59 protein-coding genes and 1 riboswitch (1 of these 60 running past the window's edge) are annotated in these 57,671 nt (G+C 44.7%); of the genes, 44 read left to right on the forward strand and 15 right to left on the reverse strand.

What is annotated here, in order from left to right; all coding sequences use genetic code 11:
• Positions 1-187: 187 nt before the first annotated feature.
• The 8 genes from M3661_RS27715 to M3661_RS27750 form a co-directional block, all read right to left on the reverse strand.
• Positions 188-667 (reverse strand): DUF6530 family protein, encoded by a 480-nt coding sequence (locus tag M3661_RS27715; protein WP_005549197.1) that lies wholly within the window; start codon positions 665-667, stop codon positions 188-190.
• A 151-nt stretch (positions 668-818) separates the two neighbouring features.
• Complete coding sequence (locus M3661_RS27720) at positions 819-1,178, reverse strand: GIY-YIG nuclease family protein (protein WP_251490178.1); 360 nt, start codon at positions 1,176-1,178, stop codon at positions 819-821.
• 40 nt (positions 1,179-1,218) lie between these two features.
• Positions 1,219-2,178 (reverse strand): vWA domain-containing protein, encoded by a 960-nt coding sequence (locus M3661_RS27725; protein ID WP_251490180.1) that lies wholly within the window; start codon positions 2,176-2,178, stop codon positions 1,219-1,221.
• 140 nt (positions 2,179-2,318) lie between these two features.
• On the reverse strand, positions 2,319-3,437 hold the full coding sequence (locus tag M3661_RS27730; RefSeq protein ID WP_251490182.1) for an AAA family ATPase: 1,119 nt from the start codon (positions 3,435-3,437) through the stop codon (positions 2,319-2,321).
• 12 nt (positions 3,438-3,449) lie between these two features.
• Positions 3,450-4,664, reverse strand: coding sequence for an MFS transporter (locus M3661_RS27735; protein WP_065290937.1), 1,215 nt, complete (start codon positions 4,662-4,664; stop codon positions 3,450-3,452).
• Between the two features lie 2 nt (positions 4,665-4,666).
• On the reverse strand, positions 4,667-5,146 hold the full coding sequence (locus M3661_RS27740; RefSeq protein ID WP_251490185.1) for a DUF6530 family protein: 480 nt from the start codon (positions 5,144-5,146) through the stop codon (positions 4,667-4,669).
• Positions 5,147-5,497: 351 nt separating this feature from the next.
• Positions 5,498-6,052 (reverse strand): GNAT family N-acetyltransferase, encoded by a 555-nt coding sequence (locus M3661_RS27745; RefSeq protein WP_251490189.1) that lies wholly within the window; start codon positions 6,050-6,052, stop codon positions 5,498-5,500.
• A 48-nt stretch (positions 6,053-6,100) separates the two neighbouring features.
• The gene (locus tag M3661_RS27750) at positions 6,101-7,192 is read right to left on the reverse strand and encodes a hypothetical protein (RefSeq protein ID WP_251490199.1); all 1,092 of its coding nucleotides are present in this window, start codon (positions 7,190-7,192) and stop codon (positions 6,101-6,103) included.
• Positions 7,193-7,463: 271 nt separating this feature from the next.
• Here M3661_RS27750 and M3661_RS27755 point away from each other — a divergent pair, with 271 nt between their 5' ends.
• From M3661_RS27755 to M3661_RS27765, 3 genes are read left to right on the forward strand one after another with little or no spacing between them, the layout of a single operon-like run.
• Positions 7,464-8,624, forward strand: coding sequence for an MFS transporter (locus M3661_RS27755; protein ID WP_251490218.1), 1,161 nt, complete (start codon positions 7,464-7,466; stop codon positions 8,622-8,624).
• Positions 8,625-8,668: 44 nt separating this feature from the next.
• Positions 8,669-9,604: an aldo/keto reductase gene (locus M3661_RS27760; protein ID WP_251490221.1), complete on the forward strand. Its 936-nt coding sequence runs from the start codon at positions 8,669-8,671 to the stop codon at positions 9,602-9,604.
• Between the two features lie 55 nt (positions 9,605-9,659).
• On the forward strand, positions 9,660-10,418 hold the full coding sequence (locus M3661_RS27765) for a DNA-binding response regulator (RefSeq protein WP_251490230.1): 759 nt from the start codon (positions 9,660-9,662) through the stop codon (positions 10,416-10,418).
• Between the two features lie 51 nt (positions 10,419-10,469).
• Here M3661_RS27765 and M3661_RS27770 read toward each other — a convergent pair whose 3' ends face one another.
• Complete coding sequence (locus M3661_RS27770; RefSeq protein ID WP_397376565.1) at positions 10,470-11,819, reverse strand: lytic polysaccharide monooxygenase; 1,350 nt, start codon at positions 11,817-11,819, stop codon at positions 10,470-10,472.
• A gap of 359 nt (positions 11,820-12,178) precedes the next feature.
• Positions 12,179-12,351: riboswitch (M-box (ykoK) riboswitch) on the forward strand.
• A gap of 155 nt (positions 12,352-12,506) precedes the next feature.
• On the opposite strand from M3661_RS27770, the gene M3661_RS27775 reads away from it, so the two are divergent.
• From M3661_RS27775 to M3661_RS27880, 22 genes are all read left to right on the forward strand, one after another.
• Positions 12,507-13,238, forward strand: a complete 732-nt coding sequence (locus M3661_RS27775; protein ID WP_251490233.1) for a response regulator transcription factor — start codon at positions 12,507-12,509, stop codon at positions 13,236-13,238.
• On the forward strand, positions 13,238-14,647 hold the full coding sequence (locus M3661_RS27780; RefSeq protein WP_251490235.1) for a sensor histidine kinase: 1,410 nt from the start codon (positions 13,238-13,240) through the stop codon (positions 14,645-14,647). The genes M3661_RS27775 and M3661_RS27780 overlap by 1 nt, the downstream gene beginning before the upstream one ends.
• Positions 14,648-14,729: 82 nt before the next feature.
• Positions 14,730-15,284 carry an FG-GAP repeat domain-containing protein gene (locus M3661_RS27785; protein WP_065290928.1) on the forward strand — a complete coding sequence of 185 codons (555 nt, stop codon included), beginning with the start codon at positions 14,730-14,732 and terminating at the stop codon, positions 15,282-15,284.
• A gap of 24 nt (positions 15,285-15,308) precedes the next feature.
• A complete protein-coding gene (locus tag M3661_RS27790; RefSeq protein ID WP_251490237.1) occupies positions 15,309-16,274 on the forward strand; it encodes an LCP family protein in 966 nt (321 codons plus the stop codon).
• Positions 16,275-16,312: 38 nt separating this feature from the next.
• Complete coding sequence (gene ftsW / locus M3661_RS27795) at positions 16,313-17,458, forward strand: putative lipid II flippase FtsW (RefSeq protein WP_065290927.1); 1,146 nt, start codon at positions 16,313-16,315, stop codon at positions 17,456-17,458.
• Positions 17,459-17,462: 4 nt separating this feature from the next.
• Positions 17,463-18,599 carry an FtsW/RodA/SpoVE family cell cycle protein gene (locus M3661_RS27800; RefSeq protein WP_065290926.1) on the forward strand — a complete coding sequence of 379 codons (1,137 nt, stop codon included), beginning with the start codon at positions 17,463-17,465 and terminating at the stop codon, positions 18,597-18,599.
• A 149-nt stretch (positions 18,600-18,748) separates the two neighbouring features.
• Positions 18,749-19,528, forward strand: a complete 780-nt coding sequence (gene fabG / locus M3661_RS27805; RefSeq protein ID WP_251490240.1) for a 3-oxoacyl-ACP reductase FabG — start codon at positions 18,749-18,751, stop codon at positions 19,526-19,528.
• A gap of 158 nt (positions 19,529-19,686) precedes the next feature.
• On the forward strand, positions 19,687-20,118 hold the full coding sequence (locus M3661_RS27810; protein ID WP_065290924.1) for a GNAT family N-acetyltransferase: 432 nt from the start codon (positions 19,687-19,689) through the stop codon (positions 20,116-20,118).
• Positions 20,119-20,312: 194 nt separating this feature from the next.
• Positions 20,313-20,861, forward strand: coding sequence for a GNAT family N-acetyltransferase (locus M3661_RS27815; RefSeq protein ID WP_251490243.1), 549 nt, complete (start codon positions 20,313-20,315; stop codon positions 20,859-20,861).
• Between the two features lie 100 nt (positions 20,862-20,961).
• The gene (locus tag M3661_RS27820; RefSeq protein ID WP_251490246.1) at positions 20,962-21,747 is read left to right on the forward strand and encodes a right-handed parallel beta-helix repeat-containing protein; all 786 of its coding nucleotides are present in this window, start codon (positions 20,962-20,964) and stop codon (positions 21,745-21,747) included.
• Positions 21,744-22,019, forward strand: a complete 276-nt coding sequence (locus M3661_RS27825) for a hypothetical protein (protein ID WP_251490250.1) — start codon at positions 21,744-21,746, stop codon at positions 22,017-22,019. Before M3661_RS27820 ends, M3661_RS27825 begins: the two co-directional genes overlap by 4 nt.
• Positions 22,020-22,215: 196 nt before the next feature.
• The gene (fadH, locus tag M3661_RS27830; protein ID WP_021252412.1) at positions 22,216-23,019 is read left to right on the forward strand and encodes a 2,4-dienoyl-CoA reductase; all 804 of its coding nucleotides are present in this window, start codon (positions 22,216-22,218) and stop codon (positions 23,017-23,019) included.
• 236 nt (positions 23,020-23,255) lie between these two features.
• Complete coding sequence (locus tag M3661_RS30580; RefSeq protein ID WP_065290922.1) at positions 23,256-23,873, forward strand: response regulator transcription factor; 618 nt, start codon at positions 23,256-23,258, stop codon at positions 23,871-23,873.
• Between the two features lie 133 nt (positions 23,874-24,006).
• On the forward strand, positions 24,007-24,210 hold the full coding sequence (locus tag M3661_RS27840; protein WP_065290921.1) for a hypothetical protein: 204 nt from the start codon (positions 24,007-24,009) through the stop codon (positions 24,208-24,210).
• A 223-nt stretch (positions 24,211-24,433) separates the two neighbouring features.
• Positions 24,434-25,093 (forward strand): ATP-binding cassette domain-containing protein, encoded by a 660-nt coding sequence (locus tag M3661_RS27845; protein WP_251490254.1) that lies wholly within the window; start codon positions 24,434-24,436, stop codon positions 25,091-25,093.
• Between the two features lie 20 nt (positions 25,094-25,113).
• The gene (locus M3661_RS27850; protein ID WP_251490257.1) at positions 25,114-26,439 is read left to right on the forward strand and encodes a hypothetical protein; all 1,326 of its coding nucleotides are present in this window, start codon (positions 25,114-25,116) and stop codon (positions 26,437-26,439) included.
• Positions 26,427-26,594: a hypothetical protein gene (locus tag M3661_RS27855; protein WP_251490260.1), complete on the forward strand. Its 168-nt coding sequence runs from the start codon at positions 26,427-26,429 to the stop codon at positions 26,592-26,594. The genes M3661_RS27850 and M3661_RS27855 overlap by 13 nt, the downstream gene beginning before the upstream one ends.
• Before the next feature lie 704 nt (positions 26,595-27,298).
• A complete protein-coding gene (locus M3661_RS27860) occupies positions 27,299-28,207 on the forward strand; it encodes an ABC transporter ATP-binding protein (protein ID WP_251490263.1) in 909 nt (302 codons plus the stop codon).
• Between the two features lie 148 nt (positions 28,208-28,355).
• On the forward strand, positions 28,356-29,516 hold the full coding sequence (locus M3661_RS27865) for a DUF6348 family protein (protein WP_251490267.1): 1,161 nt from the start codon (positions 28,356-28,358) through the stop codon (positions 29,514-29,516).
• A 133-nt stretch (positions 29,517-29,649) separates the two neighbouring features.
• Positions 29,650-31,641, forward strand: coding sequence for a S9 family peptidase (locus M3661_RS27870; RefSeq protein ID WP_251490270.1), 1,992 nt, complete (start codon positions 29,650-29,652; stop codon positions 31,639-31,641).
• A 286-nt stretch (positions 31,642-31,927) separates the two neighbouring features.
• On the forward strand, positions 31,928-32,368 hold the full coding sequence (locus M3661_RS27875; protein ID WP_251490274.1) for an Lrp/AsnC family transcriptional regulator: 441 nt from the start codon (positions 31,928-31,930) through the stop codon (positions 32,366-32,368).
• A gap of 11 nt (positions 32,369-32,379) precedes the next feature.
• Positions 32,380-32,862 (forward strand): LysE family transporter, encoded by a 483-nt coding sequence (locus M3661_RS27880; RefSeq protein WP_251490277.1) that lies wholly within the window; start codon positions 32,380-32,382, stop codon positions 32,860-32,862.
• 329 nt (positions 32,863-33,191) lie between these two features.
• On the opposite strand, the gene M3661_RS27885 is transcribed toward M3661_RS27880, so the two are convergent.
• On the reverse strand, positions 33,192-34,073 hold the full coding sequence (locus M3661_RS27885; protein ID WP_251490280.1) for a cation diffusion facilitator family transporter: 882 nt from the start codon (positions 34,071-34,073) through the stop codon (positions 33,192-33,194).
• A 226-nt stretch (positions 34,074-34,299) separates the two neighbouring features.
• Between M3661_RS27885 and M3661_RS27890 the strand changes: the two genes are divergently transcribed.
• The 11 genes from M3661_RS27890 to M3661_RS27940 all read left to right on the forward strand — a co-directional run bounded on the left by M3661_RS27890 (position 34,300) and on the right by M3661_RS27940 (position 44,439).
• Complete coding sequence (locus M3661_RS27890) at positions 34,300-35,049, forward strand: WecB/TagA/CpsF family glycosyltransferase (protein WP_094183132.1); 750 nt, start codon at positions 34,300-34,302, stop codon at positions 35,047-35,049.
• A 283-nt stretch (positions 35,050-35,332) separates the two neighbouring features.
• A complete protein-coding gene (locus M3661_RS27895; RefSeq protein WP_065290912.1) occupies positions 35,333-36,097 on the forward strand; it encodes an SDR family oxidoreductase in 765 nt (254 codons plus the stop codon).
• A 481-nt stretch (positions 36,098-36,578) separates the two neighbouring features.
• On the forward strand, positions 36,579-36,839 hold the full coding sequence (locus M3661_RS27900; protein ID WP_251490283.1) for a hypothetical protein: 261 nt from the start codon (positions 36,579-36,581) through the stop codon (positions 36,837-36,839).
• Positions 36,827-37,207: a reverse transcriptase domain-containing protein gene (locus tag M3661_RS27905; RefSeq protein WP_251490286.1), complete on the forward strand. Its 381-nt coding sequence runs from the start codon at positions 36,827-36,829 to the stop codon at positions 37,205-37,207. Before M3661_RS27900 ends, M3661_RS27905 begins: the two co-directional genes overlap by 13 nt.
• Positions 37,208-37,212: 5 nt before the next feature.
• Positions 37,213-38,010: a reverse transcriptase domain-containing protein gene (locus tag M3661_RS27910; RefSeq protein WP_251490289.1), complete on the forward strand. Its 798-nt coding sequence runs from the start codon at positions 37,213-37,215 to the stop codon at positions 38,008-38,010.
• A gap of 376 nt (positions 38,011-38,386) precedes the next feature.
• On the forward strand, positions 38,387-39,883 hold the full coding sequence (locus tag M3661_RS27915) for a monooxygenase (protein ID WP_251490294.1): 1,497 nt from the start codon (positions 38,387-38,389) through the stop codon (positions 39,881-39,883).
• A gap of 168 nt (positions 39,884-40,051) precedes the next feature.
• Positions 40,052-40,573 (forward strand): MarR family transcriptional regulator, encoded by a 522-nt coding sequence (locus M3661_RS27920; RefSeq protein WP_251490297.1) that lies wholly within the window; start codon positions 40,052-40,054, stop codon positions 40,571-40,573.
• A 450-nt stretch (positions 40,574-41,023) separates the two neighbouring features.
• Positions 41,024-41,497 carry a hypothetical protein gene (locus tag M3661_RS27925; RefSeq protein ID WP_251490300.1) on the forward strand — a complete coding sequence of 158 codons (474 nt, stop codon included), beginning with the start codon at positions 41,024-41,026 and terminating at the stop codon, positions 41,495-41,497.
• Positions 41,498-41,532: 35 nt separating this feature from the next.
• Positions 41,533-42,213 carry a response regulator transcription factor gene (locus M3661_RS27930; protein ID WP_065290909.1) on the forward strand — a complete coding sequence of 227 codons (681 nt, stop codon included), beginning with the start codon at positions 41,533-41,535 and terminating at the stop codon, positions 42,211-42,213.
• Positions 42,210-43,985, forward strand: coding sequence for a sensor histidine kinase (locus M3661_RS27935; protein WP_251490304.1), 1,776 nt, complete (start codon positions 42,210-42,212; stop codon positions 43,983-43,985). The genes M3661_RS27930 and M3661_RS27935 overlap by 4 nt, the downstream gene beginning before the upstream one ends.
• On the forward strand, positions 43,972-44,439 hold the full coding sequence (locus M3661_RS27940) for a hypothetical protein (RefSeq protein WP_251490308.1): 468 nt from the start codon (positions 43,972-43,974) through the stop codon (positions 44,437-44,439). Before M3661_RS27935 ends, M3661_RS27940 begins: the two co-directional genes overlap by 14 nt.
• Before the next feature lie 72 nt (positions 44,440-44,511).
• On the opposite strand, the gene M3661_RS27945 is transcribed toward M3661_RS27940, so the two are convergent.
• Positions 44,512-44,853: a winged helix-turn-helix transcriptional regulator gene (locus M3661_RS27945; RefSeq protein ID WP_021252394.1), complete on the reverse strand. Its 342-nt coding sequence runs from the start codon at positions 44,851-44,853 to the stop codon at positions 44,512-44,514.
• Positions 44,854-45,014: 161 nt separating this feature from the next.
• Between M3661_RS27945 and M3661_RS27950 the strand changes: the two genes are divergently transcribed.
• The 5 genes from M3661_RS27950 to M3661_RS27970 all read left to right on the forward strand — a co-directional run bounded on the left by M3661_RS27950 (position 45,015) and on the right by M3661_RS27970 (position 49,035).
• Entirely contained in the window at positions 45,015-45,584 is a 570-nt protein-coding gene (locus tag M3661_RS27950; RefSeq protein WP_251490311.1) for an NAD(P)H-dependent oxidoreductase, read from the forward strand.
• Positions 45,571-46,284, forward strand: a complete 714-nt coding sequence (locus tag M3661_RS27955) for an SDR family oxidoreductase (RefSeq protein ID WP_251490360.1) — start codon at positions 45,571-45,573, stop codon at positions 46,282-46,284. Before M3661_RS27950 ends, M3661_RS27955 begins: the two co-directional genes overlap by 14 nt.
• Before the next feature lie 276 nt (positions 46,285-46,560).
• Complete coding sequence (rpoD, locus tag M3661_RS27960) at positions 46,561-47,457, forward strand: RNA polymerase sigma factor RpoD (RefSeq protein ID WP_021262698.1); 897 nt, start codon at positions 46,561-46,563, stop codon at positions 47,455-47,457.
• 275 nt (positions 47,458-47,732) lie between these two features.
• Positions 47,733-48,317 carry an RNA polymerase sigma factor gene (locus M3661_RS27965; RefSeq protein ID WP_065290905.1) on the forward strand — a complete coding sequence of 195 codons (585 nt, stop codon included), beginning with the start codon at positions 47,733-47,735 and terminating at the stop codon, positions 48,315-48,317.
• A gap of 157 nt (positions 48,318-48,474) precedes the next feature.
• Positions 48,475-49,035 (forward strand): GNAT family N-acetyltransferase, encoded by a 561-nt coding sequence (locus tag M3661_RS27970; protein ID WP_021252389.1) that lies wholly within the window; start codon positions 48,475-48,477, stop codon positions 49,033-49,035.
• Positions 49,036-49,090: 55 nt separating this feature from the next.
• On the opposite strand, the gene M3661_RS27975 is transcribed toward M3661_RS27970, so the two are convergent.
• Positions 49,091-49,795 carry a MerR family DNA-binding transcriptional regulator gene (locus M3661_RS27975; RefSeq protein ID WP_065290904.1) on the reverse strand — a complete coding sequence of 235 codons (705 nt, stop codon included), beginning with the start codon at positions 49,793-49,795 and terminating at the stop codon, positions 49,091-49,093.
• A gap of 220 nt (positions 49,796-50,015) precedes the next feature.
• On the opposite strand from M3661_RS27975, the gene uvrA reads away from it, so the two are divergent.
• A complete protein-coding gene (uvrA, locus tag M3661_RS27980) occupies positions 50,016-52,457 on the forward strand; it encodes an excinuclease ABC subunit UvrA (RefSeq protein ID WP_251490314.1) in 2,442 nt (813 codons plus the stop codon).
• A gap of 195 nt (positions 52,458-52,652) precedes the next feature.
• On the opposite strand, the gene M3661_RS27985 is transcribed toward uvrA, so the two are convergent.
• A complete protein-coding gene (locus M3661_RS27985) occupies positions 52,653-53,423 on the reverse strand; it encodes a hypothetical protein (RefSeq protein WP_021252386.1) in 771 nt (256 codons plus the stop codon).
• A 739-nt stretch (positions 53,424-54,162) separates the two neighbouring features.
• On the opposite strand from M3661_RS27985, the gene M3661_RS27990 reads away from it, so the two are divergent.
• Entirely contained in the window at positions 54,163-54,774 is a 612-nt protein-coding gene (locus M3661_RS27990) for a YqaA family protein (RefSeq protein ID WP_065290902.1), read from the forward strand.
• A 108-nt stretch (positions 54,775-54,882) separates the two neighbouring features.
• Here the strand turns inward: M3661_RS27990 and M3661_RS27995 are convergent, their stop codons facing one another.
• Positions 54,883-55,470, reverse strand: coding sequence for a DUF421 domain-containing protein (locus M3661_RS27995; protein ID WP_251490325.1), 588 nt, complete (start codon positions 55,468-55,470; stop codon positions 54,883-54,885).
• A 118-nt stretch (positions 55,471-55,588) separates the two neighbouring features.
• Positions 55,589-55,915 carry a cysteine-rich CWC family protein gene (locus M3661_RS28000; RefSeq protein WP_311279648.1) on the reverse strand — a complete coding sequence of 109 codons (327 nt, stop codon included), beginning with the start codon at positions 55,913-55,915 and terminating at the stop codon, positions 55,589-55,591.
• Between the two features lie 127 nt (positions 55,916-56,042).
• Between M3661_RS28000 and M3661_RS28005 the strand changes: the two genes are divergently transcribed.
• Positions 56,043-57,671: the 5' portion of a penicillin-binding transpeptidase domain-containing protein gene (locus M3661_RS28005; RefSeq protein ID WP_251490335.1), read on the forward strand. 567 nt of this gene lie beyond the right edge of the window; 1,629 of the gene's 2,196 nt are visible here — the first part of the coding sequence; its start codon is at positions 56,043-56,045; its stop codon lies off the right edge, out of view.

The raw sequence follows: 57,671 nt of genomic DNA on the forward strand, positions 1-57,671 counted from the left end.
ATGGCGATCCACCTGGATCGCCTAGAAAGACGAGGATAACCACCATGGGTTCTCTTACATCCCTAGACTGCAAAACAAAAGAAACCCTGTGCTTTATAAAAAGACAGGGTTTCTCAACAATCTGAGGGTGCCGTATAGGCACCCCAATAATTAAAGATCTGACGTAGACTCTGCCTGTAATCAGCACTTAATATCCCATATCTTTCAAAATTTTAGATAACGTACGCAGACGCTCGCCTATCATCTCATCATCATTGCTTAATGCTTGGCTGAACAGCTTAATATCCTCATTAATTCGTTCATTGTCCGTACATACCGCCACAGTCATGGCATCTCCTTGCAGGCCAACTCGGTCGATGATAGGCTGCTCGGGATCATAAAGATGCTCATATCGGTAAGCTTCACGAAAATGCTCCAATGAACGGCAAATCAGAATGGACAAATCAAGTACACGATGAAGAGGGAGCTCTTCTGACTGTCTGGACCATTTTTCTCCTGTGTATCTCCACACCTTAGCAGAAATATCAATCTTTCCTCTATCATTCCATTGGGCCAAACCTAACGAGAGGCCTTTGGCATCTGTATTGGGAGCGAGTCGGCCATCAATCTGCTCATAATTTTCTGACACGACAACAGGTTTATGTTTTAACGTAGTAGGTATTTTCATGTTCTGACCCTCTTTTCATTTACTAATTTACTAAATGACTGTTTCATCTTATCTTGGATTTCAACGATAGTCAATCTGCCGGGTAATCTGGGACATATAAGAAAGGGCGGGGAAGCCTCCCCGCCAAATTCTTGCAATGAACACCAACAACTTATTCCTTAGGTGGCTTGTTATATCCTTTGTCTCCATAGGGCTGCAACTTTTCAAGCCAGGGCTTTATGATTTGCTTCACTTCCCAGCGGATGTCGGTCACCTTATCGGTTTCCTTCTGCTCAAGAATCTCATAGGTGAAGGCACTAGAACCGAATTCCTTCCAATCCTTCTGGAGCTGAGCATTTGCAAATCTGCCCATGTCCAGCTGCATTTGCAGCGTGAACCATTTATTTTTCAAATTGGGGTAGCTGTCAATAAAGATTTTACCGTTTGTGTTGTTCTTGATCTGGATAACCCCCATGTAAGTCTTGATCTGCTTGTAAGCTTCAATAAGCTCCTTGCGCTTGTTCATATCCATGTTGTTTGTTCTCCTTTTCAAGGATAAAGAGTGATGTGAATTATATATACCTAGCGATAATTCGAACTAACTTTGCAGGCAGCTCATACAAATTTGTAATATCCAAAAAACGGTCATTCCCGTAGATGGCATGAATGATATCCTTGTCTTGACCGATTGCAGCTGCAAGGAATCGAACACCTTTTCGCTCATATTCCTCTATCGTTTGCTGCATGTCATTCACTGCATAATCTCCTGTGTAATCGTCCATTGCTTTGGGCTGTCCATCACTAATGCTAATGAGCAGCTTGGTTTGTTGTGGTGACACGGCTAACCGTTCCGCCAACATCCGCAGCGCCATTCCATCACGATTATTACTTCTGGCCTGAATGTTCATGAGTCTGAATCGGTCGCTTGGATCTGGCTTCTCAAAGTCGGTGTAAGCAAAGATCGACATTTGCTCCATCCTGGAAACATCAGCCGTGTCGCCGTAGATGAGTATGGGAATCTGGCAAATCTGACAAAATTCATAGACTGCAATAACCGCTTGCTTTGCTGCCTCCAATCTGCCAAATGCAGACATCGATGCGGATTCGTCAATCCTGAGGCCAACCACTAGGGAAGGGGACTCAGATGGAGGGCGTTTTTTGGCAAAATACCGATAATCCCTGTAAGCCACACTATCCGCCTGAAACTTGCTTCCATAGTAACGATTCCTTGTATATTCGGAAGACACCTCATGTTCCAGCAACGGAAGTGTCTTTCTGGCAATTTCCCTCACGATTGACATGAGTCCTTTGCTGAGACGATCGTAATCGTGCTGATCTTCTAGCGTATAGTCTGGTCGGTGAACGATAAGCTTCACCTTTTCATGAATCGTATTCGACACCATTTCCCTTGCGGCACGATTCAGTTTTTTGCGAAAATCGCGCTCTTTTTGTTTTTCATCCTCAGTCATTGGCGCTGGATTGGCCTGATGATATTGGGGGGAGCCGTCTTCACCCGTATCTGTACTTTTCATATCGCCGAGAGAATCCGCAGATGTTAGTGATGAACGATCCTCACTGTCTGCAGATTTTCTAAGTGCTATGCCTTTTTCCTCGGTAAGGCTGTCAGCATCATAATCAAGATCCGAATCGATATCTCCCCATGTCTTAATTTCTATTGTATCACCGATTTTTTGTTTTTTTTTACCTGATTCGCAACGTCCTCTAAGCTAGCAAGCACACCATTCTTCTCAAGTGCCTCTTCCAGAATCTTAATTTCTTCGTCATCGGTTGTTATTTTATAGATGACCTTATGATATAGGGACTCTTTGACGGAGGCTCCTCCAGCAACTGCATCTGTCCAGTAGAAAAAGGAACGCATTCCAGCCACGCCTTTGATGGCATTTGCCCGAGCTGTTCGATCCAAAATGATAATAACATCTGCTAACACGCTCAGCACCTTTTCATCCTGATACCCTGTTTTGGAAATCGCGCGTTCCATCATGACCTCTTTGCCGGGCAGATCCATCTTTTCCGAGTGTTGAACTCTGTCACGCAGAGCTTCGTTTAACGGTCTGGCCCCCGCATAGCTGCGATTTGTTGTAATGACTGCGATAAAGTCTGGGTGCCTGTGTATGATCTCGGTAGGGAGGTTTATGCTTCCGTCCAACTCCAGAGCAGAATTTAACGCCATTAGTACTGCAGCATCACGAATCACGTTTGGTTCTTGAATTTCCAGAAGATATCCTTTTTGATACGCTCTAACGATTTCAGATGGGTAAAATCGGTACTCAACAGCTTCGCCGTCGGTGTATTCCGCTGCACGCTTTAGCATCTGCTTCATTTGTAAGGCGGCCTGTTCCTGTGTAATCTGTAGCGCATCCATTAGCACTTCAGTAATGTGATGCAAACTATCGCTGTCATAGATTGCTTGCCATATGCGTTGCTCCGCAGGCTCCAGCTTCTCTAATTGCTCAGAAGGAATGACGGGCAATATCGCGCCGATAATATCGGATTTATCCATATCCGCAAAGCAGGTTACTTTCGTATACGGCAATCCGAAATTCGCAGACAATGCTTTGGCTAGTTGTGTTTTACCGGAACCGGCATCGCCTTCTAACAGAATATTAGCAATTTTCATTTCCCCGCGATCCCAATTGCGCTTTACTTCTTTACAAATACGCTGTTCTTCTTCGCTGATCTGATGAGAGGAAGGCTTCTTCCAAACCAGCCTGTTCTCTTCATCCGTCAGTTGTCTTGCAGGGGACAAGACATAAGTTTCATGTACATTCATTTCATGATTCTCCTATCTATCATGATGCAGATCTTCGTTTATCGGTTGTTTTTTTTCAATCAGGAGTGGGGAGAGCAAAAGGGTTCCCACAATAATCAAAACACCGCTCAACAGATATACAGTGAGAAGTGAAAACATTTCCTTCAAATAACCGGATAAAAACATGCCCATGACCATCATGCCCATAAAAACTGGAGTGATCACACCGGATACTCGACCCATAAACGAACTTTCCGTATTACGAACAATAAGCGTCTGGATGCCGCCATGAATACATGGGTAAAACAAGCCGCTAATTACTAAGAGAACAACAGTCAGCCAAATCAGACTAGACGCACCAATACCCATCGTACAGACGGCGGCGACAAGCAAGCCGATCGTGAGCAGCAACTGCGGCTTAATCTTTTTGGCGATTCCCATAATGGCAATTCCACCTACGAACATGGCTGCCCCGTTGGCCATTACAAACCACTGTAAATCTTGTTTGTTTAATCCCAATTTCTCGATGACAAGGAAGATTTGAAGCGGTTGAGTCAGACCCGATGCTAATCCGACAGCTGCGAAGGTCATGCAAAGTGTGCGTAACGATTGATTCGCCCCAATATAACGCAGCCCGGCCGTCAGCTCCTTGAAGAAGCTGCCAGCATCAGTCGTTTTCGATTCTTCCACATCGCGTGGGAGTGTGGACAATATGAGCGAAGCTCCCAGGAAGAAAACACCCGTCAAAATTAGAGATACGTTAATTCCAAATTGAATAAATAGAAACGTGCCGATGATAGGTCCCAATACCGTGAAGATGGCAACAAGCGTTTGAAACATCGCCATCACGCCTTGCAGTTGTTCACCTGGCACATGCCGCTTGAATAGTTTCATGGCTGAAGGCTGAGAAAACTGGGACAGACTGGCCGAAATAAATGATCCGATCAGGAGGGCAATCCATCCGTTATTCAAAACGGCAATCAACACAGCTACAACGGACAAGGCAGACAGCAGATCACTCCATACCATCGTTCGCTTCGGCTTCCATCGGTCGGCAAAGGTTCCGCCAATGAGTCCGAATAGGAAAATCGGAGCAAATTCCGCGACTGAAATCAGCGATACATAAATCGGATTATTGTTCGTTAATTCGGTAACATACAACAGAACGGCATAATTCCGGATCCAAATTCCGAGTTGCAGCAGCACTCGGGAGAGGATAACGGTTCGAACATATCGATTGGATAACATCGTCAATACCCCATATCCTTTAGTATTTTGGATAAATTGCGAAGGCGTTCGCTGATCATCTCATCGTTGTCGCTCAGCGTTTGACTGAACAGCTTAATGTCGTCATTGATCCGCTCATTTTCCGTATCAATTGCCACGGTCATGGCATCTCCTTGCAGACCAATCCGATCGATGACGGGTTGCTGCGGGTCAAATAAATGCTCATACCGGTATGCTTCGTGAAAATGAGCCACAGAGCGGCAAATCAAAATGGACAAATCAAGCACACGATGGAGGGGAAGTTCCTCCGAATTCTGCGACCATTTCTCTCCCGTATGTCTCCATACCTTGGCAGAAAGTTCGACCTTGCCTTTGTCATTCCGCTGAGCCAATCCCAGGGAAAGACCTTTCACATCTGTGTTCCTGGCGAATGGGCCATCAACTCGCTCATAATTATTCGACACGACAACAGGCTTGTGTTTTAACGTAGCAGGTGTTTTCATTTTCTCCCTCTTTTCAATTTTGTATTTACTAAATTACTAATTTACTAAATTACTGCTTCAGTTTATATTGGATCTCATCAGGAGTCAATCTTTTTTGAAGCCCGTTTTTTAAATCCCTGGTTAAAACTGTCTGGTTAGAACGAAAAAGAGGGGGGATGATCGTTATGATTATCGTGTTAAGTGAGTATCGATGGAGAATAGGGGAGAAAACGTATGTATGGCATATCAACTGTGAACGGAGAATTTCTAGATGTGTGAAACTGAAAAAACAAAAGAGCTGTTAAGCAAGTAGATCACTACCGCCCGACAGCTCGTTGTTAAGAACGTCTGAGTTATGTATTTGTCAATACCTTATCTCATGTATAATGCCTCAAATTCCTCTTTGGTCATACCGAAATACACCTCGTCGTGGTAATTCCCATTGGTGTAAATCATGCTACGCAGTCTGCCTTCCTGGATGAAACCAAGCTTGCGATGCAGGTTCATAGAAGCTTCGTTGAAGGAATAAATGCAAACGGTTGCTTTTTGATATCTCAGCTCGAAGAAATAATGCTTCAAAACGGTTAGGATCATATCACTGGCGTAGCCCTTGCCCCGATAAGCAGGGAATACAGATATTGCGTAATCGAAGGTCCCGTTTTTGGGGTCAGTGCCATCAATCTCAATGGTACCGACGACGTCTCCCTTATTGGCATCCTCGGCGATCCAGTAGAAATCATGGCTATTTTCCGAAGCTCCCTGCGAGATTTGCTCGATCCATTCCTCTATTTGCGCTTGTGTCCGTGGAACTGCAATCGAGTCCATATTTAGCAGTATACTGTCATCCAAACTGTCAAATATGATGATATCATCTGCAACAGGTGCGCGAAACCGAATACGCTTGCCTTTCCAATACGAAATCTCCATTCGTAAATTACCTCATTTCGATTAGATGGGATAGAATAAGTAGGTGTATTATCTTCTTGTTATTCGGTTTATCTTCTTTTTCTCCTTTATTATTTTCATTTTATAGAAACGCCTGTCTTTCTTTTTTTGGAGCACTTCACTGCATGCGTATACCTTTTTTAATAGGTTTAAGTAACAAGCGTTCGTGCGGCTGATCATCCACTTCCCATTTTCATAGCAGAGGAGTGCAGTCGTCATTTCCTGTTCTTTGCTCAAGCCAAGACAGATATCAAACCAGGCCTCACACATTGATCTCCCCAGTCCGGTTTCCTGCCAACTATCAAATTGGGATAAGAGTTGTTCCCATAGCTGCGCGGTCTCATAAGCCTCAGCATAATCGTTATTCATCACGTGCAGTTCAGTAATATCAAGGAGTGCAGAAGCCTTATCTCTTGGGTCATTAATAGAATCTAGTTCCTTTTGTTTATAATAGATGGCCTTCTCATAATTTTCGATTTCTTTGGCTCGATAATATAAGGTTGTGGTGCTAGCTTCAGCGTCCTGTTCAAGAATGGCAAACAGTCGTGCTGCCTCTTCATCATCCTTAAAATCGATTGCCCGAGACAACAAACTATCTGTAGATTCTTTATCGATGCTGTCTGGGAACCATTGGGCCATTCTTTGCATAAATGATTCGATATCTTGCTCTGTATAGAGGGTTCTCAATTTATCCTTGCGTTCGTAAAGGTAGCTGTTCGATTCCGTAAGTCCAACTTCCTCTATGTATGTACACGTTTGTTCCACTCCAACTGAGAAGATAAATTCGTCAAAATAACCGCAATATGTATCGAAGTTTGCGGATTTGGCTTTCTCAAATATCCATACATTTTCAAGCTTGCGGAATTTGGCCAGCAAATAAGAGAGAAGCAGCAAGGAATCCCCGTATCCTTGGAAGGCGTCATGAGTCCGACTCTCCACTTCATTCTCCATCAAATATCGAATGAAATCATAATCTTCCTCTCTCCAATCATACTGAAGCGCAATCGCTGCCGCATATCGTTTCCAATAGTTTGCGTCAGAATCCTCATATTCGAATTCTTTCCATAGCGCCTTGGAATTTCTGAACGCCTCGATATTTCGCATAATTTCTTTGGCTTCCAACAAGCAACCCTCCATTATCATTCTGATTGTAAACGATGAATGATATCTATATCACTCTGATATCCACTACTATATCTATCCTTTATCTTAACAAAAATTAAGGCGAAGCTTAACGTCTGAATCAAGACAGATGCTGCTGAAATTGATAACGTTATAGGTGCCCGAGCGAACTGCTCAACTAACTGCTCAACTAACTGCTCAACGGTTAGAAACAACCCGATCTAAAATGGAGGGATTCATTATTCACATTCATCAGGATAGGAACTCAACAATGTCCCTGCTGGCGCTTATGCTGTGCACGTTTGCGATCGGCACTACTGAATTTATTACGATGGGTATACTGCCAGAGGTATCAAGAGATTTGCATGTATCCATTAGCGCTGCCGGATTACTCGTAACTGGCTATGCCATTGGTGTGGCCATTGGAGCACCACTCTTAACCGCGATTACAGGGAGGATCGAGCGCAAACGGCTACTGCTCGGACTGATGCTGCTCTTTGTGATAGGGAACGTGCTCTGTGCTGTAGCACCTACTTATGCATTTCTGCTGGTAGCACGATTTGTGGCAGCATTTGCTCATGGAACCTTCTTTGGGGCAGGTGCGGTAGTTGCCTCTAAGATCGTTCCCGCGCATAAGCAAGCAAGTGCTGTTGCCATGATCTTTACCGGGGTTTCTGTCGCGAACATTGTTGGCGTTCCCTTAGGAACATTTGTTGGCCAGCAATTGGGCTGGCGCGCGTCATTCTGGTCAGTTGGTGTGCTTGGATTGCTAGGCACACTTGCTGTAGCTCTATGGGTTCCCCGTATAACTGTTCAAGCGAAGAGCCAGTTGCGACAAGAGCTGCAAGTATTGAAGAGCACACAAGTTCAACTCACGCTCGTAATGACGATATTGAGCTTTGTTGGAATATTTGCAGCCTTTACCTATGTCGCACCGCTGTTAATGGAGATCACTGGGTTTTCTGCCGATCAGATTACTCCAATTCTGCTTCTGTACGGAGTCGGATTGACGATAGGAAATACCTTCGCGGGCAAGCTTGCGAATCGACGCATTATGCCAACTGCAATCGGAGGACTGACCCTATCTGCTCTTGCCATGGGGTTGCTCTATTACACGATTCATGTGAAGTGGGCAGCAGTATTGACAATTCTGTTATGGGGTCTGGCCTCATTCGGTCATGTGCCCGCCTTGCAGATGCGCATTATTGAGAAGGCGAAGGGAGCACCTAATCTGGCATCATCATTGAACATTAGCGCTTTTAATCTGGGGATTGCACTCGGATCATCGCTAGGTGCTTGGGTTATACATAGTGGGTTCGGGCTCACAGCAGTGCCTCTTGCGGCTACAGCGCTTACGATCATTGCCATTATGGTTGCCCTGTATGGGTGGAGACAAGATAAAGTCGTCAACGAAGTAACTAGAGCGGTTTAACAGTATTCGTGAAATAGAGGTAGTTCAGAAAAGGAGAGATTCGTATGAAATACACGACATTAAAGAAAACTTCCATCCAAATATCGGAGATTGGATTCGGAACAAATGCAGTAGGCGGGCATAACAATTACACCAATGTAAATGAAGATATCGGGAAACAAACGGTTCGAGAAGCCATTGAGCAGGGAATTACGTTACTGGATACAGCAGATGCCTATGGGTTCGGGCGTTCGGAACAATTAATTGGGGAAGTTGTACAAGATTGCCGGAACAATCTTGTACTAGCAACCAAGGGGGGAATCGAGAAGCTCGAAGACGGCAGCATTCGTTTCAATAATCATCCCCACTATCTAAGACGTGCTGTAGAAGCAAGCATGAAACGGCTTCAGACGGATTATATCGATATATATTATATTCACTTTATCGATGAGCTCATTCCGCTAAGTGAATCAATCGGCGAACTTACTCGTCTGAAGGAGGAGGGGAAGATTCGTGCAATTGGTATTTCCAATGCGACTTTTAATCAAGTGAAGGAAGCGAATGCAACGAATGCAATCAATGTACTACAAAGCCCATACCATATGCTCGATCGTTCAGTAGAACAGGAACTACTTCCGTACTGTCTTAACCACGATATTTCGTTTATTCCTTATGGGCCTCTTGCGTTCGGAATATTGGGTGGGAAATACAAACCTGATATGACACTGGATGATGGGGATTGGCGGAAGGACTTAGAACTGTTCCAGCCTGATGTGTTCGCGCAGCATCTTGCCCGCGTTGAGAAATTAAAGGATATCGCAAGTGAACAGCAACTTACGCTGCCGAATCTCGCACTTGCTTGGCTGCTGCAGCAGCCAGGCGTGGATGCAGTTATTCCTGGCGGGAAGCGGGTAGAGCAGATTCATGACAATGCAGCGGCAAGCGGCATCCAGCTTCCTGCATCAACATGGAATCAAGTCAAAGTCGTTCTCGAAGGATAACGGATAATAACGAGTACAGGAACAAGCCCTGCCAATCATGTTGGAGGGCTTGTATTTGTATATTGGATTCGCAATTTACATTGCTTCTCTCCCTATATACAATAGAACTTGGCGCTTCTATGCGAACAAGGGAATAAGAGAGGGAAGCGATATGGAGCTATCCGTGTATACGAACAACCAATTTTTCTTTACATATGTCAGACATCTATTCGACGACAGAATGAAACTGACTCATATTAAGGACTGCCACCGATTCCGAGAAGCAATTGCCCAGGCAGCCTCCCGCAGCATATTCTTATTAGATTCGAATCAGATCGAGGATGACACATGCTTCACCCGCATGATGACAGAGACTAAGGTGCCTATCATGATCGTGAATCCAGATGAGAAGGATACATTGAAGAAGATTATGATGTGGGAGCAATCCATATCTGGAATGCTGGGTGTAGATACCGTGGAGGAGCCGATCAAGGGGAGTCATGCGAAAGAGATTGATGGAGCAGTTGTGCTGGGTGATAATCACACTCTATTTCACATCGCGAACCACTCCATACAGAGGCAGGGAGAAGAACAGGTCTTATCGACGCTGGAATTCAAGCTGCTCTATCATTTAGTACATCAAGATGGACAACCAATATCAGCGCAAGAGCTTGCGGATCAGTTGGATACCTCCGAGGGTGTTCTCTACATTTACATCAAGAAAGTTCGCGAAAAAATCGAAGCAGACCCAAGTCATCCGACCATTCTGCAGCATCTTAGAGGCAGAGGATATATACTTCATAAATCCAGAAGCATGGAATCTGTCATACGATAAGGAGCCCCTGACGAGTCAAGGGCTCCTCTCTACCCAAAGGCAGACAGCGAATTACGATTTCAACAGCCAGAGAGCGGGAACATTTGGAGGCTCCCATCCCACAAGAGACGTATGAGCAACAAGCGCCGCATAGGTTTTACCGTTATAAGTTACGAGCGCGCCAACCGCATAGGAGGTATTGGCTGCCCACGGTGTGGCCGTTGGGGCAGGCGCTGTTGTAACGCTTACTGTATTGCTGCTCGGCGACACATTTCCGGCGGCATCATAAGCAATGACCGTGAATGTGTAAGCGGTATTCGCCGTAAGCCCAGTCACTGTATACGTCACCCCATTTGTGGTAGCTACCAAGGTCGATCCGTTATAAACGCGGTATCCAGCCACGGCTACATTGTCCGTTGATGCTGTCCAAGACAGCTTCACGCTCGTAGCAGTAATATTTGAAGCGGTCAATTGAGATGGGGCAGTTGGCGGCTCTGTATCCGGCTGTGGTGCTGACGTCTTGAAGGATACGGCGTTGCTGTTAGCGGATTCATTGCCCGCGGCATCGATGGCTCGCACCGTATACGTATAGGTTGTATTCGGCGTTAGTCCCGTTAGCGCGTATGTTAAAGTGGTTCCATTTGTCGATCCTACGAGTGTGGAATCTTTATAAATGTTATACCCCGTTACGCCTACGTTGTCGGTAGAAGCATTCCAAGATAAATTGGCGGTATACGCCGTAACGTTCGATGCGGCAAGATTCGATGGCGGCGTAGGCGGGGTCGGATCGACAGGGGAACCGCCGCCGAAGTCCACATCAATGACGTTATAGAACGCGTTTGCGGTGTCAGCAATTTCCCACACGGCAAGGATTACTTGGTATCCCGTCCGGCTTGGAACATTGCACGTGTCGGAATAAGAATGCGGAGGCTGCTTGCCTTTATAATCCACGTTGCAGAACGGAGTCAAGTCGAAGGAGGCGCGGCTAAGCGGCGCATTCGGATTCCAATCCTGCTTCGTAATATAATATTTCCAGCTAGTTGTTGCGTGGTTCGCTTCAATCGTCCAATGGAACGTAGTCGTTCCTGGGGTAATGTTCACCTTGCTCCAGCGCGTTGCCGATTGTTGATCAAGCTCTGGAAATGCACCGTTAGCACTGGCGATTTTGCCATCAGCCGGCCCTGCTGCTGGAAACCCCTTATATGCTTCCAAGCTTTGCGGTTCATAAATGATAAATCCACAGTTCTTGTTCACCTTCTTCGCGCACAGATCAGCTCGGCTGCTGGGAGAGTCAATGTAACCGTGCGCCAATACAGTCCCCGAGAACAAGAGCGTGACAACGAACATCGCGAGCATGATTCCACCTGTAACCAACCATTTGCGCATTCCTGCGTTCCACGTACACGTTGCTGTCAAAATCATATTCCTCCTTCAAATGAGCATAATTTTACAACTAATGCTAATTCGTGTTGTTGTAGATTAGTGAAGTTACACCTTCTTTCCTGGCATTGGATATTTCCAGTCCAAAAAATTGGTTAAAAACTCATGATGAGTCTATACCGGATGAAAAAGGAGCCCATCGTCAGAACACAGAAAAATGTATACGCTTTAACTATGAGGATGATGAAAAGAAAATTTTTTAAATGTGATCGAAACTCCCTTCGAGTCAAGTGCAGCCTCATTCTTTGGCTATTATAAAATCGAGACCCATCCAATATGGAAGCTTGTCCGATCGCTTCATTGACAGTTTCGGACATTGAAGGTAAGATGCAGGAAGATGAATATGTCCTCGTTAGGTGAGGCTCCTATACGAATACAGGCCACTGCCCGGAAACATCGAGAGATGCCAATGGGTAGAACAGGGATTGCCGGATTAAGGCTTTTCATAATGTGGCTAAGAAGCGACAAGCTTCTTTACGTTGTATAGTGCCAAAACTGTACCAGGGGGAATGAAGCTTATTTGAATTGTGCTCAGCTGCAGCAACTATTCTCAATACTAGCTCTCCCATTTGGTAGGGAGGGCTTTTTGCTGTGTTTAGCACCATACTATCGCGTAAGAGCAATCAACAATTACGTCCGTATATCGTTACCTAAGGAGGATAAGTTGAGATGAACAAATCGGAAAGCACAATGGAAGTAAAGGGAGCCGTCCGCAATCACGTGCTCGTGGTGGAGGATGACCATCATATACGGCGTTTTATTTCGATTAATCTGGAGCGGAACGGCTTTCAAGTGGCAGAAGCTGCGATAGGCAGTGAGGCATTAATGCGATTTACAACGAATCGACCGGATGCTGTCATTCTCGATATAATGCTGCCTGATATGGAAGGCTTCGAGATATGCCGGCAAATCAGAGATGTGGATTCCGAAGTGGTCATCATCTTCCTGACAGCGAAGGGGCAGGATTTCGACAAAATTAAAGGGTTAGAGCTCGGTGCAGATGATTATATCGTGAAGCCGTTCAACCCGCTGGAACTTGTCGCAAGAATCAACACAGTATTGCGGCGCTCAAATCAGTCCTCACATGTATCCAGTAGAATAATTGAGTCAGGGCCAATTACCCTAGACAAGGATGCGAATAAAGTATGTAAGCATGGGATGAAGATCGAGATGACTCCGAAGGAGTATGGCATGATTAAGGCATTTCTTGAACATCCCGACAAGGCATTATCGCGCGATGAATTATTGAATTTAGCTTGGGGAGAGGATTTTGTCGGTGACCCGAAGACAGTCGATGTCCACGTTCGCAAACTGCGAGAGAAAATTGAGGACGACAGTTCGAATCCGAGACGAATTGAGACGGTATGGGGGATGGGCTACCGCTGGAAGAGAGGCGAATAATGATAGGTATCCAGCAGAGATTAGTAGGCAGCTATTTAGCTGTTATATTAACAACGGTATGCATCTTAGAAGTCATCTTGATTACGTCAGTGAACTATTATTATCACTACAATGTAGAACGAGCGCTCATTAATCAGGCGCAGATCTCAGCCGCCTTTTTTCAGCAATATTTTGCTGAGGAAGAAGTAACGGAACAGTCAGAGAAGCTCGTACGAGCTTTCTCCCAACATACTTCTGCACAGGTGCAGATCATGGATGCTGCTGGACACATCATTCAAGATTCATATAGTACGCATGCAGGCAAGGAGATCATTCATTACACCGATGTACAGCAAGCTGCTGAAGGTGAGGTAGGCACTTGGCGCGGTTTTGACGATGACACCAATGAGCATATTGTTTCGGTATCCTATCCGCTCCAATCCGAAGGCAAGACTGTTGGAATTGTCCGCTTTATCAGCTCACTGACCGGTACAATCGATGCTGTCCGCTATATTTCCATCTTGTTCATATTGGCAGGAGTACTTGTTGTTGTCATTGTAGCTATGCTTAGTATTTTTCTATCTCGAACCATTACGGGGCCCATCCGCGAATTAAAAAAAGCAGCGGAAGTCATGGCAGATGGCAATTTCTCAATCCGCGCCAAAAAGATGTACCGGGATGAATTAGGCACACTGGCAGACACGATGAATGCAATGGCTTCCCGAATTAGCCGCAATGAGCAGCTTAAGAATGAATTTATCTCCTCTGTCTCGCACGAGATTCGAACTCCGTTAACGAATATTAAGGGATGGGCTGTCACGTTGAAAGCAGGTGGAACACGTGAAGATGAGTTGGTAACGGAAGGACTGGATATTATTGAATCCGAGACCGATCGCCTATCCCAATTGGTAGATGAATTATTGGATTTCTCTAAGCTGGATGGCGGCAGGCTGGAATTAGCATTCAGCCTTGTTGATGTACCACGTCTAGTTCAACAGATCGGTATATTGCTCTCACCGAGAGCTGCCCGCTTAGGAATCAAGCTTCATATTCATTCAGATCCTATGTTCCCTATAATCTCTGCTGACGAGAACCGTCTGAGACAAGTACTCATTAACCTATTAGATAACGCGTTTAAATTTACGAACGAACAGGGAGAGATTGATTTGAATGCGCGTGCCTTCGAACATGAAGTCATGATTTGTGTCAGAGACACAGGCTCCGGTATTCAAGAGCATGAACTGGGCATGGTCATGAAGAAATTTTACAAAGGGAAGAATAGTCCGACGGGTAGTGGTCTGGGATTGTCTATTAGTGAAGAGATTATTCGTCTACATCAAGGCAGAATTGAGATGGAGAGTGAGCAGGGCATTGGTACCGAAGTTCGAATCTATCTTCCTATTCATCATGAGATTGGCAGAGAAATTTAACGATTTCATAACCCTTTCATAGAATTGAAAATATACACTAGTACATGGAATACGGACAGGCAAGGAAAGTGGGCGTGAGCAAATGAAAAAACAGATTGTGCGGCAAGTATTGATTTGGGGTGTTCTTATCTGGACAGTTGGCTGTGGTGTTCCGGCAGCGCCAATCGACCTCATTCAGTCACCGATACCCGCCAGTCATATCCATGAAGCTGCTGTTCGCCGAGCATTACCAGACGGTTCCCGATTATTAATCCCGAAGCATGGGGGAGGGAATACAGGAATTTCGTACGGCGACTTTGATGGGGATGGCCACGATGAAGCAATCATCGTATACGAAGAGAATGTGCGTAATGAGAAATTGCGTAAAGCAGCCTTACTCAGATATGAGAATAAGCAGTGGAACATTGTCTGGAATACGAAGGGCTATGGATACGGACTGGATTATGCAGGTATGGCCGACGTCAACAAGGACGGCTTGCCGGAAATCATTTTGGGTTGGACAATGGGTGGCGGCGAAAATGGACTGGATGTGTACACCTGGAGAGATAAAGATGTAAAACTATGGGACAAAAAAACATACAGCGGGCTAATTGATATCCATGAAGAGGATCATTCTGGGAAGTCACAAGAGAAGTAGGGAATGAAAGAGAAAGGAGAAGCTATGAAAATCAAGAAAAAGTGGATCGTAATCTCGCTGTCATTCGTGCTCGTTATGACAGTGGGATATGTACTGCGCAAGGAACTTGCCCTCCTGACTTTTGACATGTTCCTCTCGAATCAGGTGGAGAAGAAGCTGGAGGAGACATATAAGCCGATAACGATCAAAGATCCATTAGTGCATGACGAGCCATTTTCGGTTCTGCTTCTCGGCATCGATCAGCGGGATAAGGAGGTAGGACGATCCGATTCCATCATCTACTCCATCGTGAGGCGCAAGGAGAATCGGATCCTGTTAATATCCGTTCCACGCGATAGCTACACCGAGATTGTAGGAAAGAACAAGCAAGACAAAATCGCCCACGCTTATGCATTTGGCGGGGCGAAGATGAGCATCGACAGTGTTGAGCAGTTGCTTAAGCATCCCGTTACCCATTATGCAGCGATCAATTTCACCGGATTCAAGAACGTCGTGGATGCGTTAGGTGGAATTAAGTTACCGATAACAGAGGATATCGTAAATAAAAACTGGAATCATGACAAATTCAGAATTGAAGCGAACAAGCCAATCTATAACGGACTTGAGGCTCTCAACTTTGTACGCTACCGCGAGGATTCCGATATGAATCGCATGATGCGCAATCGGATCTTTTTGCAGGCGGTTGCAGAACGGGCGGTACAGCTTGATAAATTTAGCCATATTCCAGAAATACTCGATATCGCTGGCGATCACTTCTCAACAGATATTGCCCCTACTGATCTGATTGACTTAGCCAAGTCCATTTTCATGAAGGACAGCATTCCACAATTTAGTACCTATGCATTAGATGGGGAAGGTATGATGATGCATGATATATGGTATTACAAGCTGGACGAGGAGGATCTTGCGTATGCGCGTAAGCTCATTGCGAACTGGCTTGATCCTACCATAACAGCTGAACATTTGATGGAGCCTAAATCTAAGCATTAGTTTGCATTCTCTCCCGTGCAAGAACGGAGGCATATGAGATGGAACCTACAATCACAAGAGGACGACCTGATTTCCTCTTACTCCTTTCGGTCGTGCTGCTCGCCTGTTTTGGAATGGCTATGATCTTTAGTGCTAGTTCCGCATTAAGCAGCTTGAAGCATGAGGATCCATGGTATTACACGTCGAGACAGGTCAAGTTCGCTTGCATTGGACTCCTTGGTATGTTTGTGATGATGAATATTCCAATACGATTCTGGAAGAAGACGGCACCCTATCTCCTGCTGCTATCGGTAGTGATGCTGATTGTCGTAATGGCAGCCGGAAGCAGTATGAATGGGGCGAGAAGATGGATTGTTGTGGGCGGATTTCAGTTTCAACCCGTGGAATTTACGAAGCTTGCCCTCATTATGTACATATCATCACTTATCAGTAACAAGGGAGAACGCATTCGAAGCTTCAAGAAAGGCCTGCTGCCTATTCTCATTGTCGTCAGCTTCATTTCCTTGCTCATTATGAAGCAGCCTGATTTCGGGGCAGTGCTTATGCTGCTCTTCATCTGTCTTACCGTCATGATTGTTGGCGGTGTGCATTTGCGTCAACTAGCCGTTTTATTTCTTGCTGCTCTCCCTGTCCTCTTCTTCTTGGCATTCAGTCAGAGCTATCGCTTGCAACGGATTGCTTCATTTATAAATCCGTATGATGACCAACAGGGTTCAGGCTATCAACTGATTCAATCCATCTATGCATTGGCACATGGTGGTATAACAGGAACCGGATTCGGTCATGGAATTCAGAAGCTGTTCTATCTACCTGAAGCGCATACGGATTTTATATTTGCGGTCATTGGAGAAGAATTCGGCTTTCTTGGCTCATGTCTGGTTGTATTCGTTTTCTTTGTCCTAGTTGTAAGAGGCTTCATGTCTGCGCTGAATAGTGATGATCCATTTGCGATTATGCTAGGTACCGGAATCGTCAGTATGATCTTTATTCAGTTCATGCTTAACTTAGGAGCAGTGACCGGTTTACTTCCCATTACTGGAGTTCCGCTTCCCTTTGTCAGTTATGGAGGCTCCTCCTTAATTCTATGTATGGCAAGTACGGGCATTATTCTTAGCATTTCTCGTGATAATTATCGAAGACAGCAGCTGCAAGGCAGCGGTCGGAAAGGAATTCATAAGGAATAGACCTATGATCATATTTTTGCGTAAACTTAGTAAGGTTGACAAGCTGACTCTCGTTATCGTCGGATGTCTCGTAGCTATTGGTACGTTAGCCGTGTATGAGGCAACGATAAATACGAAGCTGCATGGCATTCATATTAACAATCTCATCTTGTTCGGCGTATTCTGTGTCCCGATGCTGATTCTAGCAACAATTGACTACAATATATTAGTTGGGAAGCTATCCTATGTATGGTATGGATTAGGTATTGTGCTGCTCTTGCTCGTCATGTTCAAGGGGGAGAATATTAATGGAGCAGTTCGCTGGGTTAGTATTGGAAGCTTCCAACTGCAACCGTCAGAGATGATGAAGATTGCTACAGTATTGCTGGCGGCTCATTTGCTGCAGAAGCGGGGAGGGGATCAGCTTCGCTTCGTACAGGACATCCTGCCACTTGCCGCAGTATTTCTCTTGCCCACAGTAATCATCATGAAGCAGCCGGACTTAGGCACCGCTCTCGTATTTATCGCCGTGATGATAAGTATGTTGTGGATGGGAAATGTGAAGGCGACTTACATGATCATTTGCCTCTCCGTGATCGCAATTGCGGTTGGAACGATCTGCTGGCTCTATTTCGTGGATCATGATTTGCTGGCCAAACTTGTAAAGCCGCATCAGATGTCGAGGATTCAGACCTTTCTTGATCCAACCAGCGACCCTGATAAGTCATGGCATGTGAAAAATGCAATGAGCGCCATAGGGACAGGCGGACTAAGCGGAAGTGAAGGATTTTACATGGATCGGGGCTTCATTCCGTATGCGTATTCGGATTCCATCTATGTTGTTATTGGGGAAAAGTACGGGTTTATCGGGTCTTCCATCTTGCTTCTGCTGTACTTCATGCTTATCTATCGAATTGTCCTCATTGCAAATATGAGCATGAACCTGGCTGGAGGATATCTCGTAATTGGATTAGTAGGCATGATCGTCTTCCAGGTGTTCGTGAATATAGGCATGCACATCGGACTTGTCCCTCTAACCGGGCTATCATTGCCGTTCATTAGTTACGGAGGAAGCTCCTTGCTTACGAACATGCTTACGATTGGCTTGGTCATGAGTGTACATGTTCATCGGGATAGCATCCCTCTGCAAATTACTGCATAAGAAGCAGGGCTTAAACTTCAGAGAATTTTATGAGCGTTCAAGCGTTTATAACTCAAGTTGTCTCCACAATTGGATATGTAGTACGATAATAAGGAATCTAAGTACTGGGATATTGTAGCACATATTACAGGGGATAGGAGCGCTTTTACATGCTGACGCCACTGAAGGATAAGACGGTCGTTGTGACTGGAGCAAGCAAAGGAATCGGTAAAGGAATTGCGAGAACATTCGCCGCAAAGGGTGCGAAAGTCGCAGTTGTCGCACGCAGCCTGACGAAAGCGGAGGAAACCGCAACTGAAATTCGAGAGAACGGAGGCGTTGCTCATGCCTTCGAAGGCAATGTCGCAGATTTGGAATCGATGAAGAGCGTTGCGAGCGAAACGGCAAGTACTTTCGGGGGGATTGACGTGCTTTGTGCCAATGCCGGTATTTTTCCGAATGCAACGATTGAGGAGATGACAGGAGAGCATTGGGATCAGGTGATGAACACGAATGCACGCGGGACGCTGTTTTCCCTTCAAGCCTGCCTGCCTTTTTTGAAGAAAGCGGAGTATGGCCGGATTATTGTTACCTCTTCCATTACGGGTCCGGCTACCGGTTATGTCGGATGGTCGCACTACGGTGCGAGCAAAGCCGCTCAGCTTGGATTCATGCGCAGTGCGGCGCTCGAGCTTGCGCGTTACAATATTACAATCAACGCTGTCATGCCTGGTAACATCATGACGGAAGGCTTGGAAGGTCTTGGGGATCATTATCTGAACACGATGACAGCGTCCGTTCCGCTCAAGCGGCTTGGAAGCGTCGAAGATATCGCCTACGCCGCACTTTTTTTTGCTTCGAGGGAGGCAGGTTATATTACGGGTCAAACCATCATCGTTGATGGCGGTCAGCTTCTTCCAGAGAGTCTGGAAGCGATGGGGCAGAACTGATACATAAAATGATTGAAAACAGGCAGGTTCTTTTGTAATAACCGATTAGAACGGCAAAGGGAGAATATGATGATGTCATACATGGGTTGGAGCTGTGTAATTAAGATCGTTAATAGATCGTGGAAGGGGGCGTGATGAAAAAATAGGAGGATTGTTATATGAAAAACAGAAAAGCAACAGTAAATGATCATGAGCTCATTTTGAATTTGTGGGATAGATCCGTAACCGCTACCCATCATTTTTTGAAACTTGAAGATAAGCTGGAAATTCGTAAAGAAATCCCTTTGTATTTTCCTCATCTTGATGTGCGTCTTTGGTTTGTTGAAGGCTCTTTCGTCGGCTTTTCGGGTACCAATGAGAACCATTTGGAGATGTTGTTTTTAGATCCCGACGAGATCGGAAAAGGGTACGGAACACAAATCATTCAATTGCTTATCAAGGAGTTTGGGGTAAATTCAGTTGATGTCAATACAGATAATGAGCGTGCAAAAATGTATTATCTGAAAAATGGATTCTCGATCGTAGACGAATCGCAAACGGATAGTAGCGGACGCCCTTATCCGATCTTGCATTTGAAGCTGTCAAAATAGTATGACGAGGTAATCATTTGGCGGAGAATACGCACGTACTCCATTTAAGAAGCGATAGGAAATAGATTTTATAAAAGGATGAGTCCAGAAAGGGTCATTTCCCTAGCTTAAAGACTCATCCTTGTTTGTTTTGTTTAGAAAGTATGCTTGGTTCTAGCTTTCCGGTAACCTGGTTTCAAGGAGGATTATATGAAATGATAATAGATGATAGAGAATTCAACGTTAACGGTCTTAGTTATACGATTCGATCTGCGGTGAACAGCGACGCGACAGCGTTATCTATAGTAAGAATGCAAATTGACGGAGAGACCGAAAATATGGATCGCGAACAAGGAGAGGCCTTCATCGATGTCAGCGGATTCGAACAGATAATCAAATCGGACTCCGAGAGCTCAAGAAATTTGTTTCTCGTTGCTGTTATACAGAATCGTATCGTCGGATTTTCGAGATGCGCGGGAACTTATTTGAAACGATTCTCACATAAAGTTGAATTTGGAGTATGTGTATTGAAAGAATATTGGGGATACGGCATTGGCAAAAACCTAATGCAGCAGTCGATTGCATGGGCAGAAGCCAACGGGATTAAGAAAATTACGTTGAATGTGCTGGAAACGAATGAAAGTGCGATTCGCCTTTACAAAAAGCTTGGCTTTGAGGTAGAAGGAATTTTAAAAAAGGATAAGCTCTTGTCAGACGGTCATTATTATAACACGATCGTAATGGCACGATTTTCAGCTGAATAACATCCACGATAGCTATAACTGCTGCAATTGTAAATTGTATCGTATGAACCCTCTTTCAGAAAAGTATATTTAAGTATCAATACGATGAGGAGGAATGGGGATGCGAATAGCTGATCCGTGTACGTTGCGATCACAACGAGGATGGATGTACGGCCTGATTTTGTTACTAGTAATTAGCTCAGTACCAACCCAAGCTTTAGCTTGGAGCAGTAGTGCTGGGGAACCATTATCAGCAAGCATCAGAATTGTTGTGAAGGAGATAACTTGCAATACGGCATCCTGTTTATCCAAGGCATTGAAGAGTGTTAGTCCAGGGAGCTCTATCGTGCTTGCGCCGGGAACATATACGGGTAGTTTTTCCTCAGACATTAATGGATCATCTGGCCAGCCTATTGTAATTCGCAGTGCTGACTCTAGCAATCCTGCTGTACTATCTGGAACTTCAACCTCATCGGGATATGCCCTGCGGGTACGAGGCGATTATTGGGAGATACGCAATCTCAAATTTACGAATGCACAGAAGGGTATCATCCTGGATCATTCCAATTATTCGCTCATCAGCGATGTAGAAGTGTACAATACAGGCATGGAGGGTGTGCATTTCCGAGATGGCAGCTCATACAACACGATACAGAACTCAAGCATCCATCACACAGGAAGAACGTCTCCTGGATATGGGGAAGGTGTATACGTGGGTTCTGCTGAAGGGGCTGGCTACAATCAAGAGACGACTACAACACCATACGCAATGTTGGATTCGGCCCTCATGTCACTGCTGAACATGTTGATATTAAGGAAAGAACAATCGGAACTATTGTGGAAAATTGCACATTTTACGGCGAGGGAATCAGTGGGGCGAACTATGCGGACAGCTTTATCGATGTGAAGGGCAATGATGCCATCATACGCAATAATGAGGGCTATCAGGGCAACAACAATGTGATCGTAGATGCTTTCCAGCTCCATGAGGTTGTAACCGGATGGGGAATCAACAATCAATTCATGAATAACACCGTATACATGGATAATGCAGATGCCTACGTCATTGCTGCATATAATCATTCAAGTGCTCAAGCAGCCAATACGGTTCGATCCCCCGCTGGGAATATGTATAGAGGCAATATAACTGTACATGTAACCGATGTTCAAATGAAATAAGTGGGAGAGCGTTTACAGATATAAATACGTGTGGTATGGTAAATGTAAAATTATGTATTGTATTCGCTTGCATAATATCAACAAGGTGACGATCGGATAAGATTGCGAACTCTCTAGTGTGATGCCTCATTTCCGATCTGCTCAGAATGGAAGCAGAAACCTGTGTGCGATGAAGCAAATAAGGGGGAACGCAGAAATGGAGCAAGATCTTTTGCAGGGTAAAGTGGCTATAATTACGGGAGGATCATCCGGGATGGGGAAGGATATGGCATTCTACTTTGCTCGTCTTGGAGCCTCAGTCATGATTTGTGGTAGGAGCATGGAACGATTGCGTCCAGTCGTAGAAGAAATCACATCGCATGGAGGAAAGGCAAAGGCATATGAGTGCGATGTACGTGATCCCGAAACGGTGCAAGCCATGGTGCATGAAACGGTACAGACATGGGGCGGCATTGACATTCTCGTGAATAATGCGGCAGGCAATTTCGTGTGCAGGGCCGAGGATTTGACCGTGAATGGCTGGAACGCAGTGGAGAATATCGTACTTAACGGAACATGGTACTGCAGTCAGGCTGTTGGAAAACAAATGATTGCGGCTGGTAATGGAGGCGCGATTCTTAATATTGTTGCCAGTTATGCTTGGACAGGAGGTCCAGGAGTCGTGCATTCCGCTTCCGCGAAGGCTGGAGTTATTGCCATGTCGCGCACGCTTGCTTCAGAATGGGGGAAATACGGAATCCGCATCAACTGTCTCGCACCAGGCCCGATTGAAGGAACCGGCGGAATTGAGAAGCTGATGGCCAATGAGCAAATGAAGGAAGCGGTAATTGATAACGTTGCACTGAAGCGATTAGGGACGAAAGAGGAAATTTCTTCTGTCGCAGCTTTCTTGGTCTCCCGCTACTCTTCCTTCATTACGGGTGACGTGATTACCGTGGACGGCGGTAGCTGGCTGGATAAAGGCTTTCTTCACCAGTGGGAACGTACTGGAGCAATGTAAGACAGCATACCGTTCTGATGATGAGTATTACGAGGACATAATTAAAACGACTTCTTTATGAGGAAGTCGTTTTAATTATGCATGACAGGAAACGATAAATCAGAAATGATACAAATTGTACAGCGAGATATTGTTGACAGAAGAAGGATAGTGGACTACCATGTATATGGGGATAATTTCCTATTATAGTATTATATGAAATAATTTTCATAGGATATAAGGAGGTTGCAATTATAGTGGATGTTTGTAAAGTGTTAATTGTTTGCGATCACCCTTTAAAAGCATCTGCATTAAAAGAAATTGTGGAAGGAGTCAGTCTTACAGAGGCAATGTTATTGGAGGATCCCGACAAATCGGTATTTGACCAATTGCCAAATGTCAATATAGATGTGGCGCTAGTGGCGATGGAAGAATTCGATAATCAATTGGATATCATTTCGATCATAAATAAAACTCTACCCGTATCGAAAATCGTTGTAATTTCAGATCATATCTCATTCTATCACATGTCAGAGCTGGGTTTAAGCGGTATTCTTCCTAGGAAATCGAAAAAGAATCAGATCACTAGAATGATCAGTACGGTTATACGCGGGGAAACGATTGTCCCCATCTCCAGCATAACCCAACTATACTCTCCCAATGACCGCATGACAGCACTGACCGTGCATGAACAACGTATCTTGTCTTTTGTCCTCCGCAAATTTACGAATATGCAAATTGCAAAACAGCTTTTTGTAAGTACTAGAACCGTCGAAAACTACTTGAGGCGAATCTATGACAAGCTGGGCGTCCGTTCAAGAGGGGAATGCATCGAGATGATGAAGAGGAGAAACATTCATCAGTCAAACTTGTAAAACCGAAAAGACTGTTGCGGGATACCGAAGCAAAAAATTCGCTTTCCACCTAATTCCAATTTCGGAATAGTAACCCTTATATTTGAGGTAGGCAGCAAATATAGGTTGAAACTACCAAAATGGAGGGATTTGAATGGGTGCTTTGATTTCAAGAATTGCTCGGTATTTGATCAGCAGATGGAATGGTCTCAGCAGTTGGGTGAAGAAAGCAATTGAGTACATTGCAGGATCGGCGATCGTTGAGGCGATTATGAACGGATACGATGCTTTGGTGAACTACTTGTCCGGTTTCGGCCAGTCCGTGTTGGAAGCTATTGCACGCATTTTGGGGCTGTAATAAAGAAAACGCTTAGCACGCTACGATATGAACCTATCATCCCGGTTCAAGAATAGAAGAGGCGTCATCTATACTTGTTCATCATTACATGCTAAGCGGGTATGACGCAAAAGGAATAACTTTCCGGTTGCTTCCTTTTGCCTGTTATTGATATCTGATTTGTCGATAACCTATATTTGCTGCCGTCACCACATATTACATTATATTGGGGAAGAATTCAAATATGCCACATTCTACTTTAGAAGTTTCTAATTTATCCAAGGCATTTCAAAAGCAATCGTTATTCGAAAACGTAAACCTTCAAATCCACTCGGGAGAAATTTGCGCTCTCGTCGGCAAGAATGGGATGGGGAAGACCATATTTTTAAAATGCATATTAGGTTATGAACCGTTCGATGACGGAGAAGTTACGATTGCCGGTCACCATTTGAACAATCGTGAACAGATTAGGCTGCACTCCGCCTATATCCCGTCTGACGGTCATGACCTATGCGACTTGCTGACTCCCATGGAATATTATCGATTCATAGTAGCTGTTTATCAGTTGCCTGCAAAAGAAACGCTGCATTATGCCCGTGATCTTTCCAAACGGCTAGGAATAGAATCCCACCTTGAACGGCTAATGAAGGAATTGTCTTTTGGAACGAAAAAGAAAGCCCTGCTTCTAGGCGCGTTATTATATGATCCTGCATTATTGATATGTGATGAGATATTTGAGGGACTTGATCAATCTTCAGTGGAAGCCGTGATCAGTCTATTTCAAGAACGTGCTAGGAATAATAGGTCTGTATTATTTACGACGCATTTGCAAGACTTGCTCGAAGCAGTATCTACAGTCGTGTACCGGATAGAGAACAATCAGATTATGCAGATAGCCAAATAGCGAGTGAGGACAGAGACGTTATGTTAATGAAGGAATATCGGCAGCTTTATTCGAGAATACTTGGGTATTCGTTTTCGTGGGCGCTGTCGATTATCAGCGCTCTAATTGCAGGGGGATTGGCGTTCGTAGCCTTATTGTATGTAACAGATACAGAGCTTGTTTTGAAATCCATTCCTTCCATACTTTTCTTTTTGCATGTCATTGCAATTTTTATGGAAGACCCGAAAAAAGGGGACATGGGCCATTTGTTTTCGTTTCTAAAGACGACACCTCTAAGAAAATCACTTATTATTAGGATGAATTATGGATGCAAAGTTTTAAATCTTGATCAAATGCTGTTATATGCAGTTTTCATTCTTGTTTTTCTTTTGTGCCAGGTTGCGTGGGTAGACGTGCTGATTTTGTTTACAAGGCTGTTCATCATGCTCTTTATAGCTCAGACAATTGAGTATGTTTACATATTTTATAAAGAAAAATTTCTTTATCATTTTGCATTCCCGGTTCTTTTATTGGTTATCAGCTTACTCGTTAGCAATGCAAATCAACTTCAGTATCACATACAGGTGATTTTCAGCCATTATTTTGATATAATAATAATATCTGGATTTGTGTTGACTGCCATCATTTGCCCCATCATTGTTTCCAGATTGCTAGTAGCCCAAAAAAACGCTGTCCCCGCTGCCGTAATTCGGTTAAGCCGTGCAATATCTAAGATTTCCCGCATCTATGTTATGCCTTTGCAATGGAGATCGCTTATGGGATATCAATTATTGGCTTACATACGAAATATTAAAATTTTATCGAAGTATGCTCTTATCGCTTCATTGACCGTAGCATATTCTACGTTTAGCTATATGCTGCGAGAGGACACGAACAGCTCGATAAACTTCATGGTAATGGCCTATATTATGAGTATTTACTTCTTCAGTGAGATTCGATTGAATTTTCTACTTGAAAAGCACTCGCTGCTGCGTTTTTTTCCGGTTTCCACATTTGTGGAAAGAAGGATCGTGCAGAGCTGCGGGCTGCTGTTTGTCTGTTTATTCGGATCAATCGGCTTCATTTACAGATACATGCTTATGGACATTTCAATCATTGTATTGGCAAAAAGCCTTCTTTACTTAAATTTCTGCTATTTGATCGGCACCCGATTCCGTATTGTAAGTCCTCCTATTTCGAAAGTACATAGGTTGAAACTAGTTGCGTTATACAGTGCATTATGCCTGTTAGCGTTAGTTATCATTTATAACTTTCATATAATCGTCGACGTGTTCATCATTATTGCATTTGGCTGGCAGGCAAGCAGAAAAAGAAATAAAAGGGAGGAGATAACATGGCGCATCTAATTATACTTATCGGCCTTATTGGTTACATCGTGTTACGCTCAAGCACGCCGTATCAGTATATTTTTGTCGTTATTATGATCGTTGGCTTGGTCATGGCGTTCACGGGGAACAGAAAAAAGAAAGGCGCAGATCAGGTTGAGCATCATGACAAATAAAGAAAAGGGGGCGGCCTGACCGGCATGTACGCGATTGCAAAGAGGGAATTTTTGACGCTATTCAAAAGCTTTAAATCTGTTGCGATAGTGCTATTGTTTTGTGTCGTTGCTTTCTCAATATCGAATTTCGTGAAAAATAATCCAGGCTTGATGTTCGGTGAGGAATCAAATCCCTATGTATCAGGTATTCGTTTCCTTGTAACGGTGCTTGGTTTTTTATTTGTCTTAACCCTTTCCCACGATACGATTAATCGGGAAGTGGAGAGCCAGACCATTCGATTTGTCGTGACTAAAGTACCGAAGACATCCATCGTTTTCGGGAAATATCTCGGCATTTTATTGTTTTGGGCAGTATGTCTGGCCTGTTCATTCATAGTCATTTTCCTAAGTATCGGGCAGCTTTATGTTTTAGAATATATTCGACTAATCGTGTTTATTTCGTTTGCCGTCGGAGTGAATATGCTGTTATCCACAATCATTCCCAAAGGTAGTTATTCGATTTTCGCGAGTTTGCTGTGTGGATTACTGTTACCAGCCGCTGGAATGTGGAGCGTTTTTACGGAAAATCAAGCATCTCAGCTCGTTAAATATGCAACTCCTTATTTTTATCTCATTGAATCGAACTGGAAATCCTATTTTCCGTTCGTGATTTCCATCCTGTTTGTATATGTGTCCATTTTCATTTTCAGGAGGAAGGACTTATAATGAATGCGCTCGAGGTACATGGTCTGAAAAAGAAATATAAAGATACATATGTCGTTAAGGGGGTTACGTTTGAGGTAAAGCGTGGGGAATTGTTCGGATTTCTTGGCAAAAACGGAGCGGGGAAGTCAACGACTATCAATATGCTGACCGGGATTGTTCGTCCGACGGAAGGCAGTATTCATATACTGGGGGAGAATCATGCCCGGATTAACGAAATCAAAAGCAAGATTGGCGTTATGCCGGATGCGGCTAATTATTATTATGACATGACCGCACTTGGGCACCTGATTTATTTTTCTGAATTGAAACGAACAAAATTGAAACGGGATGAACTCGTTGAGCTCTTGGGAAGCGTGGGTTTGCGAGGTCATGAAGAAAGCAAGGTAAGAGGGTTTTCGTTTGGCATGAAAAAAAAGCTCGGTATAGCGCAAGCGCTGCTCGGCGACCCGGAACTTATTTTCCTTGATGAACCTACTTCTGGACTAGATCCCGAATCGGCAGTCGATATTCAGCAAATCATTCGAAACCTTCATAGTCAAGGCAAGACGATTTTTTTAACCTCCCATAATCTCCACGAAGTGGAGATGTTATGCAGTAGAATCGCCATTATGGAACAGGGCGTCATTACCAAATACGGCACGATGGAAGACCTAAGAAAGGAATATCAGCAGCATATCGAATTATTCTGCAAAATCAGTCCTTTGTCTTCCGAACAGGGGGAACATATAAAAAAGCAACTCATCGATATCGCAGAGAACCTTGCTGTTTCAGAAAGGGAAATCACTTGCACAATCACTGATGAGGAAGCCATCCCTGATATCGTGCAAACGTTGGTGGACAACAAAGTGCGTCTTTATAAATTGGAGCCGAAGCAAGTTACGCTAGAGGATATTTTTTTTGAAAAATAGTTGCAGCAAAAAATTGAACAGGTGAAACGGATAGAGGCAGCATCAGCGATGCTGCTGTTTTCTTTTTGTGTGTCACTCGGCAGCCCTGAAATATGGTATCCTTTGATAAAGCATATGAGCAAGCAGACATATAGAGAGGAGCCGCAAGATGACGAGAGAACAAGAAATCGCGCTGGATTGGGAAGAAGAAAAGATTGATGACCCCGCACATTTTTTGCTTCATCAAGGAATGAGAGGAATTTTTGAGGCTGAGGAAATGATAGAAGGGGACTGCATCATCATCCCGAAATGGGAACTTACGATACGTCCTCATGTGGCGAAGTGGACGGATCAGACTGTCATGCTACAGTTTCAAATAAGTTCACCGAAATGGGATCGCGATATTTTCGAAACGACGGCGGGCATCGGTAGTAATCTAAAAAATGCATTCGGTACCGCAATAGGCGGCTTTGCCTTCTCCTTAATGGAAGGAATCGCCTCCATGGAGCAGGACAGAAATCCTGAGATGCTGCATACGACATACGGAGACACCGTGCATCACTGGAAGGCCTATAAGAGCAATATCGTCGGCCTAGGAGAATCATCGCCTGAGATGGAAGAATCCCCGTATTGGGAAACGCTTAAGGACGAAATCGCGAAGAGAATCGGCGATCAGAAGCTGTGCTATATCAAAATCTATGCCGCTAAGCACGGAGACGACATTACTGGCGAATGCCGCATAAATGATATTTCGAGTCCCGAACTGGGGCAAATGATAGCGGATATCGCTGGTAAGTGGCAGGTGGAAGGCTTTGCATCTCAGAAGCAGTTTATTTTCTTACAGCAGTCGGAGGACACATATACACCGTATCCATATCAGCCGAAGCAAATTGAGGATGCCACGCATACAGCGGTACGCCTCTTCATGGAGTGCGATACGCAGGAGAAGTACGACAGTTTCCCGGATTTATTGGCTGAGAGGTTGCAGGATGCTGATTTAGCCCAAGAGCTATACGCCTTTTTGCCTGAGATCTGTGCAGAGCATGCTTTCGATATGCTTACTTACAACGAAGAGATGCTTTTGTATAGGGGAGATGAATCCTTCCGTGTGTATCGGACTCAATTTGCCAGCTATTTTATGATTTCTGCTGCATTGTTTGAGGGCTTCCGTACAGGAGAATTTGATGATGACATATACAAGCAATATATAAGTGTCAGCTCTATTTACAACGTAATTTGCCAAGCGAAGGAGCAGGGAGCGGACTTGGTGAAGGATGGCGGCGTCTTAACGCTTTCTTACGGAATGTCGGAGCAATATCGATTTAGTTGAGGAAAGAGAGACACGTTGAGTTTATTAGCCTGTTGCGAGATTGGGAGCAATAGGCGGAAGTTAGCTCGAATGCACTTGTCTTTTTCCGGAAAAGAATGCCATACTATGTATATCAATCATGGGAGGTGTTGCAATGGAACGTCGTACCATCACTGCTGAAGATTTATACCGGTTCGTATGGTTGTCTGATCCGGTTGTCAATCCAACAGACGGAACGATTGCTTATGTAGCGAAGCAGGTCAATGAAGAGAAGAGCGGTTATCGATCACGCATACATATCACGTCAGCAGACGGAACGATGAGCAAGGTATTTACTCATGGAGAGCAGGATAGCGCTCCGGTCTGGTCGCCGGATGGTCAGAAGCTGGCCTTTCTTCGCAAGAAGGATAAGCAGCAGCAGATTTGGACAATCGCAGCTGACGGTGGCGAAGCAGAAGCGATTACAAGTGCGGAGTTCGGAGTAAGCGCATTCTCATGGTCGCCGGATGGTTCCCGACTGTTGTACACAGCGAGTATCGATTCTTCCAAGAAAGAAGAGAAGGAGCAGCTTGCGGACGACAGTCAGAAGTCAGCCAAGCAGGTGATCGTTGTTGATCGGTTAAGATGCAAGGCCGATGGAAGAGGTTTGCTGGACGACAAGCGCACTCATTTATTTGTTCATCATATCGAAACAGGCCAATCCGTTCAATTGACTTCCGGAGATTATGATGTCCATGATTCCGTATGGTCACCAGACGGGAAGGAAGTGGCCTTTTCCACGAATCGTGTTGAGGATAAAGAAGTTGACCCTGATCTGGTTCTTAGTCAATTCATTTATATCATAAACTGTGAGGATAGAGTGTGCCGCCGTATAACGGAATCTGGTCTCGTCATCGGGAAGCTTGCATTCTCGCCGGACGGCCAATCGATTGCATTCTATGGACATGACCGACAATACGAGAACGCCACCCTGCTTAAGGTATACATCGTACCAGCAGCAGGAGGAGCACCTGAATGCGTTACTGCCGACCTTGATCTGTACGTAGGCAATGCAGCAGTTACCGATATGAAGGGTCTTGGATCCGCGCCACTCGTCTTTACATCAGACGGTTCTGCTGTATACTCGCTTGTCTCAGCTGAAGGCAATGTACAGCTCGCACGGATCTCGTTAGAAGGTAGCTGTGAATATGTAACGGTCGGTGATCGGGAGATAACTCAATTTACGATCACGAAGGACGGAGAGCAGATTGTATTCATTTCGGCTGATATGCTGCAGCCCGGAGAGCTATTCATCAAGAATTTGGGCACAGGGCAAGAACAGCTGATTGAAGCCCCGAACGAACGTTTACTAGCGGAACTGACGCTAAGCCAGCCGGAATCGTTCTGGTTCCAGACAACCGACGGCTGGAAGGTGCAAGCTTGGATTATGAAGCCACCAGCAATGTCTGCAGGCGATAAGGTACCGACAATTGTTGAAATTCATGGCGGCCCGCATACGATGTATGCGAATTCCTTCATGCATGAGTTCCAACTACTTGCCGCTCAAGGTTATGCGGTTCTCTATTCGAATCCGCGCGGGAGCCTCGGTTATGGCCAGAAGTTCGTGGATGCTTGCCGTGGGGATTATGGCGGGAAGGACTACGAGGACATTATGGAATCCGTTGATCAGGCGATTGCCCGCTACGACTTCATCGATGAAAATAGACTTGGCGTTACGGGCGGCAGCTATGGCGGATTCATGACGAACTGGGTTGTCGGCCATACGAATCGTTTCAAGGGAGCTGTTACACAGCGTTCGATCTCGAACTGGTTCTCATTCTATGGGGTTAGCGATATCGGTTATTTCTTTACCGAGTATCAGATCTGCGCACAGCCATGGGAAGACCCGGAGAAGCTCTGGAAGCATTCACCGCTCGCCTATGTGGACAATGTGCAGACACCGCTCCTTATTTTGCACGGAGAGCAGGATTTGCGCTGTCCAATCGAGCAGGCTGAGCAGCTATATGTGGCCTTGAAGCGTCTGGGCAAGACAACGCAGCTCGTGCGATTCCCTGATGCGAATCATGATCTATCGCGCAACGGGCACCCAGAGCTTCGTGTAGAGCGTCTGAACCGGATTGTTGGCTGGATGAAGCAATATGTGTAGGTCTACCAACGATAGACATCTAGCAATCATTAAATCCGAATAGGAAATGGAGAAGAACAGATTGGAAAGGATGTGCTTTCCATCTGTTCTTTGTTATATGATTAATTGAATCGATCCTTTCAACTAAAATGTTAAGCTACATTGCCAACTTATATCTGATTGAATTAACAAATTTAGATGAATAAAAATTCTAGCATTAAAATTTAAGTATTTATGGTTATTTCATTTATAAAAAGAAGTTATATATTATAATTAAGTTAATCATTTTAGGAAGATGGGTGAATGTATGGATTCAATTGACAGCTCAATTATGGATGCGTTGAAAGAGAACAGCCGAATGACTGCTTCCGAAATTAGTAAGCGAGTAAACCTCTCCATTCCCGCCGTAACTGAACGAATAAGGAAATTGGAGGAAGCAAACATCATTGAAACGTATACGATCAAAATCAATCGCGAGAAGATGGGCTGCAAATTGTTGTCCTTCATCTTTGTGAACATTGATCAATCCACACATATTGAGGATTTTAGGCAAGCAGTTGTCGCGTGCAAGCCTGTACTCGAATGTCATCATGTGGCCGGCCAATACGACTATTTATTAAAGGTACTGGTTGCAGATACGCAGGAATTGGAACATTTCATATCACATACGCTGAAAAATATGATCGGTGTTCAGAGCAGTAATACGATTATTTCCCTTTCTTCTCTGAAAGAAAATATAAATCTGTAGGGGATCGAGTGATGTTGAAGAAGGGGTTCCTCTTTGGAATGGCTCTGCAGTTCGCCGTAGGGCCAGTGTGCATTTTTATTTTTCAGACCGCCACATTACAGGGTTTTCTAACTGCTGTAACCGCAGTGCTGGGTACTGCTTTTGTTGATGGGGTGTTTATGTTGGCCGCGATTTATGGTGTAGCAGCAGCAATGAAGTTCAAACGAATCAAAATGGGATTTAACATTTTTGGAGCTATCGTCTTGTGCCTATTCGGTATGAGCTTTGTTGCGGACGCGCTGAGCGCTAATGCATATTTTTTCAGATTAGACAACATGGTTCATTCAAGTACAAATAGCGCTTTTTTGCCTGCGATCCTATTGGTTGCTTTAAACCCGCTCACCATCGTTTTTTGGGCGGGAGTATTTTCGACAAGGGTGCTCGAAGAAGAGTTGAGGAAGAGGGAGGTTTACGTATTTAGTTTGGGAGCTTTATTTTCTACACTCTTTTTTTAACTTTGGTCGCATATCTCGGGGCCTGGGCGGGGAGCTTTGTAACACCCGTAATGATGCGAGGCATGAGTATAATAGCTGGAATACTATTTATTGGTCTTGGAGCTAAGTCATTATTGAAGGTGAGGGAGGTTGGGTGCTGAATATTGATACCGGACTTATCGACAATTCAAGTAGTTCAACAATCCCATCCACTTCATACAATGCAAGAACAATCCGTTGACCAGAAATTGGGGGAACCGTTAATTATGTATTTGGATTGTTGCGATATGCGCCAAGAATCATGAAAACAAAGACAGGGCAATCCCGGGGATGGGATCTGCCCTGTCTATTTATTGCTGAGCAAGTCTATCTCTCCGTTCATGCTCAGGCTCAATATGAATTAATACTTCTGCACGTTCGAATGCGCTCTGAATCGTATGCTCAATTTCGTCACATAGTTGATGTGCGGTCGCGATATCCATTCCAGAGGGCACTACAAGGTGAAAATCTACGTATTCAACAGGGCCGGAACGTCTCGTACGAAAATCGTGATATTCAATATACTTATCCTTATGAAGCAGAATGAGTTGTTGAAGCTGCTGCTCTTCTTCTTCGGTTAGTCTGGCATCGATCAGGGGAGGGAAGGATTCCTTCATCAGCGTGAAAGCTTCCTTCATAATGTACAACGCAAGAATTATCCCGATGATCGGATCTAATATAGTCCACCCCGTCAATGTAACAAGAAGCAAGCTTGCCCCAACACCCAGCGATGTATACACATCTGTGAGCAAATGCAGAGCATTTGATTTCATTGCTACAGAATGAAGCTTATCCGCAGTTTTGCCGACTTTTTTTGCAACAATAAAATTAATGGCCGCCCCAACAAACATCACCGCAATCCCCAAGTAAGGCATCTCGATTTCCGCAGGCTGCATGATTTTGTGGGCGCACTCGTAAATAATCCAGATGCCTGCTGCAAATATAAGCAGGGTTTCAATAGTTCCAGAAATATTCTCAACTTTCCCGTGTCCATAGGGATGGTTGCGATCCGCAGATCGACTTGAAATGCGTACAGAGTAGAACGCAATCACGGAAGCTGCTAAATCTAAAAAGGAATGGATCGCTTCGGAAATAATCGCAATAGATCCTGTTAAGATTCCAACGACTAGCTTTAATATGACGATCGTCGTGTTACTAAGCACAGATAGAAATGCAACCTTTTGACCGTTCAAGATTATCACCCTTACTTTTTACATTGTTTTCTAATTCCACCTTAACAGATGAAAATCGTGTGGGTCTACAGAAACCTTTTTTCGTGATTTCAGCTAAATAGGGGCAGCGGAAAAGAGTTGATGTGATGCAAAAAGTTTGCACTATGCCATCATATTCCAAATATTTCAACCTTGTGCGAGAAAATTGTGCTAATATATGGATATACATACCTGAGGAGGCATCATTGTGTCGAACGACTCGCGAATTATGGGGATACCTGTCCCTAAAATTACGATGGAGGATACAGTGCAGATTATAAGTGACGTCATTCACACTAATGACGTCAAGACGCATGAAACGTTCCACGTCGTGACGCTAAATCCCGAAATTACAATGGCTTGTCAACAAGACAAAGAGCTGCGAATGATCATAGATGATGCCGGGCTGCTCACCGCAGATGGGATCGGGATCGTCATGGTATCCCGTTTGAAGGGCAATCCTTTGCCGGAACGGGTGACGGGATGCGATCTCTTATTCAATCTCTTAAAGGAAGGGAATCGGAAGAGTTGGTCATTCTACCTGCTAGGTGCCGAAGAGGAGGTAAGCAGGAGAGCAGTGGAAGTCATCCATGGATCCTATCCTCATGTGCATGTCGCAGGAAGACATCATGGATTTTTCAAACCGGAGGAAGAACTGAAGATCGTCAACGATATTGCTGCCGTGAAGCCGGATGTATTAATTGTTGCACTCGGGGCGCCCTATGCAGAGCGCTGGATTCACAAGTACAAGCACCAGCTTCATTCCCGCGTGGCGATTGGTGTCGGCGGAAGTCTGGATATTGTGGCAGGAAAGGTCAAGAGAGCGCCGGCCATATGGCAGAAGTTTAATCTGGAATGGCTGCATCGGCTGTTGAATCAACCATCTCGGTGGAAGAGACAAATGATTTTGCCGCGATTTGCGATTAAAGCCGTCTTGTATAAAGAACAAAAGAGATGAGCCTGCGATCATTCGTTAGAACGATACTTTGTACAAAGGCTTTATCGATATGCTTCGGAGGTTCCCGTCCATTATAAGTTAATAGTTGAATGGGAGAGGGAGACAGAAGCGAGAGAGTTGTTGTTCACTGTAAAGAGTTCAGGCAATCAAGCATCATGATGTTGATTTCAGGGAGGGGGAACCCTCCTTTTTTTCATTGGATTGCGTACATATGAAAAAGCAACATATCGAATTTCACCTTGTGTTATAACAAAGATGAACCTATATACAAGGAGATGAAACGATGAAACGTTTGCAAGGGAAAGTCGCTGTCGTAACAGGTGCAAGTCGGGGGATCGGGCGCGCGATTGCAATGCGTCTTGCACAGGAGGGAGCCCTAGTTGCGGTGCATTATGGGAGCAGAGAAGAACAAGCTGTGGAAGTGGTTCAGCACATTCAACAACATGGAGGAACTGCGTTCAAAGTAGGTGCGGATGTGAGTAGAATAAGCGGGATCGCGCAACTGTATGAGACATTGGATCAGAAGCTCCGTGATTATACAGGGGATCATCGTTTTGATATTTTGGTAAATAACGCTGGCATTGGACAAATAGTAACGCTGGAGGAAGCGACGGAAGAATCGTTTGACGAAGTGATGAATATCAATGTCAAAGGTCCCTTCTTTGTCATTCAACAGGCGCTGCCGCGAATCCATGATGAAGGGCGTATTATTAATATATCTTCTTTTGTCACGCGAGTGGCTTCGCCAGCCGTCTTTGCTTACAGTATGACTAAGGGAGCGATCAACACGCTAACAATGGCTTTAGCTAAGCAGCTTGGGAACCGCAAAATCACCGTGAATGCAATTCTGCCCGGAATCATTAATACGGATATGAATGCCGGAACATTAGGGAATCCAGATGGACAGAAGTATGCGGCCGGACTGTCAACGTTTAACAGATGGGGAGAACCAGAAGATATAGCGGATATTGCTGCCTTTCTGGCATCAGCAGACAGTCGCTGGGTTACTGGCCAGTTAATCGACGGAAGTGGTGGGTCAAAATTGTAATTGCTGTAACCATTCATGGAGAGGGAATCCCCCTCTCCATTGTTTGTGCGACGGGCAGTCGTAACTTTAGCGAGCTAATCGCTAAAATGCGAAAGCGTGAAGCACGCAGCGGCAGGATGAGTCGGCGACTGTGCGAATATAACGGGAAGCCTAAGGAAAAAATCGTTGTCCAAAGAACCAGACGGGGGACGGTGGCTCATCAGGTGAAGGTGCTGGGTATGTTCAGAAGGAAGATACGATGACCCCGTGAGGTTCTCTGCTTCCCTGTAATGGATGATTACATATAAGGCTTCGCCGAAGTTGTAATCATGGTAGAGAATTCAGACGTTCTCATAGTACGGAAGTAGGCAGATGACTAAACATCTGTCGATCGGAAGGGGGACGACCTCGTGGTCAAACACTTGAATGTGGTGCCGAACAACCGTAACGTTACCGCGGTAAGAACGAACGGACTGGGCACGATGAAAGGTAGGAGATAGACTTGAATCAAACATTGAAGCTAAAATGGCACAGCATATACGGGCAGATTCTGTTTGTTAGAAAACTTTATAAGGCATGGATGCAAGTCAAGGAAAACAAAGGCGCGGGCGGGATTGACGGCGAAACCCTCGAGAGCTACGAAAAGAAGCTGGACAAAAATCTAAGCGTTCTGCTACAAAAGCTACGGGACAAAGCCTATGTCCCATCTCCTGTACGCAGACGGTACATCCCGAAGAAAAAAATGGGAAGTTGCGTCCGCTAGGAATACCTAACATTGAAGACCGGATTGTACAACAAGCCATCGTAAATGTGTTGCAGCCAAAATGTGAGAAAAGCATATTCCATCGCTGGTCATGCGGATACCGCCCCAACTACGGTGCAAAACGAGTTGCCCAAATTATCCTATGGAACATAGAGACCGAACACAATTTTATCTATGACTGTGATATACGCGGGTTCTTCGACAACATACCCCATAAGAAATTGATGGGGATATTGACGAAATACATCGCAGACGGCACAGTACTGGATATGATTTGGAAATGGCTTAAGGCTGGATATATGGAAGAAGGAAAGTATCATGAAGTGGATGCAGACCCCCACAAGGAGGCGTCATATCGCCTCTTCTAGCCAACTTGTATCTAAACGAATTAGATTGGAGACTAGAAGAACATGGCATCCGTTTTGTACGATACGCGGTTGATTTTCTGTTATTCGCGAAAACAGAAGAGGAGATCCAAAAAGCTGCCGAAGTTACCCGTGAAATGCTGCAAGAACTAGGGTTGGAGGTCGCTATAGAGATAACCAAAACGGTTAACTTCAAGAATGACGATTTTGATTTTCTGGGATACACGTTTCAACACTGGCGGGTGCGAAAGAGAGACGGCAAGCCCTATTTCATAGCAAAACCAAAAGAAGCGACATGGAAGGACTTCAAACAGAAGGTTAAAGCCAAAACACAGAAAACCCTAACGCTGAACAAGAAAACATGGCTAGAACGCGTCAATCCGATCATTCGAGGAAAAGTAAACTACTTCCTAAACTTGTATAAAGCCGTTGAGGAAAACAAGCGATACGGACAAGAAAGTCGTTGCTTCTTCAACGTTTGCAAAAATCAGCTCTTGGATATGGACGGATATGTGAGACAACGGTTGCGGGTCGCCATGATCCACAATCACCCGACCCAAAGAAAAGGTCATGCGATGGAAACGAAATGGAACAATGAATTCTTTCTCGAATCGGACGTATTCCAGCTTACTGGCTTTATTACAGCACACAATATAATATATAAGCTACATGAAAAACAGACAAAAGACAAAACACGCCCAAAGAGTGCAGAAAGCAAAAGAACGAGGACAAGAGTATTACACTCCCGACCTCGTTCGCAAAATGCAATATGCACAACGATTAGCGACATATTGATCTCAAGTTGAATCACGTTGGTGAGCCGTATGCCTTAATAGGCGGCACGTGCGGTTCGATAAGGGGGGAGCCATGTGAGTGGTTCCCCTACTTTATTACTACTTGATTCCATTTGTTTTGAACAAATGACGAGGAGAATGAACTCAAATTCGTTATATAGATATTGTAAAAATAAGGGAACTGAATTATAATAATATTGTTACATTCGCAACGATAATATTATTGATGTCTCAAGCTTCCTACACAGATTGCTCAGGCGAATTCGTAAGAAATGGAGGGATAGGTCACAACTAAGAAAGCAATGTACTAACTGTTACGTATGTAACAATAATTTGTCCTTATGCCGGATCGTTTTTGTCTTTAATTCAAAACGAAGGAGTGGTGTAGATGAAATATGAAGTAATTATCGTAGGTGCTGGCCCTGTTGGACTGATGCTGGCTTCAGAGTTGGCACGGTTTGGCGTAAATGCATGCATTCTCGAACGTCAGACTGAACCTGGGATATTTTCAAAAGCAACCAATCTTCATCCTCGATCCTTGGAGATCCTTGAAATGAGAGGATTGCTCGGGAGTATTATAAAAGAAGGTTATACGATGCCGACCGGTCATTTTTCATCGCTGCCAACAAGACTGGATTTTACTGTCCTCGATACACGCTCAAATCATGTTTTATTCATCCCGCAAACGGTAACGGAGAGAGTTCTCGAAGAAGAGGTGCGCAGCTTCGATGTTCCTTTTCATAGGGGAGTTGATGTTGTGAGTGTTCAACAAGATGAAGAGTTGGTTGAAGTCGTTGCTGTTGGTTCACAGGGTGTGATTACATTCCAAGCAGAATATGTGATTGGTGCAGATGGAGCAGGAAGCATCGTTCGCAAACAATCACATATTCCATTTGACGGGTCGGACAGTACGATGACTGGTGCGTTAGGTGATGTAACGCTCGGCCAACCACCGGTTGGAAATGCATTGATAGAATTCAATCAGCATGGCAATGCGATGATTATACCGCTTCCGGAGGCTAAATACCGCATTGTGGTTGCCGATCCCGTGTGCTCGAAGTATCCAAAAGAAATGCCTGTCACTCTAGAGGAATTAAGAAGCAGCATGCAACGCATTTGCGGTACTGATTTCGGTATGTCCGATCCTGTATGGATGTCGCGGTTCGGCAATGCCACCCGAATTGCGAGACAATACCGTTCCGGTCGCGTATTTCTGGCCGGTGATGCTGCACATATACACTTTCCATCTGGGGGACAGGGACTTAACGTTGGTATGCAAGAAGCGATGAACTTGGGCTGGAAATTGGCAGGTGAAATTCAAGGCTGGGCGCCTGATTGGCTGCTTGACAGTTATCATCAGGAACGACATCAGGTTGCCGACAGCGTGCTGCGCAACACCGAAGTGCAGACGAAATTGATTGATTTTACGCCAGCAGGCTTAGAACTAAGAAAGACGATAGCCCACTTGTTGACATTCCCTGAGGCCAATCGATACTTAGCTGAACGTATTTCTGCATTGGATGTTTTATATGAACAAGATCCAGAGATGCCAACCCATGTTCTCAATGGGACGAGATTACCTAATCTAGATCTTTACCTTGCCAACGGTGAGTTCACTTCCTTGTATTCACTCCTGCATACAGGTTGCTATGTATGTCTACTGCTTGAAGATAAATTACCTGATTCTGTTGAGGTTCCCACATCCGCTCCATTGCGAATCATACAGGCCACCATTGCGGCACGACGCGCGGGTTGGGAAGACGTATATGCGGTTCTTATTCGACCTGACGGACATGTAGCATGGGCATTACGCAAGTATTCCGATGCACGATCTGAACTGCCTGCACTATTGCAATATGGAATCCAACGCTGGTGTTCGCGATAAATTACTCGCTTGACTCTTCTCTTCTGACTTCCTAATTCGCATCTGCTCCCATGCAGCCAATACTATGTTGCTGATCTTGCTAATCGACATGAACAACGCATGCCACCTGCTATTCTGCTGGTGAAGGATAGGGTATAATAGAAGCATTAGTTTACGCGGAGGAAGGGCATGGATCAAGTAAATTCACCTTATAGCAAGCATGCATTGTACGACATATTTGTCGAACTCATTCATCAGCAGCAGGAGCATGAGGATGCGATTCAGAAGATTATAGTCCAAGAGTTGAGGAAGCTGGGTGATGAGTTCAGTGAGGAGTTGCAACTGAATGTAACAGAGCTTCACGTCATTTCCAGCATAGGAGAGCATGAGCCTATTAATGTTACGGCGCTCGCGGATCGATTGCGAACGTCCAAAGCCACTATATCCCGAATATGCTCCAAGTTATTGTCTTATGATTTCATACGAAGAACACAACTAAGCGATAATAAGAAAGAAGTTTATTTCCGCTTGAATCCGAAGGGAAAGAAACTGAATGTATTGCATGAACGGGTGCACGGTCAACTAGAACAGCGGTTTCTAGGCATCCTCGATCATTATGATGAAGATGAATTGCTTATCGTTCAAAAGGTGTTTCGCGACATCTTGAATAATTGGACGTTCATTCATGAAGATTTGGAGACACAAGGGTAGGTATTCACAGATGTGCCCAGTCCATTGCTGTATGGGCTGGGCTTCTTTTTTCGCAAATGAATGCCCGAATACGCCTACGCAGAATTGTTGCCACGCATTTCCCACCCGAGAATTCAGGTTGGCCGCCAACTATCTTTGCAAATGTTTGACAGAGTCATTCCTCGCTGTACATTGCTTATCGACACACCCTCTTATATCCAAAAAATCTAGGAACAGTTATGACATCAATAGGTTGTGAACCAAATCAGCGATTGAAAGAAGTACATACGTGGATCGATATTGCTCATACTAATGCTAGCTCTCTGTATCCATTTCCTAGTTAATTCAATGAAGGCCACTTGAAATTGTCCACTTACATATGTTCGGAGTCCTTTCATACCGTGTACACATGATGAACACAAATGATCTCTATAATAACCTTTGTAAACCTGAATGTGGGAGGCCATTTCAATGAACAAAGGGATAACAATAATATTTATTGGTGCTATCGTAACCATGTCCGTATTAACCAGCCAAGTCTATGCAGATGTACCGGGTGCAGTAAGCGGTCTAATGACTCCTCCAGCTCCACAGGCTGATGAGGTTAATCCTTATGAAGTTGCAGGCATCTATGATCCTCAGGAAGTGAACGACTTCATCGTTAACCTGCAATCTGCTGTCGCTGCCAATGATAAGAAGGCAGTCGCGGAAATGGTATCGTACCCGCTGCGTGTGAACCAAGCTGGGCATTCCACGCAAATCGCAAGCAAGACTGCGTTTGTGAAGCAATACAACAGCATCATAACGAAAAAAGTGAGACAGAAGGTATTAGCACAAGAAGTAAACAAGTTGTTCGTTAACTACAATGGCGTTATGATAGGCGATGGTGAAATGTGGATTAGTAAAATTGATGGTAAAATCGCGATATATGCAATGAATTTATAACGCTGACGATTAATGTATAAATGGAGAGTGCGGTAATGGGGCGAAAGGTACTACTCGTGGAAGACGACGCTCTCATTCGTGAGTTCGTATCAGATTATTTCAAACAAGAGAATTGGGATGTGCACGAAGCCGAGAACGGTCTACAAGCGATGGAACTGTTCGGGCAGATTGCCGTCGATCTAGTCATCCTGGATATTATGATGCCGGAAATGGATGGCTGGTCCGTATGCAGGCGTATCAGACGTCAATCCAATGTCCCGATCATTATCATTACGGCTAGGGCAGAGGATGATGATCAGATTATGGGCTTTGAGCTTGGAGCAGATGAATATGTGACGAAGCCGTTCAGTCCCAAGGTACTGTTAGCAAGAGCCAAAACCCTAGTGAAGCGAGCTGAAGGCACGCTGGGCAGAGATGGCGACATTACTTTATATGGAGAAATCAGCGTGAATCGGCGCTCACATACCGTTCAGGTAGGTGGAGTTCCTGTATCGTTAACACCAAAGGAATATGACATGCTACTCTACTTTATGAAGCATGAGGGGTCTGTACTATCGCGGGACAGTATCTTGAATGGTGTCTGGGGCTACGATTATTTTGGCGATCTACGCACAGTCGATACGCATGTGAAGAAGCTGCGTGCGAAGCTCGGCTCAGAGCAGCAGTGGATACAGACCATTATTCGTTCCGGATACAAGTTCGAGGCACCTAGATGAAGAAGAGGAGTGTAACGACCAAATTATTTGCTGCAACCTCAATATTTGTCTTGGTTCTACTGGGATCTATATTAATCGGTCAGAAGCTTTTCTTCGAACGGTATTATCAAAGCTCGAAAATTCAGGATCTCACGACAGCGGTAGAAGGGTTCAGCTATACATTCGCGCAACAGCCTGCAGACAGAAACACGGCTGCGCGGTATATCGGAACGATCATGAATGAATATGATGCGAGTGCCGCTATTCTTGATAAACGCTTTCAAAATCTGCGATTAGAACCATACTATATCGATATAAAGGTTAGAGATAAGACAGTAACGATACGGATTACTTCTGATGGGACGCAATCTGGCGATATTCCGCAGAAACTGAACGCAGGCGATATCATTACGGTGGAGGGCTTCTTCATCGACGAACAGAATCAAGTTATGAAGCCCGTTACGATTACGAAGTCCGCTGCTTTGGCTGCGGAACCGAACAGTGGACATAGCCAAGTGACGGGTGTCATTACAGAGCTGCTGCTGCCAGATCAGAGAAGCTATAATCCGTATTATCAGAACATGCTGGTCGAGCAAGCGCTGAGAGAATGGATGGCACAAGAGATGGATTCCTTGTCACAGCTGGGGGAAGGGCAGGCTGCTCACATGAAGTGGAGCGATCCATGGAGCGGTGTGAATTATATGCTGGTGCTTGAGCGGCTCCGAAGCGGGAACGAGGACATGTCCTATATGTTCGTCATGACATCTCTGCAGCCGGTTAGCGAGGCGGTAAGTCTATTAACAAGCTATTTCATATATGTGGTACCCAGCGTGATTATGATTTTACTCTTATTATCCTTTGTATTTTCCAGAATAGTGTCGAAGCCGCTAGTAGCCTTGAGCCAATTGGCTGCCCGCATGGCGAATCTAGACTTCACCGTTCGCACGCCGATCCGCTCGCAGGATGAGTTCGGCGAGCTGTCGCGAAGCTTGAATATATTGTCCTCGAATCTCGATGATACACTGCGGGAACTGACCAATGCGAATACAAAGCTGCAGGAAGATATGCAGGAGAAAGCACGATTGGAACGGCTCCGCAAAGAACTGATCGCGAATATCTCACACGAACTGAAGACCCCGCTCGGAATTGTCAAGGGGTTCGCCGAAGGGTTGCAGGACAATGTTGCATACGACAAGCGAGATAGTTATGTAGCTCACATTCTGTCCGAAGTAGATAAGATGAATGCATTGATTATGGATATGCTGGAGTTGTCCAGATATGAAGCGAAGGCGGTAAGACTGAATCGAAGCAATTATTTGATCGATGAACAGGTTCGCAAGGCCGTTGACTCGTTCGATGTTCAGCGGAGCAGTAAACAGTTGATCATCGAGTTCACGTCAGAAGAGCATGTACGTGTGACGGCCGACGCTAGACGAATGGAACAGGTTATCGTGAACTTGCTGAGCAATGCCATTCGGCATGCCTTTGAACATAGCACAATTCGAATTGCATTGAACCGCATATCAACAGAGCAATATAGTTTTCAGATTGACAATAACGGGCCTCAACTATCAGAAGAACAGCTTCTACGGGTATGGGAGCAATTTTACCGAGGTGAGCGCTCGCGGGATCGCAAATCCGGCGGAACAGGCTTAGGGCTGGCGATTTGCAGGCATATTCTTGAATTGCATGGCAGCACGTATGGGGTAGAGAACACGAAGAATGGCGTATCGTTTTATTTCACAGTAGATCGATCAATAGGTGAAGTAGGTGACAACAATGTACACGAATAAATCGCAATGGCTTCTTATCAGTCTTGTATCGTTCATGCTGCTGAGCGCATGCGGAACAACAGGAACAGCAGACTCAGGCAAGAACGCTCAACCAACGCCTGCAGCGAAGGAGAAGGTTAAGCAGGAAACTCCAATACTGGTTGTCGTCGACCAGACGACGTATCCAGGCCAATCCGAGCATCATTTTTATTTTCAAGTGGAGCAGCTCCCTAAAGGATATGCACTAGCCGAGATGAGTTGGAAATCAGAGAAAACAGACATTATCAATACGACAAAGCAAGCTATCGAACATGGTGGAAATGGGGAGGATGGCTTCTATATTAGCGGAAATCATCAATTTTCAGGATTTATCTATGACGAACAGTTAAAGGGAGAGAATGGTGAGGTCACCTTCGTATTCCGCAACGATGCTGGTGAAGAACGGAAATGGAAGAAGAAGCTCACGTTGAAGTGAACAGACGCGAATGAAGTTCTGCATCAATAGCCGGAGTCAGGCAGTCAGTGCTTGCTCCGGCTTCATTTACATTCATAACTGTAATCCGAATCTCTTCAGCTCAATGAATGTCCCTTCCAGTAGTTTGCCTCTCTCTGTTAGCGAATACTCTACGCGGGGAGGAACCTCAGGGTATACTTTTCTCATCACAATGTCGTGCTGCTCCAGTTCCTTCAATCGAAGCGAGAGTGTCTTTGGACTTATTCCATCCATTGCTTTCAATAAATCGCTAAACCGCATTGTTCCCTCGATCAACAAGTCACGAATAATCAAAAACGTCCATTTCGTACCGATTATATCAAGTGTTTTCGCGATAGGGCAGGTTTGACCAGGGGTTCCTTTTGTCAATGTTACAGGTTCAGATGGATGAAGCATGATCGATCCTCCTCAACAATTTTTAGATGTTACGTCCCATCATAACACAATACTTCCCTAACGGAAATAAGGTGAATAAAATATCAGTACTTCCTTAAAGGAATTATTGAGTATTATACTGTTCTTGCAGCCAATACTTCACACTCAAGGAGCTGAATCCGATGAAAAATATTCTGATTATTAACGGTCATCAACAATACCGTTCTTCCGAAGGGAAACTGAACAACACCTTAATGGAAAACATGGTTCGTGTGTTACGTCCACACCACAATGTCAATACAACAGTTATCCAAAATGGTTATAACATCGAGGAAGAACAGAAGAAATTTTACTGGGCCGATGTTGTCATTTATCAGACACCAATCTATTGGTTCAGTGTACCAGGTCTGCTCAAAACCTATATGGATGAGGTGTATGCATACGGTACATTCTTCACTGGTTCCGAACAATATGGCGCAGGTGGATTGCTGACAGACAAGAAATACATGCTCTCCACGACTTGGAACGCCCCATCCTCTGCATTTGAGAGAAAGGATCAATTCTTCGAAGGGGAGGGCTTGGACAATGTGCTAAGTCACCTTCATCGCATACACAAGTTTCTCGGTATGAAACCTTTACCAAGCTTTTCATGCTACGATGTAATTAAGAACCCGAACATTGATCACTATATTGCCAATCTTGAGCAGCACTTAATGGAGGTATTCACAGATGAATATGTTGCTGCACAATAAGAAGGTTGTATTTATCGGTGGCAGCTCCGGCATCGGACTTGAATCTGCTAAGCAAGCGATTGCTCATGGAGCTGAAGTAGTCATAGCAAGCCGTTCCGAGAACAGGCTGCAGCATGCCAATGAACAGCTTGGAATGAAAGCATCGGTTCAACAGCTTGACCTCACGATTGAACATGAGGTAGAGCAATTCTTTCAGAATATTGGATCATTTGACCATCTTGTCGTAAGTGCGGCAGAGACGTCTGGCGGCCCGTTTCTGAAGACGGATACGAGTCAGGCAAGACAATTGTTCGAGAATAAATTCTGGGGACAATATTATGCAGTCAAATACGGCGCTCCAAAGCTGTCTCCTAATGGCTCAATCGTGTTATTTTCCGGCGTTGTTGCCTATAAATCGATGATCGGTTCATCTATTCTCGGCGCGGCCAATGCTGCTGTATCCAATATGGGGAAGACGGTAGCGTTGGAACTTGCGCCAATTCGGGTAAACGTTGTATCACCAGGAATCATGGATACACCTTCTCGAAGCAAGATGACGGAAGAAGCACGCCAGCAATTGTATGAATCGATCGCAAGCCGTCTTCCCGTACAGCGTGTAGGAACTCCAGAAGATGCTGCGCAGAGCGTAATGTATCTACTCACGAATTCATTCGTGACCGGTACCGTTATCCATGTAGATGGCGGACACGTATTAACGTAAAGCTCCATCATAAGCACTTTGCAGCATAATTCACAGACGAGAAACATAAAAACCCCCCGGCATGAATGCCGGGGGGTTCATTGTATGATCAACATACAAATATTAGTATTGAAAAATTACTAGGTATATGTTACTATAGTGTGTGCTCTTAATTTTTACATGCAATTAAAATAAATCATATCATAGACTTTTTTCTTTGTCAATTATGAGTAATTCACTCACATACCGGAAAAAAACGGCTCGAATACGTACGCATACTTTTAGGGGGGCGACAGTTTGACTAACGAAGAACACAATGAGCAAACTCATTCAGATGCAGATATTAATTTACTACCTCCAGGAGTCAAGATAGATGACTCTGTGCGGATGTATCTAAAGGGAATTGGCCGGGTTGGTCTTCTAAGCACCGAAGAAGAAGTAGATTTGGCTAAACGTATTGCAGAAGGCGATGAAGAAGCGAAGAAAATGCTTACAGAAGCTAACCTTCGCTTGGTCGTGAGCATTGCAAGACGGTATGCCGGGCGAGGCATGTCACTCTTAGATCTTATTCAAGAGGGCAACATGGGTCTGATTAAAGCTGTAGATAAATTTGATTATACAAAAGGCTTTAAATTCAGTACTTATGCCACATGGTGGATTCGACAAGCAATTACGCGCGCGATCGCCGATCAGGCAAGAACGATTCGTATTCCAGTTCATATGATTGAAACGATCAATAAGCTTGTTCGTGTCTCCAGACAGCTGGTGCAGGAGCTTGGCAGAGAGCCTGAGGTAGAAGAGATCGCTAAGGAAATGGAATTGAGTGTGGAGAAGGTTCGCGAGATTATGAAGATCTCTCAAGATCCAATCTCACTGGAAACTCCAATCGGGGAAGAGCATGATACCAAGCTTGGCGACTTCATCGAGGATCAGGACGCCCAATCTCCAGTAGAATCAGCAGCTTATGAGTCCTTGAAGACACAGCTAGGTGATGTCCTTGATACGCTCACTGAACGTGAAGAGAATGTTCTTCGCTTGCGCTTCGGACTCGATGATGGTCGTACTCGGACATTGGAAGAAGTAGGCCAAGTATTTGGTGTTACGCGTGAGCGGATTCGCCAAATCGAGGCAAAGGCTTTGCGTAAGTTAAGACATCCAAGCCGCAGCAAACGCTTGAAGGACTACATCGAATAATGAAATGATATGCAAATGAATGAAGCTGCGTTACACTTCAACGGGTTGGAGTGTAATGCGGCTTTTTTTCGTGCAGGCGTACAGGTTTTCACCAACAAGCATGAAAAGCAACAATTTGTAACAATGATTTGGGGAATATCATTTATTTTTCATCTGAACTTCATATTATCTTCATAAGTTTATGTTATTGTATGTTCGATAGAGCACGATAACGTACCCAAGCAAGTATACACATATTGCGTTTGCGCGATGGGGTAAGGATATTTGGAGGAACCATGAACACCAGCATAGATCAGATTCAACAACTCGTACTCGCCGGAGATGAACGCGTATATACGAAATTATATATCGAATATCGTAGCTTGCTAGTTCAGCACGCTTATCGTTATGTCCGCAATCAACAAGACGCAGAGGATGTTGTACAAGAGGCGTTTATTCGCATATTTCGAAATTTGCATCGGTACAACTTCTCTTGCAAAATATGCAGCTGGATGAAGCTTATTGTAAAAAATCTATGCATTGATCTCATACGGCAGCGTAGTCGTAAACCTGCCGTACATTTTACGGAGAACATTGCCTACGAAAATCAAGAACAACCATTAATCGAAACCCTGCAGGATCAGACTCAAGGACCTGAACAGCAAATTCTTGAACAAGAAGTTCAACACAACGTAATTAACATCGTGAATGAAATGCCCGATGCATATCGAGATGTGTTCCGGCTGCGTTACTTATCGGAATATTCGCTTGCAGAAATATCGAATGTCTTGTCCCTTGAAATCAATACGGTGAAATCCAGACTGTTTCGAGGAAAGAAATATTTACGCAAACAGGTTGACAGTGGTCATATTTGCTCCTGACCAATTATGTAAATAGTTACAACTTATTTATCATTGACCATTCATCATTGGACATGTGTACAATAATAGATGACAGCTATTACAGATGACTCTCATCCCTCAGGAGGGCAATACTAGAGGATGATCAGCTGTCATTACTCTTCAGGAGGTATCATTCATGATTCGCAAAGCTACACCAGAAGACAGCAAGTACATTATCCCTCTGATGATGGAGGCGATCGGCACCATCGCCTATGAACTATCTGGAACTACGAACAGAGATGAGACGATGCGCATACTCGAGCAATTCTATAAGCAGCCCGACAACCGCTTGAGTTGGAAGAACAGTATGGTCTGGTTGCAAGAAGATGTACCCGTCGGCTATGCATTGGCTTATGCGGGGTACAAGCTGGTCGAATTGGATCGCCCATTGGAGGAACGTTTATCTACTCTTCAAGGCAATCCTGTTCAACTTATCAAAGAAACAGAAGGGGAAGAGTACTACTTGGATTCATTGGCTGTAGATTCTTCTCAGCGTGGATTAGGGATCGGAACGAAGCTCATGAAGGCGTTCGAATTAGAAGCAGCTCAATTCGGGTTCAGCATCGCCTCGCTGTTAGTGAACGTTGCGAACACGCGAGCGAAGCAATTGTATGAAGCACAAGGGTATACAGCAGATGGCAAGATCATAACAATTGCAGGGGAAGATTATGAACATATGGTGAAAAAGGTACAGTAACGTAATCACGAATGCAGAAGAAGCGACAACTTAGTTGCAGTCACTTTACGATAACTTACATCAGCTGCAGCACCTTGCACAGTTTAACAAGTTCATGTACTCCTCGGAATTGCTGGCGATTTCGATCATGGAGGCTGCGGATAGCATTTTCCGTCACTTTTTTGGCCTGCTCGATGCTGTGATGGTCAAGAGCATCTACAATTTCTTTCATGCTTTTGAGAAAATATAACGTACTGCGCAAGGTGCGAAGCAGCAATATTTTGCGGATATGCAGCGCGTTGAATATCCGATACCCGTTCTCGGGATTGCGTTCCGGGATGATTAACCCTTCCTTCTCCCAATGTCGGATGGCAGACGCGGCAACCCCTGTATATTCAGCAGCTTCGCCGATGGTCATTGGGCTCTTGTATGACTTATTCCCTATAGTCGGCAGGTCAATCTGCTCCAATACCGTTAGCAATTGATTTGCCACAACCTTCTCCTGATGCAAGTTAGCCTGTTCCTCATTGACAAGCCAGAAGGCTTCGTCCACCTCTTCTTGCTGTATATGCTTAAGAACTGTACAAGTTAGCCCCACCCCAAAGCCAGGGAACAACGCACGAAGACATCGAAAATAAGCAAGATGTACGTCGGTGTACAACCTGTATCCATTCGCATCGCGATCCGGTGCAGGAACCACTCCCCAGGATTCATAATGCCGAAGAGCACTCGTACTGATATGAAGTGCCCTTGCGATATCCACAGGCTTGTAATACTGCATGTCTTTCCTCCTCATCTAGTAATGATCTCACTGTATCAGATCGCTTCCCATAAAATCAAATCTTCTAGTAAAACCTTAAAGCACCGTGCTAAAGTTTTGCACGATAAGTCTGTGTCTATCAACACATTTTTTTATAAAACTCTAGCACTTGCATGAATGTTGTAAAGTGGATCATGTAACTCGTATTTCACCGTCACTTTAGAATGATGGAGGGTGCTGCATGAAAGATGTTATCCGTATTCAAGGCGCAAGAGAAAATAATTTAAAGAATGTGACATTAGACATTCCAAAGCATCAGCTTATCGTGGTTACGGGTCCTTCCGGCTCGGGTAAATCAACACTTGCTATGGACATATTGCAGCGGGAATGCCAGAGGCAGTATGTGGAGTCTAGTGGAATATCCGCCGAATCCATTGCCAAGCCTAATGTCGATTCGATTACTGGACTTGCACCGTCTATCTCGATTGGACAGCATGTGACGAACCGCAATCCTCGCTCAACTGTTGGGACGATTACGGATATGTACACGTATTTGCGGACAGTCTATGAGAAAAAGGGAGTTAGGACATGTAAGTTCTGTGGAGAGAGCATAACTCCTTCTCCCGTAGACGTTGCGGGTGAGTCAATAAAGTGCCCAGCATGCTCACAGCCACATACACCACTGACGAAGGCGGATTTCTCTTTCAATACACCAAGCGGTGCGTGTTCCACGTGCAGTGGTTTAGGAACCGTAGTCGATATTCAAGTTGAGGCTGTATTCAACAAGGAGAAAACGATTCGTGAAGGATCCGTAACCTTCTGGTACGAATCCCTAACTGATTATCAAGCCAACATTATTGAGGCGGCAGGGAAGCATTATGGCTTGGATATGAGTGGGCCGCTGCACAGTTTCAGCCCTGTACAATGGGAATTATTGAAGCATGGGGTGGAGAGCGAAGCATTTGCATGTCACTTCCCGAATATTGATCCGCCCAAAACAGTTGGCAAAGGCCGATTTAAAGGTGTACTGACTGCAATGTGGCAGAAGTACAAGGAGCGGGATGGGCAGTCAAGCGAGGCGGCTTATTTTACGACTCAATCATGTCCCGATTGCAGGGGAGATCGTCTGAAGCCCGAGAGCAGGACAGTTACCGTCGAAGGCCGTACCCTGCCTAGCCTAGCGAGATGCTCGTTAGAAGAGCTGAATGATTGGTTGCTTGCCGTTCATGCGAAGTCTCGTATGGAAGGCGATATGATCCTTCTAGCCGTACTCGAAGAACTCCTTGGTAAAATAAAGCGCGTCATTCTTGTAGGACTTGGCTACTTATCGCTCGACAGACAGATGATCACATTATCAGGCGGAGAAGCGCAGCGACTACGGTTAGCATCGATCCTTGGCTCTGGGTTAACTGGTGTACTGTATGTCCTTGATGAGCCGACCACCGGCCTTCATCCAAAGGATACAGATGGTCTGATCAAGGTGATGAAGGAATTGCGCGATATGGGTAATACTGTACTCATGATCGAGCATGATACACGTGTGATGCAGCAGGCGGATCACATTATCGATATCGGTCCAGGGTCAGGCCGGTTCGGAGGAGAGATTGTTGGGCAAGGCACGCTTAAGCAACTTATGGAACAGACTTCATCCGTGACTGGACATTATGTTAGAGCGCAATCACGTCTTCAATCCAAATGCCGACAAGGCAATGGGGATGTCATCTCCATTCATGAGGCAACCCTTCATAACTTGAAGCAGGTATCCGTGTCATTCCCATTAGGCAGTCTGATCTCGGTATCTGGAGCCTCAGGTTCTGGCAAGTCGACACTCGTATTCGATCTGTTGGCAAATGCCAGCGGCACTGGAGGCCGAGTTGAAGGATGCCGGGAAGTCACAGGGCTGAATAAAGTTAACAGCATCATTACTGTAGATCAATCTCCCATATCGCGAATGCAGCGCTCGAGTGTGGCAACTTATACAGATCTGTATACCTTGCTTCGCAAGGTGTTCGCCTCACTTCCAGCAGCAAAGGCACGTGGCTTGAACGAGAAATATTTTTCCTTCAATTCACCGGGCGGAAGATGTGAGCAGTGCGAAGGACTCGGAATCGTTGAAGTCGATATGCACTTCCTCCCGCATCTGCGTGTGCAATGTCCAGCTTGTCATGGCAAGCGGTTTATTCCGGAAGTTCTGGCCGTTACGTATGAAGACTACACCATAGCTGACATTTTAGAGCTCAGTATTGAAGAGAGTTTATCACTATTTAAGGGCCACCCAAAAATGGCGAAGCTGCTTAAGCTGTTGTGTGATGTTGGTATTGGCTATCTCCAATGGGGACAATCTGTAACAACGCTTTCCGGTGGGGAAGGGCAGCGCTTAAAGCTTGCTAGGGAACTGAGTGCACCTGCTAACGGTCACACCCTGTATCTGTTGGACGAACCGTCTTCAGGCTTGCATCCGCTCGATGTACACAAGCTGTATGTATTATTGGATAAGCTTGTAGATGCCGGAAATACCGTAATCTTGGTCGAACATAATACCGATCTGATTGCGGCATCAGATTGGGTCATTGATATGGGGCCAGGCGGAGGCAACTCTGGAGGTCAGGTTATAGCGGCAGGTACACCGGAGCAAATCGTTAGCTCTGAAGCGTCTTGTACAGGAACCTATTTATCGATATAGATATAACTGCGCTAGGGTAGTGTCATATAACATATACGCAGTCAATGCATTTCAATTGGATGCGAAAAAAGCCGGCCAGATCCATGATGTGATCTGGCCGGCGTTCTTCTGAACCCGAGTTAAGTTTGTCTGCATTTATTCCTTGGGTCGCCTGCTTGTATACCTGCTTACGTCACCAGGCTAGGACAATCCTTCTTATTTCTTTACAGCCGTTTCAGCAAACTTTATCAAATCTTCTTTGGTGAGCGGGTTGCCCGGATTGGTTGTGATGCTATAAATATGATCCTGATCTGACCATATCAGCTTGTTTCGAACCAAGCCAGGGATCTTCTTGCCTTGTTCGGCATCGACTTCAGTTGATTTAATGTACCGGTATCCGTTGTTTGCCGTTTTTCTGCCAAGACTGTGCGCTACTTGCATTTCTAAATTGTCTTTTCCGTTTACGAATGTAAGATTGATTTCGCCCATTTCGTTCCAGTCGAATTTTTTGTAATAGACGCCTTTTCCTTGAGCTTCCGCTTCCGCTTTCACTTCTCGTTGAAACTCCTTATGATGCTTTGCAATCGGGGGTTGGATGTTTCCATTCTCAAATTTATAACCTTCAGGCAGACCTTCCGGCTTTTGTAGCACAGGACCCTGCAGTTTGCCTGCCTGGTTTAAATAATCATCATAATTTGTGAATTTGAACATATCCAGATAATACAAGAATGCAGATCCGCCATTGAGACTTGGGTCACTTACGTACAAGAGGTACGTATCCCCTGTATTCTTTCCAATCTCCCCATTTACTTTCTGGGAGAGTTCAGCTTTTGCCGCTTCAACAGCTTCCTTACCAACCGCCGGCGTTTTCGATTCCAACTCCTGTGCGGAGTTTGTTTGGTTTGCAAATGCCTCCGTCATATTTGCGGTGCCAAACAACAACGCGATACCCGTTGCGACAACGGCTGCCTTCTTTACGTATTTCATGTGAATATTACTCCTCTCATTTATGCAAGTTTTATTTTTTTGTGAAGACCGGACGCTATCGATTGGGATCCCTTTGTGCCAGCTTCTGTGATATAAACACAGCTCAGGAAAATTTGGTTCACTATTTCGAACAATATCAGAAACAATAACAATGCGTAATGAAAATCACACTTTGTTTTGCCCCTTTGGAATCGGCATCAATGACATTTTTAAAGCGATTATTATTTATAAACACAATTGAAAGACCGCTTACGCCCATGGAGCGGTCTTCGTCATTTTCTGCCAAAATTCTTGAGTGACATGTTAAAATAGAAAAAGACATATAAACGTAGTAGGATAATTGTCATTGCAAACCTTTGGAATGAGAGGAAGGCGAGATTCAACTGATGGTTGGAATAAAAATAACATTGTCAAGTTGCATGAAAAATCAGTATGCTTATTTTACTTGAAACGATTAGGACTTTAGCCCCGTACTAATAACAGTAGGGGATATTACCTAGCGCATTGGCCGATGAAACGAATATTGTATTGGTAGCATATTCCACCATTTCGTGTGAAGGGATGCGGCAACAAAAAAACGTCTTTACCTGAGAGCGGAATGAGTACATTTCTATAACAGTTGGCTTCCAAACAGCAAATGTCAACATTACCAAAGTGTAATCATTCGTAACACGAAATAAGGTAAAATGAGATTTACCAATCAATTTATAGAAAGAATTTTTCCGGATAGGAGTAGATTATGTTTCAAAACATCATTGATTTTCTAATGGACTATGGGATATGGGGGCTAGTCATCCACTCTTTCGCAGATGCAGTTATTTTTCCTGTACCAGCCTTCTTCTTGCAGGTGCCATTAAGCTTACTGGATCCATCAAATGCCTTATGGCTAGCAACAGCAGGATATATTGCATGTCTGCTCGGTACTCCAGTAGGCTACATGATCGGTAAGCTGTTAGGCCACTCCGTCTTGGAGAAAATCCTTAAAAAATCATGGATTGACGGAGCCAATCAAATGTTTAAGAAGAATGGAGAAACTACGATTCTTATTGGCTCTTTTACTCCAATTCCGTTCAAAGTATTTACGATTCTATCCGGCTGCATGAATTTCCCGCTATGGAGACTTATCGGATATGCAGCAATCGGAAGAGCAGTTAAGTTCTATGCAGTAGGTCTGCTGTTTTATTTGTATGGGAGATCTGCAGAAGGAATGGTTAAGCACGTCTCACTGTATATCTTCCTCATTGCTGTTCCAATCTTGGTTATCTTTTTGATTATTCGCAAGAGAAGAAGAAACAAAGCTGCAGCAAAACTAGAACAGACTGAAGCCAATACAACCTCAATCAGCGATTAAACAGCTTGTAAAAAGGTCGACCCTATGGGTCGGCCTTTTATTATCTTCATCAGTCGTATGAGAGTACCTTACATAGTAGGTTGCATATAGCGTAAATCCAGTTGGGCTTCATTCCAAATGGGGAGCAATCTTTTTCCGGTGTCCATCCTGCTTAACTTCATCGAATAAATTCTCTTCTTTCTGGGGCTGCTTCGGAACAGTTTTGTTCCATGCTTTCATAATCCTTTCTAATTCTCCGATCGTCACAGGCTTAGCATGTCGTGCCAACTCGTAACCGATATGACCGCTCATCTCGATTGTTGCTGTTTTCACTTCCGACAACGATGTAATTCCCTTTGTTCTTAATTTTGCTTCTAGCTGATCGACAGTTAGCCGCAGCTTTTTGAGACTCTTCTCAACAATAACCCCATCCTCAATTACTACCGTTGATCTCCCCACGAACCACTTCTCGACCCAATTGAACTTAATGGCAAGGAATTGAATGGTGAGGAGAAGAGTGACAAAGATGCATAAGGTTATCAATGTTCGCAATAGACCGTCCCCTTTGACAGCATGTCCAATCATGGAGGCCATCGCGAGCAGCGTAATGATCTCAACGCCTGTCATTTCTCCGACCGTTTTTTTACCGAGAAGGCGAAGCAGACAATAGCCAAAGCTGAGAACAATGACTGCTTCCCCAATGAATGAGAAATCCATAGCATACTACCTCCAGACCCTGTCAATGATGGGAAGGCAACATATGTGCGTTCCACTGTGTTCCAGACATGAGTAGTATGCATATTTGTTCAAATTTTACTCGTAAGGTTGATGTCACTCATTCATTCATTTGCGTTGATTGGAGAAATGCACGGACACAGTGCTCGCAGACACATGCCTTTCTGCGCATTTCTGACGGAATCTTTTCCAGCAATGCTTTCGGCACCGATAGAGTCATACACCAGCATTCCTGATGGGGGCGGCCTGCCTGGTATGCGCAGTGGTTCTCATTGCCGCACAAGGGACATATTTTCGGATCGATTACTACCTCAGACATGGTAAACACCTGCTTTTGTAAGTTTAATAGCGAAATTGATGCTATACAAGATAATAGCGTATCAGTGAGCATTAACCCAATATATTTCATCACAGCGCACAATTTCATGAAGAAAATGAAACTGTTTCCTGTTTTGAAGCATCTAATTTGATAGAAAGCCCGAGCTGCGCTTGCTAACTCGCAAACGTACCACGTTTATATAATCATGGCAATTACTTTTAGAAAGAGGGATAAGGTGATCAAGCGAATAAAGTTGCGCACATTATTGATTGGAGCCATCTTTACAATCTTTTTCGGGGTCATTTTCGTTCAGCTGTTCTGGTATCAGGTTATCAATCAATCGTTCTGGATGGAGCAAGCGAGAGATTCGTGGTCCGTGAGGAAGGAGCTGACTCCTATCAGGGGAACGATCTATGATCAGAATGGCGACGTATTGGCCATGGATGCCCGTACTTATACCGTAGCGATAAGCCCCAAGGTGATTCAGGAGCTCCGCAAGAAGGGGGATCTGATCGAGAAACGGATTGATATGGAGCGCATCATCGTAGACAAGTTGCATGCCGTACTGAAAAAGCCTGAGAATGAACTCTTTGAGCTTACACGAAAAATGAGAACAAAGGACGGCAAAGACGAATATTATCCTCAGGTCGAGGTGCGCAATGAAGGATGGAAGTTGGACGACGAAACAGCCAAGAAATTGCGCGAATTTATCGAGGAATTAAAAGATATGACGAAATTGCGCGACGTCGGACTTTACCTGCTGCCCGAGGTCAAGCGGTTCTATGCGAAGAATGCGCTGGCCTCACACGTTCTTGGATATATGGATAAGCAGAACAATCCCATCGGCGGGATTGAGAAAATGTACGATGAACAGCTTCGAGGCACTGTCGGTTTCCTACAATATGAAAAGGATCGGTTAGGAAATAAGCTTCCGACAGCATCGGAAGTATTTCAGCCTTCCCGGGACGGCAGCAACATCTACTTGACGATAGATAGCACGATCCAGCAATATATCGTGAATTCGATGCGCGAGGTGTATAACAAATATACGCCCAAAAGCATGACAGTCATCGCGGCCGATCCGAAAACGGGCGACATCCTGGGACTGGCCAATATGCCGGATTTTGATCCGAATTCATATTGGAAAGCCAAGGACCTATCCGCTTTTTATAACCATGCAGTCCAATCGCGTTATGAGCCTGGGTCGACGTTCAAAATCGTGACGCTGTCGGCAGCCGTACAGGAGGGCATCTTCAATCCGGATGACAAGTTCGTGTCTGGCAAAATCATAGCCGGCGGGGTACCCATTGGCGACGTGAATCAGACATGGGGAACGATCACTTATTTAGAGGGTTTGAAGCGATCCAGCAACGTGGCATTCGTCAAGCTAGGCTACGAGAAATTGAAGGAAGAGAAATTGAAATCGTACATCGAGAAATTCGGCTTCGGCAAGAAGACCGAGATAGAAATGCTTGGTGAGAACAGCGGACTGATTCGCTTTGAATATGCGGCAGACGTGGCCGCTGCTTCATACGGCCACGGGCAGGTGCTGGTGACGCCGATCCAGCAGGTTATGGCCGTATCGGCAGTGGCGAATGGCGGTAATCTGATGAAGCCGCATCTTATTCGTAAAATCGAAGATAGCGTTAGCGGTGAAGTGTCGGAGCGCAAGCCGGAAATCGTGCGCGAGGTTATCGATCAAAATGTAGCCAAACAAGTAAGTGAATATTTAGAGCAGGTGGTTGCCGATCAAGAGATCGGTACAGGTAGACATGCCTATATCGAAGGATATCGCGTCGCAGGCAAGACAGGTACCGCGATCAAGGTTATTAACGGGGGTTATAATCAAGACCGCGCGGTCGTA

The sequence above is a fragment of the Paenibacillus sp. MER 180 genome (assembly GCF_023713665.1).
In the GTDB taxonomy this organism is placed as follows: domain Bacteria; phylum Bacillota; class Bacilli; order Paenibacillales; family Paenibacillaceae; genus Paenibacillus_B; species Paenibacillus_B suaedae.

What these genes read in the sequence shown, in the direction of transcription:
- M3661_RS27855 (WP_251490260.1), top strand. Translation starts at nt 26,427, where the DNA reads ATGGCGCATCTAATTATACTTATCGGCCTTATTGGTTACATCGTGTTA.
- M3661_RS27715 (WP_005549197.1), bottom strand. Translation starts at nt 667, where the DNA reads ATGAAAATACCTACTACGTTAAAACATAAACCTGTTGTCGTGTCAGAA.
- M3661_RS27735 (WP_065290937.1), bottom strand. Translation starts at nt 4,664, where the DNA reads ATGTTATCCAATCGATATGTTCGAACCGTTATCCTCTCCCGAGTGCTG.
- fabG (WP_251490240.1), top strand. Translation starts at nt 18,749, where the DNA reads ATGCTGACGCCACTGAAGGATAAGACGGTCGTTGTGACTGGAGCAAGC.
- fadH (WP_021252412.1), top strand. Translation starts at nt 22,216, where the DNA reads ATGGAGCAAGATCTTTTGCAGGGTAAAGTGGCTATAATTACGGGAGGA.
- M3661_RS27720 (WP_251490178.1), bottom strand. Translation starts at nt 1,178, where the DNA reads ATGGATATGAACAAGCGCAAGGAGCTTATTGAAGCTTACAAGCAGATC.
- ftsW (WP_065290927.1), top strand. Translation starts at nt 16,313, where the DNA reads ATGGAACCTACAATCACAAGAGGACGACCTGATTTCCTCTTACTCCTT.
- M3661_RS27925 (WP_251490300.1), top strand. Translation starts at nt 41,024, where the DNA reads ATGAACAAAGGGATAACAATAATATTTATTGGTGCTATCGTAACCATG.
- M3661_RS27780 (WP_251490235.1), top strand. Translation starts at nt 13,238, where the DNA reads ATGATAGGTATCCAGCAGAGATTAGTAGGCAGCTATTTAGCTGTTATA.
- M3661_RS27840 (WP_065290921.1), top strand. Translation starts at nt 24,007, where the DNA reads ATGGGTGCTTTGATTTCAAGAATTGCTCGGTATTTGATCAGCAGATGG.
- M3661_RS27970 (WP_021252389.1), top strand. Translation starts at nt 48,475, where the DNA reads ATGATTCGCAAAGCTACACCAGAAGACAGCAAGTACATTATCCCTCTG.
- M3661_RS27990 (WP_065290902.1), top strand. Translation starts at nt 54,163, where the DNA reads ATGTTTCAAAACATCATTGATTTTCTAATGGACTATGGGATATGGGGG.
- M3661_RS27760 (WP_251490221.1), top strand. Translation starts at nt 8,669, where the DNA reads ATGAAATACACGACATTAAAGAAAACTTCCATCCAAATATCGGAGATT.
- M3661_RS27950 (WP_251490311.1), top strand. Translation starts at nt 45,015, where the DNA reads ATGAAAAATATTCTGATTATTAACGGTCATCAACAATACCGTTCTTCC.
- M3661_RS27940 (WP_251490308.1), top strand. Translation starts at nt 43,972, where the DNA reads ATGTACACGAATAAATCGCAATGGCTTCTTATCAGTCTTGTATCGTTC.
- M3661_RS27775 (WP_251490233.1), top strand. Translation starts at nt 12,507, where the DNA reads ATGAACAAATCGGAAAGCACAATGGAAGTAAAGGGAGCCGTCCGCAAT.
- M3661_RS27820 (WP_251490246.1), top strand. Translation starts at nt 20,962, where the DNA reads ATGCGAATAGCTGATCCGTGTACGTTGCGATCACAACGAGGATGGATG.
- M3661_RS27730 (WP_251490182.1), bottom strand. Translation starts at nt 3,437, where the DNA reads ATGAATGTACATGAAACTTATGTCTTGTCCCCTGCAAGACAACTGACG.
- M3661_RS27935 (WP_251490304.1), top strand. Translation starts at nt 42,210, where the DNA reads ATGAAGAAGAGGAGTGTAACGACCAAATTATTTGCTGCAACCTCAATA.
- M3661_RS27995 (WP_251490325.1), bottom strand. Translation starts at nt 55,470, where the DNA reads ATGGATTTCTCATTCATTGGGGAAGCAGTCATTGTTCTCAGCTTTGGC.
- M3661_RS27975 (WP_065290904.1), bottom strand. Translation starts at nt 49,795, where the DNA reads ATGCAGTATTACAAGCCTGTGGATATCGCAAGGGCACTTCATATCAGT.
- M3661_RS27745 (WP_251490189.1), bottom strand. Translation starts at nt 6,052, where the DNA reads ATGGAGATTTCGTATTGGAAAGGCAAGCGTATTCGGTTTCGCGCACCT.
- M3661_RS27785 (WP_065290928.1), top strand. Translation starts at nt 14,730, where the DNA reads ATGAAAAAACAGATTGTGCGGCAAGTATTGATTTGGGGTGTTCTTATC.
- M3661_RS27725 (WP_251490180.1), bottom strand. Translation starts at nt 2,178, where the DNA reads ATGAAAAGTACAGATACGGGTGAAGACGGCTCCCCCCAATATCATCAG.
- M3661_RS27880 (WP_251490277.1), top strand. Translation starts at nt 32,380, where the DNA reads ATGTTGAAGAAGGGGTTCCTCTTTGGAATGGCTCTGCAGTTCGCCGTA.
- M3661_RS27985 (WP_021252386.1), bottom strand. Translation starts at nt 53,423, where the DNA reads ATGAAATACGTAAAGAAGGCAGCCGTTGTCGCAACGGGTATCGCGTTG.
- M3661_RS27790 (WP_251490237.1), top strand. Translation starts at nt 15,309, where the DNA reads ATGAAAATCAAGAAAAAGTGGATCGTAATCTCGCTGTCATTCGTGCTC.
- M3661_RS27850 (WP_251490257.1), top strand. Translation starts at nt 25,114, where the DNA reads ATGTTAATGAAGGAATATCGGCAGCTTTATTCGAGAATACTTGGGTAT.
- M3661_RS27920 (WP_251490297.1), top strand. Translation starts at nt 40,052, where the DNA reads ATGGATCAAGTAAATTCACCTTATAGCAAGCATGCATTGTACGACATA.
- M3661_RS27860 (WP_251490263.1), top strand. Translation starts at nt 27,299, where the DNA reads ATGAATGCGCTCGAGGTACATGGTCTGAAAAAGAAATATAAAGATACA.
- M3661_RS27930 (WP_065290909.1), top strand. Translation starts at nt 41,533, where the DNA reads ATGGGGCGAAAGGTACTACTCGTGGAAGACGACGCTCTCATTCGTGAG.
- M3661_RS28000 (WP_311279648.1), bottom strand. Translation starts at nt 55,915, where the DNA reads ATGAAATTGTGCGCTGTGATGAAATATATTGGGTTAATGCTCACTGAT.
- M3661_RS27945 (WP_021252394.1), bottom strand. Translation starts at nt 44,853, where the DNA reads ATGCTTCATCCATCTGAACCTGTAACATTGACAAAAGGAACCCCTGGT.
- M3661_RS27815 (WP_251490243.1), top strand. Translation starts at nt 20,313, where the DNA reads ATGATAATAGATGATAGAGAATTCAACGTTAACGGTCTTAGTTATACG.
- M3661_RS27965 (WP_065290905.1), top strand. Translation starts at nt 47,733, where the DNA reads ATGAACACCAGCATAGATCAGATTCAACAACTCGTACTCGCCGGAGAT.
- M3661_RS27865 (WP_251490267.1), top strand. Translation starts at nt 28,356, where the DNA reads ATGACGAGAGAACAAGAAATCGCGCTGGATTGGGAAGAAGAAAAGATT.
- M3661_RS27770 (WP_397376565.1), bottom strand. Translation starts at nt 11,819, where the DNA reads ATGATTTTGACAGCAACGTGTACGTGGAACGCAGGAATGCGCAAATGG.
- uvrA (WP_251490314.1), top strand. Translation starts at nt 50,016, where the DNA reads ATGAAAGATGTTATCCGTATTCAAGGCGCAAGAGAAAATAATTTAAAG.
- M3661_RS27740 (WP_251490185.1), bottom strand. Translation starts at nt 5,146, where the DNA reads ATGAAAACACCTGCTACGTTAAAACACAAGCCTGTTGTCGTGTCGAAT.
- M3661_RS27895 (WP_065290912.1), top strand. Translation starts at nt 35,333, where the DNA reads ATGAAACGTTTGCAAGGGAAAGTCGCTGTCGTAACAGGTGCAAGTCGG.
- M3661_RS27915 (WP_251490294.1), top strand. Translation starts at nt 38,387, where the DNA reads ATGAAATATGAAGTAATTATCGTAGGTGCTGGCCCTGTTGGACTGATG.
- M3661_RS27810 (WP_065290924.1), top strand. Translation starts at nt 19,687, where the DNA reads ATGAAAAACAGAAAAGCAACAGTAAATGATCATGAGCTCATTTTGAAT.
- M3661_RS27875 (WP_251490274.1), top strand. Translation starts at nt 31,928, where the DNA reads ATGGATTCAATTGACAGCTCAATTATGGATGCGTTGAAAGAGAACAGC.
- M3661_RS27870 (WP_251490270.1), top strand. Translation starts at nt 29,650, where the DNA reads ATGGAACGTCGTACCATCACTGCTGAAGATTTATACCGGTTCGTATGG.
- M3661_RS27755 (WP_251490218.1), top strand. Translation starts at nt 7,464, where the DNA reads ATGTCCCTGCTGGCGCTTATGCTGTGCACGTTTGCGATCGGCACTACT.
- M3661_RS27800 (WP_065290926.1), top strand. Translation starts at nt 17,463, where the DNA reads ATGATCATATTTTTGCGTAAACTTAGTAAGGTTGACAAGCTGACTCTC.
- M3661_RS27845 (WP_251490254.1), top strand. Translation starts at nt 24,434, where the DNA reads ATGCCACATTCTACTTTAGAAGTTTCTAATTTATCCAAGGCATTTCAA.